Source organism: Bradyrhizobium sp. P3_C3, from assembly GCF_056402655.1.
In genome coordinates this window covers 1-56,533 of record NZ_JBFUGY010000004.1, presented here as the reverse complement: position 1 = coordinate 56,533, position 56,533 = coordinate 1, and the positions used below count along the sequence as shown (strand labels likewise).

The following is a 56,533-nucleotide window of genomic DNA, read 5'->3' as shown; positions in this document are numbered from 1 at the left end:
GGACCGACAAACGGTTTGCCGATCGTTCTGTACAACTGCCACGACGACAGGGCCGGGATAATGACGGACGTGCGGGTTCACAAGGTTCGTTTCGAACCAGTGGGTATCGAGATGGAAGTGGAAGAGGGCGAGACCGTCCTGGATGCCGCGTTTCGTCAGGGCATCTCGCTGATGCATGGCTGCAAGGAAGGTCAGTGCGGCAGCTGCAAATCAAAGCTGATCGATGGGGACATCGAGCTTCTGAAATACTCGACCTTCGCTCTGCCGGATTACGAGAGCGAGACCGGCCACGTCCTGCTGTGCCGGACGCATGTCTACAGCGACATCGGTGTTGAATTGCTCAACTATGACGAAGACCTGCTCAGCCGTTCGATCGCGGTGAAGGCATTTTCCGGCCGCGTGGCAGGGATTGGCGCGCTGACGTCAGACATCAGATTGCTGGAGATCGAGATCGAGAGGCCGATGAAGTTCTGGGCCGGCCAGTACGTCGATCTGACGCTTCAGGATGGCACCATCACCCGCGCCTTTTCGATGGCGAACCCGCCCGGAGAAGGCACTAATCTTCGCTTCATCATCAAGAAATATCCGAACGGGGCATTCTCGTCCCAGCTCGATGGGAAATTGGCCGTCGGCGACGCCGTGATCGCCAAGGGGCCGTATGGCACCTGCTTCCGGCGCGAAGAACGTCCGGGGCCGATGCTGCTGATCGGCGGCGGCTCGGGCATGTCGCCGCTGTGGTCGATCCTGGCCGATCACATCGGGAGCGGCGAGCAGAGACCGGTCCGGTTTTTCTACGGAGCGCGTACCCGCGCCGACTTGTTCTACCTCGATGAGCTCGCGGCAATCGCCGCGCGGCTGAACGATTTCAAATTCGTGCCGGCACTGTCGCATGCGGAGACGGGTGACGGCTGGGACGGCGAGACCGGACTGATCCACGAGGTCGTGCTGCGCCATCTGCGCGAGGAGAAGCTGAGCGGCGCCATCGACGCCTATGCGTGCGGGCCGACGCCGATGATCGACGCCGTATTGCCCGTACTGCAAATGAACGGGGTCGAGCCGGACCACATCTATTTCGACAAGTTTACGCCGGCGGTGCGATGACGGCGTTCAAGGTTCGTCGCAGAACAGAATGGCAGAAAGGGAGTAAGCAATGAGCGCGCAAACGAGCAGAGCAGCAGCGACCAAGCCTGCGGCAATCGTCAAATCCGGAGCCGCGGGGGCAGCGGTTTTCCCGGGATCCGACAGCCGCAAGTACAATTACTTTGAGCCGAAGGGGCGCAAGGCGACCCATTACGAAGACATGACGGTCGATGTTCAACCCGATCCGGAGCGATATCTGCTGCAGGACTGGATCATCTCGTTCCCTGACGGAACGCCGACCTATTCCAAGGATTGGACGGCGGCAAAAAGCTCGAACTGGCACAAATTCCGCGCTGTCGACCAGGAGTGGGAGCGTACCCATTACCAGCGCCAGTCGACGATCTGCGGCATGGTGCAGAACACCATCGAGAATGGTCGGAAATCTGGCGCGCCGACCCGCTTCGATCCCGCCTGGGTGAAGATACTGCAGAACCATCTCGGAGCCTACAAGCATGCCGAGTTCGGTCTCGGCACCTCGACGATGCAGGCGCAACGTTACGGCTACACGCAGATGGTCAACAATGCGATCTTGACCAACTCGTCCTACAAGCTTCGCTTCGCGCAGGACATCACTCTTTATCTGAGCGAAATCGGCCTCGACCTTCCAGGCTTCGACATTGCCGCCGGCAAGAAGCACTGGCTGGAAGATCCGATCTGGCAAGGCGTGCGCAAGTCGGTTGAATCAGTGATGGGTTCAAACGACTATCTCGAGCAATATTTTGCGACCAATGCGGTGTTCGAGCCGCTGGTCGGCGAACTCTTCCGCTCGGGCTTCCTGATGCAGGCGGCGTCTGCGCAGAACGACTTTATCACTCCGGCTGTCGTCTCCGCTGCGGAGGCCGACTATGAGCGCAATCTCGCCAATACCGTCGAGCTGTTCCACATCCTCGGCACTGATCCGACCTTCGGGGCGCAGAACCTTGCGTTGTTCAACAAATGGTTGGCCAATCATGCCGATCTTGCGCTCGATGCCGCCAATCATTTGCAGCCCATCTGGTCGCAGCCTCGGGTCAAGGTCGCGGCTTTCGCCGATGCCATGGCACACGCGAAGAATCGTATCAGGGGTATCGCCACCGAGCTTGGCCTGACGGTTCCGGCCGGACTGGCGTCGTAATCGGCATCGCTTCACGCCCTCACACTCAATCCTTCTGGAGACCGACATGCTGCACGAGAACGACAACATCTTCAAATCGATGAAAGACATCACGTTCGAGGACACGGTGTCGCATCAATGCGGAGTGACAATGAACGATAGCGTCGAGGCGCGCGCTATCGCCGAAGTCATGAGCCGTCATGAACACATCAAGGTGACCTACATGCCGGCGATGATCCGTATCGATGGCGACGGCAAGATGGAATTCAAGATGGATGAGATTTCCGAAGAGTTGGGCCGCGTCATGACCCCGCATCTCTTTGAGATTTCAACCTCGACGCATTACGGCCGCATGGTCATGACGGATGACAACACCGTCATGCTGTTCGGCGACATGAACGAGATGATGAGATACATCGTTTAATGATCGCCAGCGAACCAGCCTGGCCGGCACAGAGCCGGCCGGGCTCAATCGACGACATCAATCGCGCCTCACAACAATACGCAATATCCAGCGGAGCGGGAGTAACGCCATGTACAGGACGGCCAAGGGTGAAGAGATTTTTGTCATCGATGGGCATACGCATTTCTGGGATGGCAGCCCGGCCAACCAGAAGAACATCCACGGCAAGCAGTTCATCGAGTGCTTCTACGCTTATCACTCGAATCTGAGCCCGCCGTCGGAGAAATGGGAGAAGGAGAAGTTCGAGAAGTACGACGCCAAGACGATGTTCGACGACCTGTTCGTCACCGGTTACGACGACATGGCGATCCTGCAGCCGACCTATCTCACCGACTTCTACAAGAACGGCTTCAATACCACCGAACGAAACTCGGCGATGAAGAAGAGCCATCCGGACCGCTTCATCCTGAACGGCGCCTTTGATCCGCGTGACGGTACCAAGGGCATCGAAGACCTTCATGCGCTCGCCGAGAAGCACAAGCTGAAGGGTGTCAAGCTCTACACCGCCGAATGGCGTGGCGAGTCGAAGGGCTACAAGCTCACCGACAAGGCGTCCTACCAGTATCTCGAGGCGGCGCAGAAGCTCGGGATCAAGAACATCCACGTCCACAAGGGGCCAACGATCATCCCGTTGAACCGGGATGCGTTCGATGTCGCCGATATCGATGACGTCGCCACCTCGTTCCAGGATTTGAACTTCATCGTCGAGCACTGTGGCTTGCCGCGCCTTGACGACTTCTGCTGGATCGCGACCCAGGAAACCAACGTCTATGCCGGCCTCGCGGTGGCGTTGCCCTTCATCCATTCGCGGCCGGGGTACTTCGCCCACGTCATTTCCGAACTGCTATTCTGGGTCGGACCGGACAAGATCCTTTACGGTAGCGATTATGGCATCTGGACGCCGAAATGGCTGATCGACAAGTTCATGGCATTTGAAATCCCGGCCGACGTCACCAAGGAGACCGGTTCGGTGCTGTCGATGGAAACGAAAATCAAGATCCTCGGTCTCAATGCCGCGCGCATCTACGGCATCGATGTCGAAGCGCAGAAGAAGAAGATCCAGGCGGGCGGCGGTTATGCCCACTTGCCCGAAGCCGTTCACGCGCCGAGGTGATGGCCATGAAGCGTGGCGTTGAGGGGAGGGAGCGGCCGAGAAGCCATTCGTCAGATGACAGGCAGGCGCAGATATGGGCCTGCCTGCGAGACGTGATGGACCCGGAACTCGACGAGTCCGTCATCGACCTGAATTTCGTGACCAGGGCCGATGTCGACGCGAAGGATCGGGTCCACATCGAGTTCCGCTTGCCGACCTATTGGTGCGCTGCCAACTTCTCGTTCCTGATGGCGGACGACATGCGCCGGTCCATCAGCGCGTTGGACTGGGTCAAGGGCGTCAGCGTGGTCTTGGGCGAGCACATGTATGCCGACAAGATCAATGCTGGCCTCGCGCAGGGGCGCTCGTTCCAGGAAACGTTCGGCGCCGAGGCCGATGGCAGCCTCGATGATCTGCGTCAGACATTCCTCGTCAAGGCGTTCCAGCGCCGGCAGGTTGCGCTACTCAGTCACCTCATCGCGCTGGGGCAGTCGCCGGCAGAGATCGTGAGCCTGACGTTGACGGAGCTCGGTTGCCTGCCGCTCGACGATGCAGGTGAGACGCTGATTCAGCGCTATCTCGAGCGACGTGCCGTCGTAGGTCCGGCAAGCGGTGGTGAACCCGCCTTTGTCGATGCGAGCGGAGCGCGGTTGAAAGCCGACGGCCTTGCCGCATACCTGTCGAATCTACGTCGCGTGGGCATCAATGCTGAATTCAACGGCGCACTGTGCCGCGGCCTGCTTGCCGCGCGGTTCGACCTCGATACACCGTTCGTACCGAAATCGAGGACGATGCCGGCGTCGCCGGACACGTAACAGGTGCGGTGATGCGGGTGCGCAGCATCGATAACAAGTCCAGACCAGACGACCTCAAGGCAAAGTCGGGGATATAGAATGCCGAAGATCATGTTGCACGATGAAGCTGCGCGGGCCGCGCTGGGCCGGGGCGTCGCCAAGCTCGCCAAGGCGGTACGCGGAACGCTGGGTCCGAGGGGCATGAACGCGATCATGGACCGACCGATCGGCACACCGATCGTGTCGCGCGATGGCGTCAGCATTGCCAGCGAAATCGAACTTGAATGCCCGTTTGAGAATATGGGCGCGCAGGTGTTGCGTGAGGTTTCAGCGCGAACCAATGAGGTAGCCGGGGACGGCACCACCACGGCCACCGTGTTGGCCGATGTTCTTGTGCAGGAAGGCCTGAAATGTTTGGCGGCCGGCGCCAATCCGGTCGAGCTGGTTCAAGGGCTGGAACTGGCGGTTAGTGAGACCATCACGGCGTTACGACGGTCGGCGAGACCGCTGCAGGGGTCTGCTGGCCTGCGGGCTGTTGCGAGCATTGCCGCCAACGACACAGCGCTTGGCGATATGGTCGGCGAAGCCTTCGAGCGCGCCGGCAATCACGGAATCGTCGCGGTGGAATTTGGCAACACGGTCGAGACGACGCTGGAAGTCGTTGAAGGCATGGCCTTCGATCGCGGCTATCTTTCACATCATATGGTCACCGATGTCGAGAAAATGCAGGTGGTTCTCGACAGTCCGTTCATCATCATGACCGATCTCAAGATCCAGACCGGGGAGCAACTGGCTGGTGTGATCTCGCTCATCGAAAAGAGCGGGCGACCTTTGCTGATCATCGCCGAGGAAGTGGCGCCATCTGTCATCATGCAATTGCTGGCGCGTCGGGAGAAATCCAATTTCAAGGTCGCCGCGATTCATCCGCCGGAGTTCGGCCATTGGCGCAAGGCGATGCTCGAGGATATCGCGATCGCGACCGGTGGGCGCGTTATCTCGGCGGATCTGGGCGGAAGGCTCGAGAAGGTGGAGCTGCACGACCTCGGGTCCGCGCGCCAAGTGCGCATTTCCGCCTCGAAGACCCTGATCACGGCGGGAGGTGGCGATCAGAGGGCCATCGCGGCGCGACGCGAGCAGGTGTTGCGCCAATACGATGCCGCTCCCGAAAATATTGAGCGGGATAAGTTCCAGGAGCGCGTCGCGAAACTGTCCGGCGGCACAGCGATGATTCTTGCCGGCGGCGCGACGCCGGTCGAGCAAAAACGCCGGACCCAGTTGATCGAGGATGCGATCAACGCGACCCGCGCCGCGATCGAAGAAGGCATTGTGCCGGGCGGCGGAGTGGCTTTGCTCAGGATCGCTGCAAGGCTCGACGAATTGATCAACCGTCTGGACGGAGGCGCCAGGCAGGGCGCCGAGCTGCTGCAACGCGCGCTCAGTCGGCCGCTTTTCTACATTGCCGCCAATGCCGGCCTGAACGGAGAGGCGGAAGTTGCGAGAATTGCCAAGGCCACGAATGGCCACGGGCTCGACGTGCGCAATGGTTCGGCGGTCGATCTTGTCGAAGCTGGCATCATCGACCCGGTCAAGGTTTGCTACAGCGCGGTTCGCAATGCGGCATCGGTGGCCGGACTGATCCTGACGACTCAGACCTTGATCGCCAAGAAGCCGGATGACTACGATCCGACCGCCGGCCCGGCCCGAGGTGGTGGTGCTGAGCTGCTTTGAACGGAACAATCATCGGTTCGAAGCGACCGGCGCTCTGTCCATAGTAGGGCATGCTGCGATACTCGCAGCATAGGCGCTTCGAGGCACTATGGCATCACTCGGGCTTCTTCTGCCCCAGTGCGCGATAGATGGTGTTTCTTGACACGCCGAGGCGCCGCGCGGTTTCGCTGACGTTTCCGGCGGTCTCGGCATACACCACAAGGATTCGCGCGCGGTGGATGTCGTGGAGCGATCCGGACTCCGCTCCGGGGTGTTGAACGATGCTCTCCGCGCTGGCTTCGTTGATAGAGCCGTCCGCAGCGGCAAGGGTGAATCGCGCCAGAACGTTGCGGAGCTCGCGGACGTTGCCAGGCCAGGGACGTGCGGCGAGATGCGCAATGTCCGTCCGCGTGATCTCGCAATTCGGGTCGATCGCATTGAGCAGATGGCGAACGATGGCATCAAAGTCGTTGCGATCCCGGAGCGGTGGCAGGTTGACCTCGAGCGTATTGAGACGATAGAGCAGGTCGGATCGGAACCGGGCTTCGGCGATGGCCTTGTCCAACCTGGCGTTGGTGGCGGAGATGAGAAAGACATCGACCTTCGATCTGACGCCGCCGACGGGGCGCACGGTCCAGTCGTCGAGCAGGCGCAGAAGCACCGCCTGCAGCGCGACGGGCATGTCGCCGATCTCGTCAAGGAACAGCGTGCCGCCGTCGGCCTCCTTGACCAGTCCAATCGCGCCGCCGCGCCGCGCCCCGGTGAATGCTCCCGCGGCATAGCCAAACAGCTCGCTCTCGATCAGACTTTCCGGCAGGGCGGCGCAATTCACTGGAACGAACGCGCCGGTCCGCCCACTCGCCATATGGGCGTGGCGGGCAAGCTGTTCCTTGCCGGTTCCGGTCTCGCCTCGGATGAGGATGGGCATCTTGCGTGCTGCCGCGGTCTCGACTTGACGGACGATCGCTCGGACCGCGGGGTCGTGCGCAACGAAGCCGGCGGCCATGCTCTGAAGAGACCGTGGTTCCGGCTTTGAATCCTTTCGGGCAGATGATGAGCTCGCGGTCTCGCGACCGTCAGATTCGGATCTCGATTTCTGGACGTCGCGATGCGTGATCAACTGGCGTCGTCGCGCATGCAGCACCACGATGGCGCCGATGCCGGAGCGTCCGTTCTCGACGAAGTTGAAGCTCGCGTTGGGAAGCAGCTCTTTCAACCTGCTCGGCCACTCATCGAAGGGAACCGTCTTCAAAAAGCGGGTTGGCGCGTCGTTGTAAATGCCGTGGCGATCATGCTGGAGTGCGTTCAGAGCACGCTCGGTGGCGTGGAGGATCATGCCACGACGATCGAGCACGATGCATTCATCGTTCGCCCATTGCGATCTCCTGCCGAGAAAGCGGCACAGCAACTCCTCGTGTTCCTGTCGGACCGATTGGGCCAGAACGCTTTCCACGTGATGGCCGACCGCGACGGCCAAAGCCAGGCTCTGCGGATTGAAGGTGCTTGCAGGACCCGAGATGTCGACCACGCCAAGCAGTTCGCCATCGGTCGGGTCATGAACCGGGACGGCAGCGCAAGTCCACCGCTGCACCTCCGAGCAGAAATGCTCTGTACCGTGAATTTGGACAGGTTTCGATTCCGCTATCGCGGCGCCAATCGCGTTGGTGCCGATGTCGGCCTCGCTCCAGCGTCCTCCGTGTTCGAGATGGACTGCGCGGCCGGCGTCGATGACCCTGTCGTCGCCCTGCGTATCGATGATCAGCCCACTCGGATCGGTGAGGATCATGATTGAGTTTGCATCGCGCAGAAATGTTTTTGAGTTCTCGAGAGCGCAGCGGGCGGCATGACGGAGCGACGCGTATTTGGAGCGATGACGAAACAACTCGGCGTCCGCGACGAGCGGCGCTCGCGCACGGTCGACGGTGACGTGATGGTTCCTGGATCGCTGCCACGACGCTGCGACCGATGATCTCAAGTCGGATGACAACGCTCCGCGCTCGACGAACTTCTCCCACGCCGCCAGCACTTCTCGTTGGTCCATCCCGGCTCCTCCGACGTGAAAGATGCTGGACCGCTCATGACGGGCCCTGCGATCATTCACCTGAATGCGGGGGAGTGCCTGGCGCAACTGCCGGTTCGCTCACGTAAAGTCCGACGGTAAGACCCTTCCAGGCCGCCGTGACGGCCGTCTGAATCGGATTCCATATCCGTCGCACCCGCCGTGAAGACGACCGCGCCTTCCGATCAAGCAACCCCTTCAGCGTCTCACGTCCCGAACGTCCCGGGCCTTTCTCTCAAGCCCGTTGACCAGATCAGCCTATACATTTTGAATGGTTCTAGCAAAGGTAGCGATCGAAGTTCCGCTGGGCCGCGGCTCGATCTGTTCGAAAATCCAGGCTAGGCGCGCAGTAGTGCGGCGCAGCATCAGGGAATTGGGCGGCGCGGGCTAGTATCTTCGGCCATCCACACGGGCCGGAGCTATGGACATCGGGGTGATTCACTTCCTGAAGAACGTGATGATGGCGGGCGGACTGCTCCAGATCGCGGCTTTCGGTGCGGGCGCTCTCAGCATCGACAACCGCGCGAAGAATACGGCGCCCTACACCGAAGCCGCCGTCACCAGCTAGGCTGAATTCGAATTCCGCAAGGCTGTTGAAAAACCCCAGTGGTCTCAATGACTGCTGGGGCTTCATTTTGCAGACGGTCGGAACAGCTTGGTTCCGCGAGCCCAAATCACCGGGGTTTAGGGGCCGATCCAGACGGTCATGCCCGGCTCAAGGCCTGCTAACTCTCCCTTCGGGTCGAGGCGCAGGCGAAGCGTGTTGCGGTCGTGATCGCCGATGACCCGCTCAGCTTGCCAGGTGGCAAACGTTCCGAGCGGCCGCAGCTCGGTGATGACCGCCTTGGTCGCGCCATTAGCGCCGTTCCGCATCACGTTCGCTGTTTCTCCCATCGCGAGACGATCGAGATGATCCTCGCGCACGTTGAACGAGAGCCATTGCCTGCCCGCGGCCTCGACCATCAGGATCGGTTGGCCCGCGCGAACATTTTCGCCGACCTCGGCGGCGATGACGCTGACCACGCCGTCGGCCGGCGCGCGCAACACCATCTTGTCGAGGCGGCGCTCGAGCACGGTGACCGCGGAGGCCGCAGCCTGCACCTGCGCGTCGGCGATCGCGCGCTCTTCCCGGGTCGGTCCCGCCACGGCCGCATCGTAATTGGCCTGGGCCTCCGCCACGCCGGCACGCGCGCTTGCAACGTCATTCTCGGCCTGGTCGAGCGACTGTTGGGATTCAAAGCTCTGGCGCGCCAGCGTGCTGGTCCGGGTGAGCTGGGCCTGCACGAAGTCGAGGCGGGCGCCGGCCTTGGCGATGGCGGCTTTCAGCGAGTCGACCTGCTCGCGGCGCACGCCGGCATAGACGTTGTTGCGGCTTGCGACGGCGGACGCGAGCACGGCACGCGCCTGGTCCGCCTGCGCCGTCAACTCCACCGCCGAGAGCCGCGCCACGACGTCGCCGGCCTTCACAGAGGCACCCTTCTCGACCGCGATCGAGACCAGCTGGCCGTTGACCTCCGGCTCGACCCTGATCTCGGTCGCGCGCACGACGCCGACGATGGCTGCGGGCGGTGCCGAGTGGCGCACGACATAGAGCAGCGCGCCCGCCGCGATCAGCGCGAGCGGAATCGCGACGAAGGCGGCAGGTCTAAGGTTGGGCATGTCCCTGTCTCCTCCCGACGGCAAATGCCGAGATCACTGCGAGCGCGAAGTAGCCGAGCGCCAGGCACCATAATGCGAGCCAGTCATGCGCAACCTCCCAGATGCCGGCGCCGAGCTGGTTGACGCGCACGAGGCCGTCGATCGCGGAGTCGGCCGGGAACAACCGGCCGAACGCAAGGGCCACGTCCGGAATCGCTTCGCGCGGCCACGCGAAGCCGGCCATGAAGAACTGCGGCAGGCTCGTCGCCAGCAGCAGGATGGTTGCGTTCTCAGGCCGCGTGAACCAGGCCCCGACAGCCTGACCCATGAAACTCGTCGCCAGCAGAAAGACACTCGCGAGCGCGAGGATCTGCGGAAGATGGCCGAGTGTCGAAAAACCGTAGATCCGCGGCAGCACGATGAGATAGAGCGCGAGCGCAGGAAGGTAGACGGTCAGATGCGCGATGCCGCGGCCGAGCACGCCGGCAAAGGCTGCGCCTCCGCTCGCCAGCGCGGTGCCGGTCAGCATCGCTGCGCCGATCAGCAGGGTCTGCTGCAGGATCAGGATGAACGCCGCCGGAACGACGTAGCTCGCATAGCCGCCCACCGGGTTGAAGATCGGCTGCAGCAACACGTCGGCCGGGCTCGACGTCGCGAGCTTCGCCTTGACGAGGCTGCCATCCGAGCGCGCGCCGCGCGAAACCAGCTCGGACGTCAAGGTTCCGATGGCGGTGGCGACCCCGCTGGCGCTCGATCTGAAGATGAACAGATAGGTTGCGTCCGCATAGACGGGTATGTGGGCGGTGATGCCCTTGAGCACGTCGCGTTCGGTGTCGGGTGGAATCTCGACGGCGGCAAAGGCCTGCCCGCGATCGATCGCGCTGTGCGCCTCGGCGAGCGTTCGGGCGCGAACCGTCACGCTTAATGCGCCGCTCGCGTCCAGCGTCTCGACGATCTGCCGGCTGAGATTGCTGAGATCGTTATCGACGACCGCAATCGGAAGCTTGCGAAGGATCTGGTTCAGATAGGGCTGCGGATAGTAGATGCCGTAGACCAGGGGAGCGAGAAACAGCAGAGCGAAGGCGCCCCGCGTTCCCAGCACGCGCCGCCACTCCGCCACGAAGGCGCCGCCGACGCCGCGCGGTGTGGAGATGACCTCGTGTGGCTCGGCAGGCCGCGCTGTTGCGAACCAGCCCTTGCGGGTGACGTTCGCCATGCGCATCCACGCCAGGCCGGCAAAGACCAGCGCCAGGCCGGCAAGTGCAGCGAAGGGAATAGCGGAATCCGCGACCGGCAATCCCCGCGCGGCTTGTCCCAGCAGGACGGCCATGTACCAGCGAAGCGGCAGGATCGCGCTCCATGTCTGCGCAAAGGCATTCATGCCGATGGTGGGAAAGCCGACGCCGGCATAGCCGAATGCGGGCGAGGCAATGAGGCCCGCAAGCCCGAGTCCGGTGGCGAGATCGCCGACCAGAAGCTGGAGCAGGGCGCCGAGCGACAGATAGGCGATGATCAGCAGCGAGGCCGCAGCGATCATCAACGGCAAGTCGCCCTTGAAGGGAATCTCCAGCACACCCTCCAGGAACAGCGGCTCGGCCAGCATGATCAAAATGAAGATGCAGAACAGCGGCGCGAGCTTGCCGGCCAGCGCGACAAGCGGATCGCCGCCGGCGCTTTCGAGCCACGCCCGCGCGTCGCGGCGGCGGAATTCGGAGCCGACGGAATAGCCGGCGGCAAGGGTCATCACCACATGGATGATGGTCGGCAGCAGCGCGCGCAGCAGGAACTGCGCGTAGTTCTTCTGCGGATTGACGAGCGCCATGGTCTCCGCTTTGAGCGCACCCAGGGACGCTGGCGCAGGTGCCGCGCGACTGGCGGGAGCGGCCACCGCTGCCGCTGCGGAAAGTGAATCGCTCAGACCCGAGGATGCGATCCCGGAGGGAGTCAAAAACTGCTGGTTATAAAACCCGACGATCTGCGGGCGGCGCGCGGCCTTCAGGTCGCGCTCGAAATCCGGCGGAATGTGGACGGCCGAAATCGACTTGCCGGAGCGTATGTCCTGCACGGCCGTGGACAGCGTGCCGGAGCGGTCGACGATCTTCAGGCTTGGCGACGCCGCAATGTATTCCACCAGGGCACGCGACGCGTCCGACTTGTCCTCGTCGACGACAGTCACGCCGAGCCCGCGGATGACTGGATGGCTGAAGACCGCGGTGAGCACCACGAACGCGAACAGCGGCACGCCGAAGATCAGGAGCAGCGCCACGCGGTCATGAAGCAGCCAGCGGCACTCGCGCCGCGCGACCAGCAGAAATCCGGGCTTTGGCGCCGGCCTCATGGCCGCGACCGCCAGTCGAGATAGGCGCTCATTCCCGGTCGCAGCTCGGGCACCGGTTGCACCGGATAGGCACGGATCGAAAACGTCCGCAGGTCGAAATCACCCGAAGCACGCGTGGCCCGCCAGCTTGCATATTCGCCCTTGGTCGCGATGAGCTTGACCTCGACTGTCACCGAGCGGTCGCCGAGGGCGGGAATGCGGACATCGAAGCGATCGCCGACCTTGAGGCCTTTGACGAGATCCTCGCGCAGATCGAAATGCACCCAGAGGTCCGCGAGATTGATCAAGGTGACGAGCGGGACGCCCGGCGAGACGTATTCGCCGGGTTCCACATTACGCTGATAGATCTGCGAGGCTACGGGCGCATAAACCACGAGCTGGTCGATGATCGACTGGACACTTTGGATATCGGCACTGGCCTTTTCGACATTGGTATTGGCAATGGCCCGCTCCTCCTTGGTGTAGCCATTGACCGCCTGGTCATAGGCCGATTTGGCCTGGTCGACGGCGCGCTCGCTTTCGTGCAGCGCATCGGTGGCCTGATCGAGGCGGGCTTGCGGCGCATTGCCTTGCTCGGTCAAGGTGTGTGTGCGGTCAAAGGTCTTTTGCGCCAGCACCAGTGCCGCTTGGGCGCGCTCCATTTCCGCCTTCCGTGCCGCGATCACTTCCACCCGCGTTCCGACGAGTACGTTGGCAAGCTGGGCGTCCGCAACGGCCTTGGCCGCCTTCATCTGGTCGTGTTTGGCCAGCGTTTCCGGATTGTCGATCTGGACCAGCACCGCGCCCGCAGCGACGTTCTGGCCGCGCTCGACGGGAATCTTGCCGACCCGTCCGTCCACGCGCGCCGCGATATCGAGCCGCGTTGCATCGACCTCGCCTTGAACGAGCAATGGTTCGGGTCGTAAGAGATAGAAGGCGGAAAGCGCGACGACGGCAGCCGCAACGACACCGACGATGATGGAAGGAGTACGTGTTGGGTTGCGCGTGGTTTTCGCCTGTTCGTTAGCCGGCTCGTCGGGTGTGTTTTGAATGTCCTTGTCAGAGCTCGGCGCGTCCATGCCTGACTCCCTTTCTCGTGACGGGATGGCCCACTCTATTCGGTTGCCAGGCCCAGTCGCAATCGCGAAGCGGTGCGGTACTTTCAATACTCCGCGACGTGCCGGCGGCCATCTTATTCGGATTGCTCGTCGGGAAAAACACCCGTCACCCCGTCAACCCCTTGTTGCGGCTCAGCGCGGGCCGCTCTGTCCATCGTCCGCATCGCTCTCCGGCTCCCGGATCAGCACCACCGGCTCGTCATAGCCTTTGCGGCTGCTATAAAACACCAGCGCCATCAGGCCGACGCCGACGACCAGCGAGAACACCACGCCGAGCACCAGTGCGACATAGCCGGACGCCGGCACGCTGGTATCCGTGCTGGTCCAGCCGAGATAGCCGAGAACGCTCGCGGCGACGAGCATGGCGCACAGCACTGCGATGACCAGCCATCTGGCGAGCTTGCTGTCTTGCGCCTTGGGCGGCGCCGGTTGCCCGCTGGTCACGTTCATGAACCTCTCCTCGCGCGGCCGTCGTGCCGCGCTTACGGCGCGGTGGCCTTGGTCGCGATCGCATGCAGCGCGGCGGTCATCGCGCCGATGGCGGTCTTGGCCGGCTCGCCGACGCCGTGACGGCCGGCGAGATAGGCGGGATCGTTGTACGACAGCCAGGTCGCGCCTTGCTCGTCCTGCCAGACCAGCGCCTTCAGCGGCAGGTCGATGCCGGCGGTCTGCGCCTGCTGCATCAACGGCGTGCCGCCCTTGGCGTTGCCGAAGATGAGCAGATCAGTCGGCCGCAGAGTCATGCCGACGGCGTCAGCGCCCGCGGCGTGATCGACATGGGCAAACACGGTGAGGCCTTTGGCCTTCACCTCGGTCTCCAGCCGCGTCATCGTGTCCTGCGGGCCAAAACTGCTCTTGATGGTGATGAGTCCGTCTGTAGCCATTGCCTGCGTCTCCCAGAAACATGTCGCGACCAGCGCGAAGATCCCGACCAGCGTGAAGAGCCTCATGATGTCAGGCTCACTTCTTGCGGAATAGTCGCGCCGGATCGAATTCCGGCTCCGGAATGAAGCCGTCGCGGTTGGGCATCCTGATCTTCGGCAAGGACTCCTTGTCGACCTTGCCGCCGCCTGGAACGATGCCGTTGAGGCTCAATATGTAGGCGGTGACGGCATAGGTCTCGTCGGTGCTGAGCGAGCCCGGCGTCGGATATGGCATCGCGCGATGGATGTAGTCGAACAGGGTCGTCGCATAGGGCCAGAAGCTGCCGACGGTCTTGACCGGCATGTTGGAGGCGAGCGTGCCCTGTCCGCCGGCGAGGCGATCCTTGATGCCGCCCTGGCCGTTGTCGCCATGACAGGCGGCGCAATTGTCGGCAAAAATCTGCTTGCCCTGCACCGCCGTGCCGCTGCCATCGGGCAGGCCCTTGCCGTCGGGGCCGACGTCGATGTCCCACAGCTTGATTTCCTGCGGCGTTGCCGGACGGCCGAAATCGAACGCCAGCGCGGGTGCGGCGAGCAGGCCGGCGGCGAGGATGCCGGTGAGAAACAGCTTGTCATGCGAGGACATTGCGAACCCTCCCGGCCTCGTCGATGCTCCAGGTCTGCTGGGCGTTGTAGTGAAACAGCGCGTTGGTCCCCATCGCGGCGATGAAGGACTGCCGGTCCGGCTGAACGTTGCCCTGGTCGTCGGTCGAGCGGCTCACGATTTTCGTCGGCTTGCCGTCCCAGACCCAATCCATCTGGAAGCGCACCTGCGCCTTGGACAGCACCGGCTGGCTCAGTTGCGCCTGCTTCCAGGTCTTGGCGCCGTCGGTGGAGATCTCGACCTTGGCGATCTTGCCATGGCCGCTCCAGGCAAGACCCGAGATGCGGTTGTAGCCCGGCTGGATCTGCATCATGCCGGAGGGCTGGGTGATGACGGAGTTGGTTTCCATTCGCAGCTGAAACTGCCGCGCCTTGCCGTTGGCCAGCAGCTGGGTGTAGCGCGCGGTCTCCCAGCGCGTCATCCAGGGCTCGCTGCCGAACTTGAGGCGGCGCAGCCATTTGATGTTGAGGTTGCCTTCAAAGCCCGGCATCACCAGCCGCATCGGAAAGCCGTGCGCAGGCCGCAGCGGCTCGCCGTTCTGGCCGTAGGCGACGAAGGCCTCGTTCACGATCTCGTCGGTGAGGGGAATGCTGCGATCGACGCCCGCGCCGTCGCCGCCCTCCGCCAGCACCCAGTTCGAGCCCTTGTCCTTGGCGACGAGGTCGATCAGGAATTTGAGCGGAACGCCGGTCCATTCATTGGTGCTGACGAGGCCATGCGTGTTCTGCACCGTCACGTCAGGATCGGCCTTTTTCCAATTCTCCCAGCCGTTGCCGGTGCATTCGATGAACACCACGCGCGTTACCGATGGCATCCGCTTCAGATCCTCGACGCTGAACACCAGCGGCTTCTGGACCATGCCATGGATGAGCAGCCGGTGCTGCGCGGGATCGATATCGGGCACGCCGGAATGGCTGCGCTCGTAATGCAGGTCGGTCGGCGTGATGTTGCCGACGAGCTTCTGGTGCGGCGTCTTGGAATTGATGGCGTCGCCGGGATCGACGTTGCGCTTGCCCGGCGTGGCCTCGGGGATGCGATCGAGTTTTGCAAACCGGGAGCGTTCGCTGTGCGCGCTGAGATCGGCGCCGGGCCCGCGATCGGGGACGTCGGCGAGCGTCTCGGCGCCCGCCGCCTCGCTCGCCACCGCGCCAAGGATGCCCGCCGACAGGCCTCCCACGAAGCCGCGGCGCGACACATTCGCAGGCCGTGGCAACAACTCGACTGGCGTCTTGGACGTCATATGATCTCCCCTTGATAACCCTGTTTTTTGGAAATCCCTGCCGCCTTCATGCCGTGACATTACCGAACGCCGTGAGGATTGCTCGTTAGGATATGTTAAAAGCCATGAGTACTGGTCCACTCATGCGCGGGACGGCCCGCTCATACGGTAGATGCGCTTGGCTGTTCCATGGAATGGCCGGGCGGCTCGGAGACATGTCCGGGCGGATCAAGGGGAGAGGGATGTCGGAGGCGGACGCGGCGGAATTGTTGAAGGCGATGGTGCCGCTGTTCAGGATCCGTCCCATATTCGAGGATTCCTGCAAATTCGGCGGCAGCTGGGAGTCGCTACACGCGCCGAACGGCAAGGGATGGGCGCAGTTCCACATGGTCACGCGCGGCGCTTGCGTGGTCGAGCGGCCGGGCCTGGGCCCGCAGAGGCTCGAAGCCGGCGACATCCTTCTCCTGCCGCATGGCGACAGTCACGCGGTTCGCAGCCGGACGGGCGGCGCTGTCGGGCGTGTTACGACCGAGGTCCGCAATGGCGTCCGCCAGCGCGCGACGGTCGAGGCCGAGGTCGATACCGAACTGCTGTGCGGCCGTTTCCTGTTCGAGACGTCGGATGAAAATCCGCTGATCGCCGCGCTTCCCGACGAGATCGTCCTGCGCACGGCGGAGGAGCCGCTGCTGGAACGGTTTCGGCGCCTGCTGATCGACATCCGCGAGGAGCTCGACGCTGGACGGGTTGGATCGGAGGTGGTCGCGGCCGACCTCGCGAGAGCGTTGTTCGTGATGATGCTCCGCGACCATCTTTCGGACGATGCCTCCGGGAACGGGACGGTGTCGCTGTTGCGCGACCGCATGACGGCCCGTGTGGTGTCGGCAATCCTCAACGATCTCGCCCGGGACTGGACGCTCGACGACATGGCGGCGGTGGCGATCGCCTCGCGCGCGACGCTGGTGCGCGCTTTTCAAAAGCGCGCGGGGGTCGCGCCCATGACGTTCCTGTCCGATTTGCGATTGACGGTCGCGCGCAAGCGGCTGGCCGGCACCTCCGATCCGATCGCGAAGATCGCCGGCGAGGTCGGGTATGCATCCGAGGGCGCGCTGAGCAAAGCCATCATGCGCAGATACGGCATGCGACCCGGCGCTTTGAGGGAGCCGGGTCCTCGCGCRCCGGTCGTCAAACCCGATACCAGCTCCCCAGATTCCAGGTCGTGACGTCCCAGCCCGAGATGTCGGCCATGAGGCTGTTGACGCCGGCGCCGACGATGTTGCGGGAGAGCAGCGGCACGAGGATGTTGGCTTCGCAGAAAATCTCGTTGACCTTGATCAGGAGCGCGGCGCGCTTGACCGGATCGAGCTCCTGCTGCGCGGTCTTGTAGGCCTTGTCGGCCTCGGGATCGGACCAGCGCGAGATGTTTCGGCCGAGCCACTTGTTCTCCTTGTTGGCGATCTCCCAGGAGACGCACTGGTTCAAGAACCGCTCCGGATCGGGCTGCGGCTGCGTCGTGTTGTACATCTCCATGTCGCAATAGAGTTTCGAGTAGGTGTCGGGGTTGCCGACGTCAGACGAGAAGAACACCGATGCGGTCACCGACTTCAGCTCGATGTCGATGCCGGCCTTCTGGCAGGCCTGCTTGATGATGGCCTGCGTCTTCTGCCGCGGGGCGTTGATCGAGGTCTGGAAGACGTATTTGAGCTTCTTGCCGTCCTTCTCGCGGATGCCGTCCGCGCCGCGCTTCCAGCCGGCCTCGTCGAGGATTTTGTTCGCCTTGTCGACGTCGAAGGCGTAGGTCAGCTTGCCCGACTTGAACTGCTGGGGCTGGTTGACGAAGCTTGCCGTGGCGATGCCGCCGCGACCGTAGATGAATTTCTGGATCGCCTCGCGATCGATCAGGAGGTTGAACGCCTGGCGGACGACCGGATCGGACAGCGTCGGGTGCTTGGTCTTGACGCTGGAGCGCTCGCCGTCGACCTCGGTCCACGGGTCCGTCGTGTTGAGGATGATGAACTCGACGTTGCCGGACGGCGTGATGTCGACCCTGCCTTTCCCGCTGGCCTCCATGCGCTTGAGGACCTCCTCCTCCACCAGCAGGTTCCAGGCATAGTCGTATTCGCCGGTCTGGAGCACCGTGCGCGCCGCGGAGACCGCGTCGCCGCCGCCCTTGACCTCGATCGTGTCGAAATGCGGCTGGTTCTTGACGTGATAGTCGGGGTTGCGTTCGGCCCGGATCAGGTCGCCCGGCTTGAACTCGACGAATTTGTACGGGCCGGTGCCGACCGGCTTCAGATTGCCCGGCGCCTCGCGCGACTTCGCGCCGGCATAGTCGCCGAAATGGTGCTTCGGCAGGATCTGGCCGACCGAGCCGACGAAGGGGTCGGCCCAGAACGGGGTGGGGGCCTTGAACAGCACCTTGACGGTGTGGTCGTCGATCTTCTCGACGGTGATGTCCTTGTAGGAGCCCGTGCTGTAGGCGGCGGTCGCGAGGTCCGCCGCATAGCTCCAGGTGAAGACGACGTCGTCGGCGGTGAAGGGCTTGCCGTCATGCCACTTCACGCCCTGCTTCAGCTTCCAGATGACGCTCATGCCGTCGGCTGCGAGGCTGCCGTTCGCCTTGGTCGGAATCTCGGCGGCGAGGCAGGGGATGAGGTTGCCGTCCTTGTCCCAGCCGGCCAGCGGCTCGAAGAAGATGCGCGAGGCGACCTGATCCTTGGTGCCGATCGCGAAATGCGGATTGAGCAGGGTGGGGGCCTGCCACAGCAGGATCTTGAGCGGGCCGCCGCCGCCGGCCTTGGTCGGCTTGTATTGCAGCGTGGCGTCCGCCATCGCGACGTCGTTCCAGAGCAGGATCTGGCTCGCGACCGGCGCGGCGATCCCGGCCGCAGCCATGGTCCGGATGAACGAGCGTCGCGACAGCGTGCCTTGCTTCACCTCCGCGATGGATTTGCGAATCTCGTCTTCATTCATCGAATGACCCCCACCTCGAAGAAAAATCGTCTTCGGCACCCCATCATGTTGCATCATGCACGAGGCGGCAATGCCGGCGAGGCCGCAAGGCCCTGCGACGAAATGGCGAACGTGGAGATGGGCAGCTTCTGCCGGGACATTGTTGCCGGCGTGAAGGGGATGCCGGCCGGATTTCGCGATAAGCCCTTGATGGCAATGAGGCTCTCATCTGGCATGCGCATTGCACGCAAAGCGTGCGTTCGCAATGACAGTGGAGTACGGGTATGAGCGTCAGCAGCATGAGCAGCATCGGTGGAAGCGCGGCGGGGTCGCCTTCATCCACCAGCCAGTCGAAATCAGCGGGTTCACAAGACGGCGCCTCGATGTTCTCGTCTCTGCTGGAGAGCGGCACGCCCTACGACGAGGTCAAGGTGAGCCTGCCGAACGGTATGTCGATCGGCATCGTCCATTTCGGTGGCGGCGGCTTCGACAGCAGCGCGCTCAAGTCCATCGAGGATTTCGTGCAGAAGCTCGCGAGCCAGCAGATATCAGGTGATCCGGCGTCCAGCGCCGACCAGGCGCAGAACGGCGACACGCCCGACGCCGTCGGGATCGACAAGGTCCATGTCGATCTTCCGAACGGAATCTCGTTCGAGGTGCTGCATTCCTCCGGCGGCCACGCCACGGACAGCGACGCCGTCCTGAAGGAGCTCACCGAGGCCGCCGAAGAACTCGCCGAATCGCTGTCGCACTATTCGCCGGCCTCGGCCGCGGCTTCCGCTTATGCCTCGCAAGCAAGTTCGTCCGGTCGCAGCAGCCAGCTCGACGCGAGGAGCTGAGCAACACGCAGGACGCCCCGGGGCTAAGATGATCCGGTGCGAACGGACGGGCGAATGCACTAGCGCCCCTTCGCAAGCGCCAGCGCAGCATCTACCGCGTTTTCGAGAATCTCCTCCGACAATTGCCTGTCGCTCACCGCGCGCGACAATTGCAGCGCGCCGACCATGGTGGCGTAGGCCGCGATGGCGCGGCGGCGCCGCTCCGCCGGGGTGCCCTCAGGCATTTGCGCTGCCATCAGCGCGAGGATGTCGGACATCTTGCCGGTGAAGGCCTCGCGCGTCGCCTTCGGATGCCGCGCGATCTCGGAGACGAGGGCCGCGGTCGGGCAACCGGTCGCCGCGCGATCGCGATGCTTGGGCGAGAGATAATCGCGGATCACGGTCTCGAGCGCGACGCCGTTTTCGAGATTGTCCTTGTGTCGCTGCTCGCGCCGCTCCAGCGCGTCGAGCAATACCGCGCGCACCAGATCCTCCTTGGAGGCGAAGTGCGTGTAGAAGGCGCCGTTGGTCAGGCCCGCTTCCGCCATGATGCCGGCGAGGCCGACGGCGGCGATGCCGCTCTCCCGGAACTGCGATGATGCGACATCGAGAATGTGCCGCCGCGTCGTGTCCCTGTGTCCCTTGTCATAGCGCGCCAATTCCGCCTCCTGCGAACTCGCCGCCCCCTATGCCACAAAATCGTGAGGTCTGCCCTATTGAATTACGGTCATAATAATACATTATAAACATAATGCAATGGGCGGCCGACCGGGCGGTCCGAGGGAACCACAGGATCGAACCCATGTCCGTCGAGGATGTAGCCGCGCCGGCCTTGTCTGCCGCGCCATTCGTGGCCCACGCCACGGCGCCGCTTCGCCAGGCGGCTCTGCCGGCCCCAAGCGCCGCTGAGCAAAGACGCGCCGCGCTCCTGACCGCGCCGATCTTGCCCACGCTGCTCAAGCTCGCGCTGCCGACCGTGACCGTCCTCGTCGCGCAGACCGCGGTCAACATCGCGGAGGCCTATTATGTCGGCTATCTCGGCACCGATGCGCTCGCCGGCGCCGCGCTGGTGTTCCCGATCTTCATGCTGATGACCATGATGTCGAACGGCGGGTTCGGCTCCGGCGTTGCGTCCTCGGTGGCGCGCGCGGTTGGAGCCGGCCGCCGGGCCGATGCCGAGGCGGCGCTGTTTCATGCCGTGGTGCTCGCGATCATTGCCGGCGGCGTGTTCACGCTCGGCGTCGTCCTCGGTGGTCCGCATCTCTATCGTGCCCTCGGCGGCACCGACGGTGCGCTTAGCGCTGCCACCACCTATTCCAACTATCTGTTCGCCGGCGCCATTCCGGTGTGGATCGTCAACCTCCAGGCTGCCGCGCTGCGCGGCGCCGGCAACGTCAAAGTGCCGGCCCTGGTGACGCTGGTCGGCGCCATCGTGACCATTCCGGTCTCGCCGGCACTGATCTTCGGGTTCGGGCCGATCCCGCGGCTCGGCATCGGCGGCGCCGGCATAGCCTTCGGCCTCTATTACGGCGCGGCGATGCTGTTCCTGCTGCGCTACATGTCGACGGGCGCGACTGGCCTGAAGCTGCACATCGTGCCGTTGCGCGCAAAAATCTTCGGCGACATGCTGAAGGTCGGCATCCCCACCGCGTTCAACGCGGTGCTGACCAACCTCACCGTCATCCTCGTCACCGGTGCGGTCGGGCTGTTCGGCACCTCCGCGCTCGCCGGCTACGGCATTGCCTCGCGGCTGGACTACATCATGATCCCGCTGCTGTTCGGGATCAGCACGGCGACGCTGACCATGGTCGGCGTCAATATGGGCGCGGGCCAGACCGCGCGGGCACGAAAGATCGGCTGGATCAGCGGTGTGGTCGGCATGATCATGACCGGCGCGATCGGCTTGCTGGTTGCGATCTTCCCGACAGCCTGGCTGCACCTCTTCAGCCATGATGCGGACGTCATCAGCGAGGGCATGACCTATTTGCGCATCGTCGCGCCGGCCTATGCCGCGCTCGGCTTCGGTTTTGTCAGTTCGTTCGCGGTGCAAGGCACCGGCCGAGCGATGGGGCCGCTCGCTTCGTCCTTCGTGCGCATCCTGATCGCGGCTGGCGGCGGCTGGATCGCGGTGGCGAGCTTTGGCGCGGGCATGGCGGGTCTCGCCACCATGGTCACGCTGTCGCTCGCCGCCTATGCCGCGATCTGTGTCCTGATCATGCTGTCACCGTGGACTTGGCGGACCGAGTAAACAGGCTCACTGGATGCCGGCAACGCCGACAGCCAGCGCCGACAGCAGCAGCAGATTGCTCAGCAACTTGACCGGCGACGCGTTGATCAGCTTCATCGTTAGCGCGACGCTGGAATTGAACGGCACGCCCTGGAGCAGGGGATAGAGGCTTCGAGGCCGTTCCGGTTGGCGAGCTTGGGGCGGCGAGGGCGGTCATGGCCGAACTCCTTGCTGATCTCGCCGCCAATCTCGCATCCGGAGTGACACTTTGCCGTGATGCCCATCACGCTTGCGCAACGCGCCCAATGACCTGCGAATTCGTTTCCTATTTTGCGTCGAATGGAGAACGAGAGTCCGCCACCGGTAGTCAATATGGATTTTCATTTCATTGATTTCGCCTCACGGAGAAGCGAATACGGTTCCACTGATTGCCGCCCGCGTGATGGAGACCAAGATGTCGTTTCGCCTCCCCCTGATCCTCGCAACCGCGCTTGCCGCCTGGTCGGCCGCAGCAACCGCCGAGACCATCAAGATCGGTGTGACGCCGGGCCCGCATGCGCAGATCTTCGAGGCGGTGAAGCCGATCGCCGCCAAGCAGGGCCTCGACATCCAGCTGATCGAGTTCTCCGACTACGTCGTGCCGAATGCCGCGCTCGATGCCGGTGAGATCCAGGCCAATTCGTTCCAGAACCAGCCTTATCTCGACAACCAGAAGGCCGATCGCGGCTACAAGATCGAATCCGTCGGGCTGACCGTGAACTTCCCGATCGGCGTCTATTCGAAGAAGCACAAGGCCTTCGCCGACATCCCTGAAGGCGGCAAGGTCTCGATCCCGAACGATCCGACCAATGGCGGCCGCGTGCTGCTGCTGCTGCGCGACAAGGGCGTGATCAAGCTGAAGGACGGCACGGGCTTCAAGCCGACGGTGCTCGACGTCACCGAGAATCCCAAGAAGCTGAAATTCATCGAGGTCGATGCGGCGCAGGCGCCGCGCGCGCTTGACGATGTCGATGCCGCCGCGATCAACACCAATTATGCAACCCAGGCGGGCCTTGATCCCGTCAAGGATCCGATCCTGCGCGAGGACCCGAAGGGACCCTACGTCAACCTGATCGCGGTACGTGCCGCCGACAAGGACAAGCCCTGGGTCAAGATCCTCGTCGACAGCTATCACACGCCCGAGGTGAAGGAGTTCGTCCTGACCAAGTTCAAGGGCGCGGTGCTGCCGAGCTGGTAGGCAATCTGCCTAGCCAAGGTCCAGCGCGGGGGGCGATCCGGCGGGCAGCCTTGCGCAATGCCCGCTTGTCTGGAGCTGCGGCAACCGACATCATCGGGGCCCATCCTCGCCCGACAGGGGTCGTATGAAACGCTTTGCAAACCTGAAACGACTGGGGTTCTTCACGCGGCTCCTCGATGAAGCCCCGCCAGCGGAGCGCTATTGCTTCGCCGCCGAGCAGATCGTGCGCGCAGAGAAAGTGGGCCTCGATTCCGCGTGGATCGCGCAGCATCATTTTCACGAACGCGAGGGCGGCCTGCCGTCGCCCTTCACCTTCCTCGGTTACGTCGCGGCGCAAACCTCGCGCATCCGTCTCGGCACCGGCATCATCACGCTGCCGCTGGAGAACGCGGTGCGGGTGGCGGAAGACGCCGCCGTGCTCGATCTCCTCTGCAACGGCCGCTTCGAGCTCGGCGTCGGCACCGGCGGCAATCCGTCGGCCTTTGCCGCCTTCGGCCTCGACAGCGCCCAGCGCAACGAGATCTTTGCCCGCAATCTGGACGTGGTCCGCACCGCCCTGGTCGGCAAGCCGCTCACCGGCGGCGATACGCTGTATCCGCAGCGGCCCCAATTGGACAAGCGGATCTGGCAGGCGACGTTCTCGGTCGCCGGTGGAGCGCGCGCGGGCAAGGCCGGCGATGGCCTGCTGCTGTCGCGCACCCAGCCCCGGACCAAGGAGGCGCCGAAGGCCACGCTCGCCGAGATCCAGAATCCCGTCATCGATGCCTATCTCGAAGCGCTGCCGCCGGGATGCGAGCCTCGGATCATGGCCTCGCGCAGCGTCTTCGTCGCCGACGACCGGACTGAAGCGATGCGCCTTGCCGATATCGGGCTGCGGCGCGCGCTGCCGCAGTTCCTCAAGGGCGGTCATGCCAGGCCGGGCGAGACGCTGGAGGAGATGATCATCGCATTCGACACCCATGTCGGTGCGGCCGACGACGTCATCGCCTCGCTCCGCGCCGATGCCACGCTGGAGCGGGTGACCGACCTCGTCTTCCAGGCGCATTCGGTGGACGCGCCGCATCCTCATATCCTGCGCTCGATCGAGCTTGTCGCGGAGAAGGTCGCGCCGGCACTGGGCTGGGCCCGGACGGCGGCTGACGTGGCTCTGGCGGGCTGATCGGAGCGAACATGATCGCGTTGCACGAGGCTGAATGATGGCTATGAAAGATATCATCGACACGCTTGCCGGGATCGAACCGGGCACGGCTCTGGATGGCATTCGCGGACGCCGCCTGCAGGCGCGCGAGAATGCGCAGAAGAGCTATCTCTCGCTGTTCGAGCCGATCGACGCCGGCGATTTTTCGCTTGTCGAGCGCGCCGCAGTCGCGCTCTTCGTGATCGGCCTTCACCGCGAGCCCACCATGGCCGCCTTCTACCGGGCGAAGCTCGCGGCGACCGCCGATGGTGCGCGCCTGGCCAAGGCGATCGAGGTCGAAATCGGGCGCGGCGAGACGTCAGGCCCGTACGGTGCGTATCCGGCCGGACCGCTGTCAGTCGAGAACACGGCCGGCCTGATCTATCGCGTGAGCGCGGAGGGCAGGTCCGTCCTTGGCGCCAGGCTCGCCGCGGCGCTGGAGCATGCGCATCTGCTGGTGTTCCGCCCGCGCGATGCCGCGTCCGCCGATATGAAGGCGCTGCTGGCCGCCGGCTGGTCCGACACCGGCATCGTCACTTTCTCTCAGCTCGTCGCGTTCCTGTCGTTCCAGGTGCGCATCGTCACGGGCCTGCGCGTGCTCGGCGCCTCGCTGGGCACCGCAAGCGCTGCGGCCGGCGCGTAAGGAGACTGCATCATGAGCGCTGCAAACAACGTCAATCCGCCCATCGTCTTCACCCAGGACGAGCTCGGCTGGGTCTCGTGGATCGACCCGCTGCCCGAGGCCGAATTGACCGAGCGGCATTTCGCGGGCCTGGTCGATCGCTCCCGTGCCAAGTCCGAATACTTCCGCCTTCTCGTGCGTGATCCCGAGGTGCTCGAAGCCCGCACCAAGACCGACAAGGACATCTTCTACAACGTCGCCGACGGCCTGCCGCGCGCCGAGCGTGAGCTCGCAGCGGCTGCGACCTCGCGCTACAACGGCTGCATCTACTGCGCTTCGGTGCATGCGCGTTTCGCCAGCACCTATTCCAAGCGCCGCGACGACGTGCAGCGCCTGCTCGACGAAGGCGTCAAGGCCGACCTTGGCGAGCGCTGGAATGCCGTGGTCAAGGCCTCGGTCGCGCTGGCGGCGACGCCGATTGCGTTCGGCCCTGAGAATATCGCGGAGCTGCGCCGCGCCGGCCTCGACGATGCCGAGATCGTCGACGTCATCAACGGCGCCTCGTTCTTCAACTGGGCGAACCGGCTGATGCTGTCACTCGGTGAGCCCTCGAAATAGGCGATCTCACCGGCACAAGAATTGCTGCTTGTTTCAACACTGGATGGAGCCGTGCATGAGCAACATCGATCGTCGTACCCTGGTCAAGGGCTCGCTCGCCGCCATGATGGCGGGAGCGGCCGGTTCGCGCGGCGCCTTTGCGCAATCCTCCGAGCCGATCCTGCTCGGCGTCAGCGGCCCCCTGACCGGGCCGAACGCGCAATATGGCACGCAGTGGAAGCAGGGCTTCGATCTCGCGCTCGACGAGATCCAGGCCGCTGGCGGCATCAACGGCCGCAAGCTCACCTACAATTTCGAGGACAGCCAGAGCGATCCGCGCCAGTCGGTGGCGATCGCGCAGAAATTCGTCTCCGATCCCCGCATAGTCCTTGAGCTCGGCGACTTCTCCAGCCCGGCCTCGATGGCGGCCTCGCCGATCTATCAGCGTGCGGGCCTGGTGCAGTTCGGCTTCACCAATTCGCATCCTGACTTCACCAAGGGCGGCGACTTCATGTGGAGCACCTCGGTCAGCCAGGCCGACGAGCAGCCGCTGTTGGCGTCCTATGCCGTGAAGCGCCTTGGCCTGAAGAAGCTTGCAGTGCTGCACCTCAACACCGATTGGGGCCGCACCAGCCGCGACTATTTCGTCAATGCTGCCAAGGAATACGGCGCGGAGATCGCGGTCACCGAGGGCTATATTGCCGAGGAGCGCGACTTCCGCTCTACCCTGGTGCGCGTCCGCGACGCCAACCCAGATGGCTTGATCCTGATCTCCTACTACTCCGACGGCGCGCTGATCGCGCGTCAGGCGCGACAGGTCGGGCTCAAGCAGGTGATCTGCGCGGCAAGCTCGGTCTACTCGCCGAAATTCCTGGAACTGGGCGGCGAGGCCGTCGAAGAGGTCCATGTCGGCACGCGCTACTTCCCGGAAGACCCGCGGCCCGAGGTGCAAAAGTTCATCGCCGGCTTCAAGAAGAAGTACAACGGTCTGGAGCCCGACGCCTTCAACGCCTACGCCTATGATGCGATGAATATGGCAGCTGCCGTGGTGAAGATCGGCGGCACCGACCGCAAGGCGGTCCGTGACGCCTTCACCAAGGTCAAGGATGTGCCCAGCGTCATCTTCGGCGCCGCAACGTTCGACGTCGCGACCCGCCGCGTCAAGGGCGCCATGAATGCCGAACTCGTCGTACGCAAGGGCCAGTTCGCGCTCTGGGACGGCAAGCCGACCTGACCTGATGGCCGGAGCGGGGGCTCCGGCCGCTTTCCTCTCTACGCGGTGGTACCAGCGTGTCTTCCTGGCTCGACTACACGATCAACGGGCTGATCGTCGGCAATGTCTACGCCCTCGTTGCGGTCGGGCTCGCGCTGATCTTCGGCGTCAGCCGGCTGATCAACTTTGCCCAGGGCTCGATCTATCTCGTCGGCGCCTATATCGGCTGGGTCGCGGTGGTGCAGCTGCATACGCCGCTGCCGCTCACCATCATCGTGGTCGCGGTGGCGGCCGCGATCGTCGGACTGATCATCGAACGGTTCGGCCTGCGTCCGCTCCAGAATTCGGTACGCATCGCGCCGCTGCTCGCGACCATCGGCATCAGCTTCGTGCTCGATCAGCTGGTGATGCTGACCTTCTCGCCCAATCCGCGCGCGCTGCCGAGCCAGCTGCCTGACGTGCGCTTCCAGGTCGGCGGCGGCACGATCGGACCGCTTGATCTGCTGATCGCCGGCGTCGGCCTCACCAGCGCGCTGCTGCTGTTCGTGTTCCTGCGCTACAGCAAGCTCGGCTGGGCGGTGCGCGCGACCGCGCAGGACCGCGATGCCGCGATGCAGATGGGCGTCGACGTCAACCGGGTCAATCAGGCCGTGTTCGGCATTGCGGCTGCGCTCGGCGGCGTCTCCGGCCTGCTGGTCGGCATGTACTACAACCAGATCGACACCGCGATGAGCCTGCAGGCAACGCTCAAGGGCGTCGTTGCGGAGGTGGTCGGGGGTGCCGGCAACGTGCCGGGCGCCGTGATCGGCAGCTTGTTGCTCGGGCTGGTCGAGAGCTACGGCGTCGCCGTGTTCGGCACCAGCTACCGCAATCTGTTCGCGTTCCTGCTGCTGGTCATCGTGCTCGTGCTTCGCCCGAACGGCCTGTTCGCCAGCGCGCGACAGGCGCCACCCGAGCCGCTCACCGGCACTTTCATCGCGCCGAGCCGCCCGGTGCGGATTCCGCGTTGGGCGCTGCTGGTCGCCGCCGGCGTGTTCGCGACCTTGCCGTTCTTCCCGGTGTCGTTCTACGTGCTGCAGACCCTGATCAACGCCTGGCTGCTCGGCATGCTCGCGCTCAGCCTGACGCTGGTTGCGGGCACGGTGGGGCAGGTCTCGCTCGGACATGCCGCGCTGCTCGCGATCGGCGCCTACACCTCCGCGCTGCTGTCGCTGACCCTCAACGTCCCCGTCGGCCTCTCCATCATCGCCGGTGGCCTGATGAGTGCCGCGCTCGGCACGGCATTGATCTCGCCGTCGTTCCGCCTGCGCGGGCATTACGTGTCGATCGCGACGCTCGCCATCGGCGAGATCGTGTCGCTGGTGATTTTGAACTGGGAGAGCGTCACGCGCGGCCCGATCGGCATCTCCGGCATTCCGCCGCTGTCGCTGTTTGGCTACGATCTGGTCAGCCCGACCTCGATCTACTGGTTCAGCTTCATCGTGATGGTCGTGCTGGCGCTGCTGCAGGGGCGGCTGCTCGGCTCGCATCTCGGCCGCAGTTTTCGCGCTATCAGAGACGACGACATCGCCGCGCGCGCCTATGGCCTCAGCCTGAACCGCTACAAGTCGCTGGCCTTCATCTTCGGCGGCTTTGCCGCCGGCGTCAGCGGCGGCATCGCCGCCCATCTCTATTCCTACATCAACCACGAGACCTTCAACACGCAGCAATCCATCCTGGCGCTGACGGTCGTGATCCTGGGCGGTCTCGGCAACGTGGTCGGCGCCATCGTCGGAGCGGTCGCGCTGGTCGGCTTGCCGGAGGTGTTCCGGATCGCGGCGGAGTATCGCATCCTGATCTACGGCATCGTGCTGCTGCTGCTCGTGCGGTTCAGGCCGCAGGGCCTGTTGGGAACGATATGATGGCAGAGCAGCACACGCCCATGCTGTCCCTGCGCGGGCTGACGCGCCGCTTTGGCGGCCTGACCGCAGTGGATGCCATCGACCTCGATCTCGCCAGGGGTGAGCTCATCAGCATCATCGGCCCGAACGGGGCCGGCAAGACGACGCTGTTCAACCTCGTGACCGGGCTCGATCGGCCCGATGCCGGCCATGTCCACTTCGAAGGGCAGGACATCACGGGTCTGTCGCCGGAGCGGCTCGCGGCTGGAGGCATCGCGCGCACCTTCCAGCTCGGCCGCGTCTTCGGCAATCTCAGCGTCATGGACAACGTCCTGATCGGCGCGCACACGCGGCTGCGCGCGGTGAAGCCCGCGGTGCCAGTGATCGGCCCGCTGCTGGAATTGGGACTGGCGCTGTTGCGTCCGGCCAGCGTTAGAGACGAAGAGGAACGACTGCGCGAGGAGATGAAGGCCATTCTCGCACGCTTCGGCGAGCGGTTGCTGCCGCGGATCGACCAGCCGGCCTATAGCCTGTCCTATGCCAACCGCCGCCGCGTCGAGATCGCGCGCGCGCTTGCGCTGAAGCCGCGCCTGTTGCTGCTCGACGAGCCGACCGCCGGCATGAACCCGACCGAGACCGCGGAGATGCAGGGCCTCGTCGCCGAGCTGAAGGCCGAGGGGCTGACCATCCTCCTGATCGAGCACAAGCTGGAGATGGTGATGCGCCTCTCCGACCGCGTCATCGTCATGGACGAAGGCAAGAAGATTGCGGAAGGGCCGGGCGAAGTGGTGCGTGGCGATCCCAAGGTGATCGAGGCCTATCTCGGCCATGGCCTGTCGGAGACGCCGGAGCGGGAGAGCGTGGTATGACGACTGGCGCATCCGAGCCGCTGCTGGCGCTGTCCAACGTCAACACCTTCTACGGCCAGGCCCAGGTGCATTTCGACCTGTCGATCACGGTCGGCCGCGGCCATATCGTCTGCCTGCTCGGCGGCAATGCCAGCGGCAAGTCGACGACGATGAAGATCATCTTGGGCCTGGTGAAACCACGCTCGGGTGACGTGACCTTCGACGGCGCCTCGCTGCTCGGGCTGACCACGCCGCAGATTGTCCGTCGTGGTATCGCCTCTGTGCCAGAGGCGCGGCGGTTGTTCGCGGACATGAGCGTTCGCGAAAACATCCTGATGGGCGCCTTCGTGCGCAACGACCGCGATGCGGTGGCGCAGGATCTCGACAAGATGCTGACGCTGTTCCCGAAACTTGGGCAGCGGCTGTCGCAGCGTGCCGGTTCGCTCTCCGGCGGCGAGCAGCAGATGGTCGCAATGGCGCGCGCGCTGATGAGCCGTCCGAGGATGATCGTGATGGACGAGCCGACCATGGGCCTGTCGCCGCTCTATGTCGACCGCGTGCTGGAGTTGATCCGCACCATCAACCAGGAAGGTGTGTCGGTCTTCATGGTCGAGCAGAACGCCAGCCTCGCGCTCGAGATCGCGCACGAGGCCTATGTGCTCCAGACCGGCAAGATCGTGCTCTCAGGCCCGGCGCGGGCGCTGAAGGACGACCCCCGCATCCGCGATGCCTATCTTGGTGGCTCCGAGGCCGCGTAGCTTGACCTCGGCCTGATGGTTCGCCCGGCGATGCCGAGCATCGTCCGGACGCCCGCTGCGCGGGCTCCTCACCATGAGGGTCTGCTCGCACGTGGCCGCGAATCCAGGCCTCATCCTGAGGAGCCCGCGCAGCGGGCGTCTCGAAGGATGGTTACAAGCATTCCTGCAAAGCGGCCCCCTGGAATTGCATTGGTTAGTGTGATCATTCTATGAAAAGATCATACCGTTGCCGCGAAGGGGCGTGCGAACGGAATGATTGTCGTGACGAAATGGTCCCTACGAGCGGTGGAGCCCGCCACCGTGCTGCTGTTCGGCGGGCTCATCGCCGCCAACGTCGCCGCATGGGCCTGGGCCTTCGCGGCGTTCGGTGACCGGCCGACGGTGATGGCGACCGCGCTGCTGGCCTGGGTGTTTGGCCTCCGCCATGCCGTCGACGCCGACCACATCGCCGCCATCGACAATGTCGTGCGCAAGCTGATGCATGCGGGCGAGACGCCGCGCAGCGTCGGCCTCTATTTCGCCCTCGGCCATTCCACCGTGGTCGTGGTCGCGACCATGCTGCTGGCACTCGGCGTGGTGAGCCTCGGCGGCGACAGCCTGCTCAGGGATATCGGCGGCGTCATCGGCACATCGGTGTCGGCGCTGTTTCTGCTCGTGATCGCGGCCATCAATCTCGCCATCTTCGTCGGCCTGTGGCGGACGTTTCGCATCGCGCGCGCGCAGGGCGTCCACGACGCCGCGCAGCTCGATGCGCTGCTGGCGAACCGTGGATTCCTGGCGCGCCTGCTCGGCCCGATGTTCCGCCTGGTGACAAAGCCCTGGCACATGCTCCCGCTCGGCTTCCTGTTCGGGCTCGGCTTCGACACCGCGACCGAGATCGGCCTGCTCAGCATCTCCGCGACCGAAGCCGCGCGCGGTGCTTCTCTCGCCGACGTCATGGTCTTTCCCGCGCTGTTCGCGTCGGGCATGGCGCTGGTCGACACCGCCGACTCGGCGCTGATGGTCAGCGCCTATCGCTGGGCCTTCGTCGATCCCCTGCGAAAGCTCTGGTACAACCTCACCATCACCGGCGCCTCCGTCGCGGTGGCGCTGTTGATCGGCGGCATCGAAGCGCTCGGCCTGATCGCCGACCGGCTTGGTCTAAGCGGCGGCGTGTGGACGCTGGTCGACGGCCTCAACGAGTCGCTCGCCAATGTCGGCTTCGCCGTGATCGCGCTGTTTGCGATCACCTGGCTCGTTTCGGTCGTGCTCTATCGCCGCATGTTTGCGGGCGCCGCGTCCCGCGCGAATGTACTTCGGGGCGCCGATGCGACCGAGGCGGCCTGAGTCTGGCCGTCGTCGCGGAGCGTTGACGGCATTTTCGGCCATCATGCTTCTCGCGGATGACAGCAGCGCCTTCGCGCAGAGCAGCGGCGCCGCGCGTGAACTGCCGCCGATCGAGGTCTCCGGCGGCGAGACGAAGCCTCACAAGAGACTGCCCGCATCGCGGCGAGCCAGCAAGCCGGTCCCGGCCAATCGCGGTCACGTGCCTCAGCCGACGCAGGCTCCGGCCTCGGACGCCCGCAGCGTCGCCTCCGGCGCAAAGGGCCCGCCAGGCATGGCGAGCGAGATCACCGTTTCCGGCGATGAGATCAACGCGCGCCCTTTCATGCGGCCGGGTGAGGCGCTCGAAGTCGTGCCGGGGTTGATCGTGACCCAGCATTCCGGTGAAGGCAAAGCCAACCAGTATTTTCTGCGCGGCTACAATCTCGACCACGGCACCGATCTCGCCATCTATGTCGATGACGTCCCCGTCAACATGCGCACCCACGCGCATGGCCAGGGCTATGCCGATCTCAACTGGCTGATCCCGGAAACCATCAGCGCGATGGATGTGCGCAAGGGGCCGTACTTCGCCGACGAGAGCGATTTCGCCTCTGTCGGAAGCGTGCGCATCGGCCTGATCGACCGTACCGAAAAGGGCCTCGCGCAGGTCACCGCCGGCAGCTTTGGCTATCGCCGCCTGCTCGGCATGGACTCCGCGAAAGTCGGTGACGGTTCGCTGCTCGTCGCGGGCGAGCTCGGCACCTACAACGGCCCCTGGGATAATCCGGACAATGTGCGCAAGCTCAACGGTCTCGTCCGCTACAGCCGGGGCACCGCGACCGATGGCATCTCCGTCACCGGCATGGCCTACGCGAACAAATGGAATTCGACCGACCAGGTGCCGCAGCGCGCGATCACCGGCGGTTTTATCGACCGCTTTGGCTCGGAAGATCCGAGTGACGGCGGCAACACCAACCGCTTTGCGCTCTCCGGCCGCATCGCGCAGAGCGATGATGTCGGGTCGTGGAAGGCCAACGCCTATGTCGTGAAGAGCCAGCTCGACCTCTTCAACAACTTCACCTATTTCCTCAGCGATCCCGTGCTCGGCGACCAGTTCCACCAGCACGACGACCGTTTGATGGCGGGCGCCAACATCTCGCGCACGCTGAACGGCTCGTTCGCCGGACTGCCGATGCAGACCACGATCGGCCTGCAATCGCGCTATGATTCGATCGATCTGGCGCTGAGCAACACGTTCCAGCGCGGCTTCCTCTCCAGCATTCGGAGCGACAAGGTCGGTGAGGGCAGCGTCGGCGTCTTCGCCGAGAACACCGTGCGCTGGACCGATTGGCTCAGGACCACAGTCGGCCTGCGCGGCGATTACTATGCGGCCGACGTCACCTCGCTGTTTAATGCCAACAATTCCGGCCGCACTGACGCCGCGCTCGGCAGCCCGAAATTCCGCATGGTGCTCGGCCCGTTCAACCAGACCGAATTCTTCCTCGGTGCCGGCACCGGCATGCACTCGAACGACGCGCGCGGCGCGACCACGACGGAAGATCCGAGCGACCCCGCCACGCGACTGACGCCGTCGCCGCTGCTGGTCCGCACAAAGGGCGCGGAGGTTGGCGTCCGCAGCAAGATCGTTCCCGGCCTCGACACCTCGCTCAGCCTCTTCATCCTCGACCAGGATTCCGAGATCCTGTTCTCCGGCGATGCCGGCGATACCTCGGCGACCCGCGCCAGCCGCCGTTACGGCTTCGAGTGGACCAATCATTACCGCCCGCGGTCGTGGATCGACATCGATGCCGATCTCGCCATGACGCATGCGCGCTTCCGCGGCACTGACAGCGAGCAGGCGGAGGTCTACGCCTCGCTCGCGGGTTATCCCGAGGCGCAGATCGGCAACGCGCCCGGCAACTACATCCCGAACGCGCCGGCGATGGTGGCATCGGCCGGCATCACGCTCGGCGAGAAGACCGGCTGGTTCGGGACTTTGCGCTGGCGCTATCTGGCGTCGAGCCCGCTGACGGAAGACAACGCGTTCCGCTCGTCCGCGACCAGCATCTTCAACGGCCGCCTCGGCTATCGCATCGACAATGGCTGGCGCATCCAGCTCGACGTGCTCAATCTCTTCAACACGCAGGCAAACCAGATCACTTATGCCTACGGTTCGCTGCTCAAGACCGACACGCTCTATAATCTCTGCACCGGCGGCGTCGCGCCGACGGCGGTCTGCCAGAATGGCGTGATGGATTACGTGCTGCACCCGGTCGAGCCGCTGACCTTTCGCCTGACTGTCGCCGGGACGTTCTAGGCGATCTCAAGCCGAGGCCGCGCTCGGAACCGGCTCCGCCGGCAAATCGTCGCCGTTGGGATCGCCCGGCGCGGTGGCCCAGGCCAGCTCCACCAGCGTCACGATCCGGCGGCCGCCGCCGTCGAGCTGGCAGACGATCAGGCCCTGCTCCTCCATATAGCCGAGCAGGCGCTGGGCGCGGCGCAGCGAATGCGAGCCGTAGGCGCGCGCGATCGCGGCATCGCCGGGGCAGGGCCAGCCTTCCTTCGCCGCGCGTGCGATCATCATGAACACGCCCTGCATGTCGTCGGGCAGGATCGAGGCGCGCAGCGACACATCCTGCCAGACATCGTCCTCGGCATGCTCGGCGCCGAGCCCGGCGCGCGCGCGTGTCAGCATGCGGCGGAATTCATTCAGATCAGGCACTGCGGAGCCGAGGCCCTCGATGCGGCAGCGGACCACGAACTCTTGATAGAGCACGCCGACGGCGCGGAAGCCGGCATCGGGCTCGGCGAGCACGGCGCGAAGCGTACGATCGACGCGCTCGCGCCGCTCGGCGAGCTCCTCGGCGCTGATCGGCACCTCGGCCACCTCAGGCCGGATCTCCGGCGCGGCCGCCTTCGCGGCGCGGAGCTGCTCGAGCAGATCAGGCGCGGGCCGGCGTTGCGGGCGGCTGGCATCGGGTGGCGGTGCGGCCAGGATCACGGCGCGCATATCCTCGAGTGCGGCTTTCGGCATCGGCATCAGCCGCGGCGTGGAATTGCGCGCGTGGGTGTCGGTCGGGCCGATATGCAAACGCAGGGGGCGTCGCGACAGCGCCGGGCCGAGCGCCATGAACTGTCCGCGCTCGAGATCGCGAAAGGATTCGGCCTGCCGCCGCTCCATGCCGAGCAGGTCGGCGGCGCGCGCCATGTCGATGTCGAGGAAGGTCCGGCCCATCAGGAAATTGGAGGCTTCCGCCGCAACGTTCTTGGCGAGCTTTGCCAGGCGCTGGGTCGCGATGATGCCGGCGAGGCCACGTTTGCGGCCGCGGCACATCAGATTGGTCATCGCGCCGAGAGAGAGCTTGCGCGCCTCGTCCGAGACCTCGCCGGCGACCGCCGGCGCGAACAGCTGCGCTTCGTCGACCACCACCAGCATCGGGTACCAGTGATCGCGGTCGACGTCGAACAGACCGCCGAGGAACGCCGCGGCACGCCGCATCTGGTTCTCGGCGTCCAGCCCTTCGAGATTGAGCACGGTGGAGACGCGATGCAGCCGCGCCCGCTCGCCGGCGACCTGAAGACCGCGCTCGGTGTGATCCTCGGCCTCGATCACCAGATGGCCGAATTGCTCGGCCAGCGTGACGAAGTCGCCTTCGGGGTCGATGATGGCCTGCTGCACCCAGGGCGCGCTCTGTTCGAGCAGCCGCCGCAACAGATGCGACTTGCCGGAGCCCGAATTGCCCTGCACCAGGAGCCGGGTCGCCAGCAGTTCCTCGAGGTCCATGGCGGCCGCGGCGCCTGCCGTGGTCTGCCCCATCTCGATCGCAACTGTCATGTCCCCGACTCAAGTCCCCATCATTCGCGGACAGGGGCTTATCAACCCGGCCGGGGCGCGTCGAGCGGCACCGTGCGAATCATGCGGTGTTGCCCACGGCGGAGTTCAGGCGTGATTCGATTGCCGTAAAAGTGCGGGCCGATAGGGCGCCTGCGGATCGTCGTCCTCGTTCTCGGGGATCGCACAGGAGCCGAATTCCTGCCGGATACGCTCGATCTCGGCGATGCGCTCGTGCAGCCGCTGCAGATGCTCGGGCGATGTCGCGCGCCAGAACCGGAAGGTGTCGGTGGTGAGCGGCAGGAACGCCGTTCCGAACAGCGTCGGCTCGGGAACGATGGTGCGTCCGAGCAGCAGGAACCGGTTCTCGCCGGAGACCACGAGGGTCGCGTAGCCGCGGTTACCGATCCGCCTGATCCCGTTCAGCGACCATTCGACGAGCTTGCTGAAATAAGGCTCCTCGCGCCAGCGATCGGGGCAGTGGTCGTCGACCGTCACGTTGACCGCGTCCTGGCTGAAATGCACGATGATGCCGGACGTCGCCGGAAACCACGCATCATCGAGATGACCTTGCAGCCAGGCGCAGACGAACGACCGGCACATCTGCGGGCGGCGGTCGTAGATGGTGCACCCGGTTCCCGTCTGCCAGTGTCTGCACAGCTGGTTCACCGGCTTGTCGACGGCGGCCACTTCAAGGATATCGCAGCAGGCGTTGCACGATCCGCACTGCCGGGTCAGCGGCGCCGTTTTCGGCAGGCCGGTCGCGCGAAAACCCTGGCCGTCGCGGACCAGGAGCTTTTGCTTCTCCAGCGTGCTCAGCGCGCGCTCGACCTTGAGGCGGGACAATCCGGTCGCGTCAACGATCCCCTTCATCGTCGTCGCGCCGGCCTCCACCGCGCGAGCGACCTGCAACGCCGTCTGATCCATCGTCTTCTACTTGTTCTTCAGCCCTTCGATCCGGCCATCGCGCTGCCCCGGAACCTGCGGAAATCGGCGCCCGCGTGACGGCTAGCAGTCGCATGTATGCGGGATTTACGCAAACGGACTGCTGAGCAGGATCGCCCGTATTGGGCCAAATTGTAAGCCCATGCTGAGGGGCGATCCGATCTGCATCGACAATTCGATCAGTGCAGGCCGGCGCGACCTATGACGGCAGCGCCGGCACGCTGCTACTGCGCGCCAGATCCGCCCTGCACGATCTTCTCGTTCAGCTTCAGGTCCACGGTCTCGACCGTGCGGTCGATCTCGGCATTGGGGGTGCCGAGCTGATGCGAGATCAGCTTCACCAGCAGGTCGACGCGCTCGATGAAGGGCGCGCCGCTCGCGACCGCGCGCGCGGCCGATGACGGCTTGAGCAGGCTCTCGGCGGCCTTGGCGTATTTCGCGAACGGCACCTGGTCCTGCGGATCGGCGCCGAGACGGCGGGCGATCGCGTCGACATGGTCGTAGATCGTCTGCGAGCGCGCGAGATCGCCGTGCACGGCGTCGCGGATCGACTGCGGCTCGTGCAGCGTGATGCAGCGATAGTTGCCGGTCAGCAGCATCGACCATTTCGCCAGCGGCACGAACAGCGAGTCGAACACTTTCAGCTTCACCGGCACGTCGTGACCGTCGAGCGTCACCGCGTCGATGTCGGCTTCGAGCTCGCGCAGCACCTTGTTGTGCTTCTCGTCGGCGAAGGCCGATGCCTTGAAATTCGTGGGCAGGCCGACATGAAGCACGTTGGCGGCTTCTTCCGGCGGACGGAAGGCCTGCGGGTCGGGCGAGCACAGCGTCATCAGGCCGGGCTCGAAGCGCTCCCACACCTGCGCATTGGTGTAGGCCTCCTCGAGATCCATGTCGGCGAGCGACGGGATCCGCTTCAGGTAGGGCAGCGGCGGCATGTTCATGATCGACAGGCACGGCAGCTTCGCCGCGGCGATCTTGACCATGAGAACGCGGACCGTGTGGTTGGTGTATTGCGGCTCCTGCATCGCCAGGCCGACCATGTCGTAGCGCGAGAGGTCGACATTGCCCGGCGTCACTGCGTCGAGCTTGCCGGGCAGGTCGCGCGAGAAGATCGCCCGGTGCACCGCCTCGTCGCGCAGCTTGATGCGCACCTCGGTACCGTCACGGTTGATCAGCTCGGCGGTCTTGGCGCGGCAGACCAGGGACACGTTATGGCCCGCCATCAGCAGCTTCGTGCCCAGCAGGGAACCGTAGGAAGCCCCGAGAATCAGGATGTTACGCGCCATATTCCGTCCCTTTGAAAATGTGTGTGATTTTTGAGCCCCGGCCGTCATCCGCGGGCGAGTTGCCGGCATGTAAAGCGAAGTCCGCGGGGATGGCAACTGGGATAATGCATACAAGGCGGAAGGCGGACTGCCGGGCGGGCGCGGGTAATCGGTCGCCCGGATGGAGCGCAGCCCGATCCGGGACCGCTCGTCCGGCGCCCACGCCTTTCCCGGATTGCGCGGAGCCTGTCATCGGGCGGCGCTTCGCGTCGACCCGTTGGCTCCATCCGGGCGACGGGGCTCTCGTTGCCCGACGGGCAAAACACCCGAGAGGGCGTCAAGCCGCGCGGGCGAAAATATTCCACTTTACCGAAATTCGGAATTGGCGTATGTGCTGCCCATCCCGGCTCACCAAGAGGGGCGATCTTGTGTCGTCACTGTCGCGAGCCGGGTTGCGGTGGACGCGGCAGCGTCGGGCGCGAGAGGTTTAGGGCAGGGCGGATTGCTCTCCGTGAGCCCAAGACTTCGTGCCGGATGAGCGGCGCTGTCAGGTTCGTCTCGTCTGTTAGTTTCCGGCTCCGTCGACAGGGCTGGAAAAACTGCGGCGAAATGGCGGGCCGTGCGTACGGCAAAACGGTGTGGTCCTGGCCGTCGTTGCTACGGTCAAGTGCTTTGCGGATGCGGCAGTCGCGTCAACCGGCGCGGTGTCGGTGACTTTTGCAAGCGTGAGGGAGGCCAAAGGGAACTCGGCTCCCGGGAGAGCACGGCATAAGCCGTCCAACCATCGCGCAGGGAAGGCCGAGTGATTGGCACCACCTGTATGCTGCTGTGCGGTTTCCTTGCGCTACCTTTCGCGCAGCGGACCGCGGGTGCGAGGTCAGCACCCGGCCTTCCCTGCGCCCTCTTGGCTTCGAGGGTGGAGAGATCAAGCAAAGCTCGGGCGAGATGCGCCGCGAGAGCGCGAAGGCGCGTCTGAAGCACTCGCTGTCATCGCCCGGCTTGACCGGGCGATCCAGCATTCCAGAGACGGCTTGCCGCCTACGCTAAAGCTTCGGCGGCCCTGGACCTCAGCCCCGGCGAAGCCTTGGCGTAGCCGGGTCGCGGGAATGACAGGTACTTGGAAGACGACGCCGATGCCCCATACTCCGTCATTGCTTTGCTGCGCTCGCAACGACGTGGAGGGAGCGTGCGCCGCTATGCTCCCGAGCTTGGTCAGCGCGTCCGGGAGACCGGAGGAAACGAGCCGTGTTTCAAAGAACGATGCCGCTGAGAAACTTTACGCAAGCTCCGGTCGTCGCATCCGCGCGAAACTTGCGCGTTCCATCACGTCGCGAACTCCCGCGTCATCCCTGGCTCGCCATGCGCGCGCGGTCGAGATGCCCCTCGATCTTCGGGCGGTCGCGGGTGCGCTCGAAGCTGGTGCAGAGGAGCTCGGTCTCCTCGAGAGAAACCGGGGCGCGGTACAGCCGGCACATGAATTCGGCGCTCGCGCGTCCCTTGCCCGCGCCGGGACTGCGTTCGGCGAGAAACATGCAGTCGCGGCAGATGCTGGCATCGAGCCGCTGATGGGCCGCGTCGAGATGATTGAGGATCTCGCGCAGCGAGTCGCGCAGCCTGACGCATTCGTCGGTGCCGAGAGACGTGACCGCGTTCACCACGTGATTGATCGGGTCGTGCTGACTCAGGCATTTCTCGCCTTGCGCGGTGACGTGCAGCACGACGGACCGCTTGTCCTCGTGCGACGGCTTTCGCACCAGGAAGGACTTGGCTTCCAGCGTCTTCACGATCTGCGATGCGGTGGCGCGGGTCGCGCCGATGAAGCCGGCCAGCGCGGACGGCGTGCGCGAGAACCTGTTGGCGCGGTGAAGAAAGCGCAGCGCCATCCATTCCCGGTCGCGCAACCCGTGCTGATTGCCTTCGAAATACCAGGCTCTGGCCGCCTGAACCAGCAGCTCGACGGCCTCGCGTGCCAACGGCATAAATTCCTACCTTGCCCCGGATATCACGTCTGCGGCGCCCCGGAGCCGCCTTCCGTCGTTGCGCACCAGTCCTTCGCGAGAAGCCGTACCAACCACAATCGACACATACGCAGGCGCAGGGCCCGCCTCTCGCGCGAAAGCACGGACCGTTCTGCCGCCGATCTCGACAGATGGACCCTGCGAGATACGGCGCGAGAAGCTGTGTCGATGATGGTGTGCCAATCGTGGCGTCGTCGAACGAAAGCCCGAGTTGCCGTCACAGCCGGACGATGGATCGGTATTGTTCAACCGTAGCCCCTGAAGTTCAAGTCACACGCAGACGTTTCTTGTATTCCATCGAAACGATGAATGAGCTTCTCAACAAAATCAAGTAGAGACGCTCCCGAAGACTGGCTGTCGCTCGAAGCGATTGTAACGTTCAAGACAATCTCGTTTGTCAGGACACATCATGGTGATCGCAATACGCAGTGTAACAAGCTACTTGCACGCAAATGTGCGACGGTTTGATTGCACGCCTGCTGCTGTTCGCCGTTGATGCAAATTGATGGAAGCTTGTGCATGACGGTGACGCGCAGCGGCGCGTCATCCACAACTTGTGCGATCCGTCACAGAATCGGCAATGGAACTCGTAGGGATTGCACGCAGCGGTTGTTGTGATAATGACAGCGAGACGGGTTCGCCGGATCGCTTTCGCCTCGGCGGCGCGATCTCCACCGAACGGCCGATGCTAGCGCGCGACGGAAAGCGGCAGTCCGCGACGGGTGCTCATGCGCCGGAGGCGCAGCGGTATGCGTGATCGACTGTCGCGATAATGAGCAGGTCGACGACGACGGGCGCGCCGGCCGCGCCCGGCTAGTCGCCCTTGAGCATGTCTCGCAGCTCGCGGAATGGATCGGCGCTCGGCCCTGCCGAGGCGTCCTGCCGCATGGCGCTGTAGATCTTCGGGACCATGTCGACGGCCTGGTCGAGACCCGAATCGCGCCCCGTCTGATATCCGCCCATCAGGCGAAGATCGCGCGTGTCCTCGTATTTGGCGATCATGGTGCGCAGCTTGCTCACCAATTCGCGCTCCTCGGGGTCCCAGACGTTGTGGGCGAGGCGGGAGACCGAGGCCAGAACGTCGACGGCGGGATAGCGCGCCTGGTCGGCGATGTGCCTGGAGAGCACGATGTGGCCGTCGAGGGTGCTGCGGATGGTGTCGGCGATCGGCTCGTTGTGATCGTCACCGTCGACCAGCACGGAGAAAATGCCGGTAATCGTCCCGGACCCCTCCTCGCCGGGGCCGGCGCGCTCCAGCAGGCGGGGCAGGTCGGTGAAGACCGTCGGTGCGTAACCGCGCGCGACCGCAGGCTCGCCGGCGGCGAGGGCGACCTCGCGGGCGGCATGGGCAAAACGGGTGATCGAATCGACCACCAGCAGGACCGATTCGCCCCGGTCGCGGAAATATTCGGCGACCGCCATGGCGGTCTTCGGCGCCAGCCGCCGCATCATCGGGCTTTCATCTCCCGTCGATACGATGGTGATGGCGCGGCTGCGGTTGGCGCCGAGCACGTCCTCGATGAATTCGCGCACCTCGCGGCCGCGTTCGCCGACGAGCGCCAGCACGACGGTGTCAAAGCCCTGGCTGCGGGCCAGCATCGCCAGCAGCGTCGATTTGCCGACACCGGAGCCGGCAAAGATGCCGACGCGCTGGCCGGCGCAGATCGGGGCGAACAGGTCGATGACGCGCACGCCGGTGTGCAGCGGCTTGTGGACGCGCGCCCGCTTCATGGCCGCCGGCGCCTCGGCTTCCGCCGAGACGGTGCGCGATCCCGGGGTGAGGGGACCTTGTCCGTCGAGCGGCGCGCCGAGCGCGTTGATGACGCGGCCCTTCCAGCTCGGATCGGGCGCGAAGGACAGTGGCGGCATCCGGTAGGCGACCGAGCCGAGGCCGCCGGCGAACTGCCGGTCGAACGGCTTGGCGATGATGCCCTCGCTGTCGATCCGCACCACCTCGCCGATCTGGGGCTTGCCGCCGGAGTTGACGCCGATCAGTTCACCAAGCCTGACGAAGCGCGACAGGCCGGAGACGCGGAAATGCGTCGGAGCGATCTCGGAGATCGCGCCGCTGACGCTGGCCAGGGGAGTGCTCTGCTGAAGCTCCAGCAGCGCCCACTCGAGTTGCCGAAGAGCGTTCAAGGAAACCGTCCACCCTCAATGCGCATGCAGCGCAGTCTATTTGCCCGGCTCGCCCAGCGTCCGGATTGCGTTCTGGAGCGAGCTCTCGGTGCCCTCGATCATCGAATTGGTGCCGTCGAAGGCGCGCGAAGCCGCGATCAGCTTCGTCAATTCCATCATCGGATTGGCGCTGGAGCCCTCGACATAGCCCTGCTTGAAGCCGTCGCGGGAGAAATCGGCGATGGCGGTCGCGGGCCGGTCCGGCGTGACGCCGGAATTGCCGTAGCGCTCGAGACTGGCATCGGCGGGAATGTTGAACAGGCCGATGGAGCCGATCTCGTTGTTGTCCTGGGTGATCGCGCCGCTGCGGGCGATCGCGATCGGTCCGCCGTTCGGGTCGAGCGTGATCTGCGCGCCGCCGGCATCGATCACGGGGAAGCCGGACACGGTCTGAAGATCGCCGTTGGGGGCGATCTGGAGGCGGCCGTCGCGCGTATAGACCGTGCCGTTCGGGCCGGCGAAGGCGATCCAGCCCTGTCCGACCACGGCGACGTCGAGCGGGTTGCCGCTCTCGGTGATGCTGCCCATCTCGCGCGAGATGATGTTGTCGCCGGGCGAGGAGAAGGCGACCGGGTTCGCGCCGGCCTTCGACAGCACGGTCTCGAACTTCACGACGTCGGTGCGGAATGCCGCCGTGTTGACGTTGGCGACGTTGTTGGCGATCGTCTGGAGGCGCTTTTCGAGGGCGACCTGCGCCGACAATCCCACATAGAGGGCCGATTGCATGACTTACTTTCCGAACCGGATGGACTGAAGCTTCGTGAGCATATCGGTATCCAGGCCGGCCATCGACGACGCGCCGCCGATCAGGACCAGCGCGGAGTTGGTCGAGTTGCCATTGTTGATGTCGTTCTGGGCCTGGGTCGCATCCCACATCGCGGCGAAGCGCTGCACGAACTTGGTGACCTTGGCCGGGTCCTGGAAATCGGTGAGGTCGATCTTGCTCGTGATCAACTTGGCCTGGGCGTCGATGTCTGCCGCGCTGATGGTCGACGGCAGCCCGAGCGCGGTCTGGACCACCTGCGTCATCGCCTTGTCGGCGAGGATCTGGTAGGAGGTGCTGATGGTGGAGGCCTTGCGGGTGAAATAGAGCGCCAGCCGCAGTCCCTCGTTCTGGTCGCCGGCCTTCTCCTCCATCGTCTGCGTGACGTATTGGGTCGCCGTACCGGTCGTGGCGGCGGCGGTCTGGGTCGCTTTGTCGCCGAGGGCGGCGAAATTGAAGGCGGCGGCGAACTGCCGGTAGCGGGTGTCGGTCAGCTTGTTGGCGAAGCTCTTGGAGTCGGAGACGCCCTCGGTCAGCACCTTGCGCATGAACGCCTTGGCATAGGCCATGTCGCTGAGACCAAAGGCCTTCATCGCGTAGGAGTAGAGGCGATAGTCCTTCAGGAAGTCGTCGATCGTCTTCACATTGCCGATATGGCTGAGAAAATAATCGGTGTCGCGGCTGACGTCCGGCTGGGCCGCGACCTGCGTCAGCGATTTGCCCATGTCCTTGGTCAGTCTGGTGTAGTCCGCGATCGTGGATAGCATGGCACGCGCCCCTCTGGCCGCCGTTGCGACTTCGTCTCAAGCTGCCGCCAATTGCTTGCGCGGGGCTGGCGACCACGAAGCCAGCCTCGCGCAAGCGTCGCCGACTAGATATTCCCGATGGGATCGGCGATGGAGTGGCGCGTTGCTCAGTTTCGTGGGGATTTTCATCACGGTAGCGGCACTGCTCGGCGGATTTGCCGCCATGGGCGGGCATCTGGCCGTGCTCATGCAGCCGTGGGAATTCGTGATCATCCTGGGCACCGCGATCGGCACCTTCATCGTCGCCAATCCGTGGAAAACGGTCGTTGATACCGGCGTGGCCTGCATGCAGGCCATCACCGGCGCGGTGCCGAGTGAGCGCTATTACCTCGATCTGCTCGGAGCGCTCCATGCCCTGATGCGGGAGCTCCGGGGCAAGGGCCGCAACGAGGTCGAGGCGCATATCGACGATCCCGCGTCCTCGGAGATCTTCAAGGCGTTCCCGAGCGTGCTCGGGGACCCGCCGTTGCTGCAGTTCATCTGCGACTATGTCCGCCTCATCATCATGGGCAATGCGCGCACGCACGAGATCGAAGCGCTGATGGACGAAGAGATCCACACCATCGTGAAGGCCAAGCTGGCGCCCTACAATTCGATGGTGGTCGTGTCGGAGGCGCTGCCGGCGCTCGGTATCGTCGCCGCCGTGCTCGGCGTCATCAAGGCCATGGGCGCGCTCGACCAGTCGCCGAAGCTCCTTGGCGGCTTCATCGGCGCGGCGCTCGTCGGCACCTTCGCCGGCATCTTCCTGTCCTACGGCGTCCTCTCGCCCTTCGCGATCAAGATCAAGATGACGCGAGAGAAGCGCTGCCGGCCCTACATCATCGTCAAGCAGACGCTGCTGGCGTTCATGAACGGCGCCATGCCGCAGATCGCCGTCGAGCACGGTCGCAAGATGATCGCGAGCGGCGAACGGCCGTCGATCGACGTGGTCGAGAACGAGACGATTGCAGGTCCCAAGGCCGTCGCGACCGAGGCTGAACCGAAGGCTGCCCGCGCATGATGACGGAAGACCTCGACGTCGATCAGCGGAAGCAGCTGCCGAACTACCTGCTGGACGCCGCCGGCATATCGATCGAGCGCATGCCGATGCTCAATGTGATCTTCGATCGCATGGCGGCATCGTGCACCGACAGCCTGCAGCCGATGGCGGGAACGCCGTGCTACTTCTCCGTCAACGGCATCACCAACGACCCGCTCGGCGACATCATCAAGGACTACGAGGGCAACGCGGTTGCCGCCGTGCTCTATGCCGAGCAGTGGGATTCGCGCGTCATCATCATGCTGGATCGCGACTTCGTGTTCACGATGGTCGAGGCGATGTTCGGCTCCGACGGCGCCGAACCGCCGCTCGACGTCGAACGCACCTTCTCGAACATCGAGATCCGGCTGGTCCAGGCACTGTTTGAGCGGTTCGCCAAGGCGCTGCAGGGCGCCTTCGCCGGCACCTCCAATGTCACCTTCCGTGTCGAGCGAGTCGAGACGGCGATGGCGTCGCTCGCGATTGGGCGCGCCAGCAATATGTCGATCTGCGCGAACATGATGGTGCAGGCGCTCTATCGCGGCGGCCAGATGTTCCTGATCATTCCGCACTCCGCGCTCAATCCGCTCAGGCAGAAGCTCGCCCACGTCGTCGTCAGCGACGGCCGCGCGGCTGATCCGCGCTGGCGCGAGCAGATGGAGAGCGAGGTTCACCGTACCGAAGTGACGCTGAGCGCGGTGCTCGACGAGAAGATGATTTCCCTCGAGGACGTCGTGCAATTCAAGGTGGGGCAGGTTCTGGAGCTCGAAGCCACGCCGCGCACGCTGGCCCGGCTCGAGAGCAACAACCAGGTGCTGTTCTGGTGTCAGATCGGCCAGCTCGATGGCTATTACGCCATGCAGGTGGCGGATCCCGTCGATCAGAAGCGGGAGTTCGTCGATGATATCCTATCTCGTTGATGCCGTGCTGCTGATCGCGCTGGCCTTCACCAGCATGAGGGTGACCCGGATGCACCGCGAACTGGCGCGGCTGCGCAGCTACCAGGGCGAGTTCTCGACCATCGTCCACGAGACGGCGGGCGCCTTCGACACCGTCATCACCGCCGCGCATGATTCCACCGCAAATCTCGGCCGGCTCGCCAATGTGCTGAGCACGAAGATAGATCAGGCCCACGAGGCGATCGCGGCGCTCGACGCGCGGAGCGGGCTCCAACCGGCCTCAACCGTGAGCGGCGCCGAGGCGAACAAGCATTGAATTCGGGACTTGCAGGACACGTACGATCGGACCGTCGCGGCGCTCCGGGAGCAGAAATACCAAGAGGCGATACCAAATGGCGCAATCTTTCGAATATGAGTCTGCATCGGCATCGGGGGAGACCGATGCGTCTCCGCTGGAGCGGCTGGCGGAGATCGCCGCGCGCACGGCGGAGGAAACCGGCAAATTCGCCAATGTCGATGCCATCCTGCGCATTCCCGTCACGATGCAGGTGGTGCTGGGATCAGCGACCATTCCGGTCGCGAACCTGATGAAGCTCGGCCGCGGCGCGGTGGTCCCGCTCGATCACCGTGTCGGCGAGCCGGTCGACGTCGTGGTCAATGGCCGCGTCGTTGCCCGCGGCGAAGTGGTCGTCGTCGAAGAGGACAATTCCCGCTTCGGCGTCTCGCTCACGGAGATCGTCGGACCGCTGGGGCAGGGTGATACCTGATCATGGCGGCACAGGTCGGCGTCGCTCCTATCAAGCAGCGAGGCGTTGCCACGCTGGGCGGAACGGAAAAGGTCGCGGCACTCCTGCTGGCCATGGGCCGGCAGGCGGCCGCGAGCGTGCTCTCGCAGTTCGAGCCGCAGGATATCCGCATCGTCACCAAGGCCGCGGCTGAGCTGCGGCCGATCACCGCGCAGGAGCTCGAGTCGATCGTCGAGGAGTTCGCCCAGCAATTCTCGATGGGCGCCAACATTCTCGGCACCATTGGCGGTCTCGAAGCCGTGCTCGGCGACGTGCTGCCTGCCGACCAGGTCTCGGCAATCATGTCGGACCTGCTCGGCAATTCGAGCCGGTCGGTGTGGGACCGCGTCTCGTCGGTGTCGGAAAACTCGCTGGCGACGTACCTCTCCAAGGAGCATCCGCAAACCGCGGCGCTGATCCTGTCCAAGGTCAAGCCGTCCTGCGCCGCCAAGGTGATGAGCCAGCTGCCGTCGAGCCTGCGCAACGAGCTGATGCGGCGTGTCCTCAGCCTCAAGCCGATCGTCGACGACGCCATGAAAGTCCTCGAGAAGACCTTGCACGAGGACCTGACGCTCAATTTCGCCCGCAACCTCGGCGCCGACACCTACGCGCGCGTCGCGGACATCATCAACAAGATGGAGCGCGGCCATATCGAGGACATGCTGAAGAGCTTGTCGGAGAAGCGTCCGAAGTCGGCCGAAGTTCTGAAGGAACTGTTGTTCACCTTCGACGACGTGGTCAATTTGACCCCGAAGGCGCGCACCATGATCTTCGACCAGGTGCCGACCGATCGCATCGTTATCGCGCTGAAAGGCACGGACAAGCATTTCCGCGAACTCATCCTGTCCTCGGTTGCCTCGCGCGTCCGCCGCGTCGTCGAGCACGAACTCGCCATCGGCGAGCCGTCGAACCAGCGCGACGTGCTGGAGGCGCGCCGCGTCATCACCGACCTTGCACTCGACCTGGCGGAAAAGGGCGAAATCGAGCTCAACCCCGAGCAGGAGGATGAGCTGGTCTTCCGCTGACCGCTGAACGGGCATGGCAGAAACATCCGATCAGGAGAGCAAGACAGAAGAGCCGACCGAGAAGAAAGTCCGCGATTCGCTCGAACAGGGCAAAATCCCGGTCTCTCGGGAGGCTTCTATCTTTGCCTCGATGGCCGCGCTGATGGTGATCCAGGCGTTCCTGATCGGCCAGGGCGTACAGCAATTGACGCCGACGCTGAAGAGCCTGCTCGACGATCCCGAAGGCTTCCCTCTTAGCAACGGCGCGGACGCGCGCAACCTGCTCACGGTGGTGGGGCTCGAGGCGCTGCGATTCCTGGTGCCGCTGGTCGTCATTCTGGCGGTGTTCGGCCTCGCCGCATCGTTGCTGCAGAATGCGCCGCGCCTGGTGCTGGAGCGCATCAAGCCGCAGCTGTCGCGAATCTCCCCGATCAGCGGCTGGAGCCGGCTGTTCGGAACGCAGGGCCTCGTCGAATTCGCCAAGTCGCTGTTCAAGCTCGTCTCGGTGACGGTCGTCGTCGTGTTCGTGCTGCGCTCGTCCGAAGCCAAGGCGTTCGAGGCGATGTACACGGATCCGGTCGCGCTGCCGGAGATGATTCTCAACATCGCGATGCGGATCGTCTCGGCGATCTGCATCGCGACCATCGTCCTGGTCGCGATCGATCTCGCCTGGGCGCGCTTCCACTGGCGGCGCGAACTGCGCATGACCAAGCAGGAGATCAAGGACGAGCACAAGCAGGCGGAAGGCGATCCCCTGATCAAGGCGCGCCTGCGCTCGCTGGCGCGCGACCGTTCGCGCCAACGCATGATCGCGTCCGCCTCGCGCGCGACGCTGGTGATCGCCAACCCGACGCACTTCGCGATCGCGCTGCGCTACAAGCGCGAGGAAAACGCAGCGCCCATGGTGGTCGCCAAGGGCATGGACGTGATCGCGCTCAAGATCCGCGAAGTCGCGGAGCAGAACCGGATCCCGGTGATCGAGAACAAGGCGCTGGCGCGCGCGCTCTATGAGGCGGTTCAGGTCGACCAGGTGATTCCGGCGGAATTCTTCCGGCCGGTCGCCGAGATCATCTACTTCCTGCAGTCCAAGCAGGCGCCGAGGACCGAGAAGGTTCAGTAGATTTCCGAGCATAGCGTCGGCTGCATCAGCCTGACGAAAGCTTGCGGCCCTAAACTTAATCTTAAGAAATCAGCATGGGGCTGTCGTGGGACCGCTTTATCTCTTCGAACTCGCATCGTCGCAGGCGCGGTACCTCGAGCTCCGCCAGTCGACCATCGCGACCAACGTCGCCAACGCCAATACGCCGGGCTTCAAGGCGCGCGACGTCGAGCCCTTCAACAAGGTGCTCGACGCCACGCCGGTCAGGCTCGCGACGACGTCGCCCTCGCATATGCAATTGTCCGCGGCCGAGACCGATACGCGGAAGACCGCGAAGAAGGACAGCTGGGAAGTGGTTCACTCCGGCAACTCCGTCAGCCTCGAGCAGGAAATGATCAAGGGCAGCGACGTCAGTCGCGACTACTCGATGAACTCGGCGGTCGTGCGGTCGTTCCACCGCATGCTGCTGTCGAGCGCGAAGAGCTGAGGTGAATTGACATGCTGGACTCACTGCAAGCGTCATTGACGGTCGCGAGCTCCGGGCTCGAAGCGCAGTCGACGCGCATGCGCATCGTTTCGGAAAACCTTGCCAACGCGACCTCGACGGGGCGCACGGCCGGCGCCGATCCGTATCAGCGCAAGACCATCACCTTCGATGCCGCCATGGACCGCGCCTCGGGCGCGCAGCTTGCGAAGGTCAAGGAGATCGGGGTCGACACCACGCCGTACCGCGTGGAGTACGAGCCGGGACATCCCGCCGCCGACAAGGCCGGTTACGTCAAGCTGCCGAACGTCAACATGATGATCGAGATGGCCGACATGCGGGAAGTCAACCGGTCCTATGAAGCCAATCTCCAGGTCGTGAAACAGGTGCGGTCGATGCTGGGCATGACCATCGACCTGCTGAGGAGCTGACAATGCTTGAGGCAATTTCATCCACCGCGATTTCCGCCGGGCAAGCGGCGAGCCGCGCGACCGAGACGCAGGCCATCGCGCCGGCGGCGCCGACCGCCATTCAGTCCACCGACGATGTCGGATTCGAATCGGTGATGAAGCAGGTGACGACGGACGCGATCGGGACGCTGAAGGCGGGCGAAGCGGCGTCGATCTCGGCGATGCAGGGCAAGGAATCGACCCGGAAGGTCGTGGAGGCGCTGATGTCGGCCGAGCAGGCCTTGCAGACCGCGGTCGCGGTTCGCGACAAGGTCGTGCAGGCCTACCAAGAAGTCGTCCGGATGTCGATTTGATCTGAGGGAATGAAGCTGTGAAATCGCTCGCCATTGCGGCCACGGGCATGAACGCCCAGCAGACCAACATCGAAGTCATCGCGAACAACATCGCCAATATCAACTCGACGTCGTACAAGCGTGCGCGCGCGGAATTCACCGATCTGTTCTACCAGATGGACCGCATGCAGGGCGTCGCGAACGTCAATGGCTCCTCGCCGATCCCGGAGGGCTCCAATCTCGGCCTCGGCGTCAAGTCGACGGCCATCCGCAAGCTGCACATCCAGGGCGCGCTCACGCAGACCGGCAACCCCTACGACCTCGCGATCAACGGTCGCGGCTGGTTTCAGGTGCTCGGCCCGAACAACGAGGTGCAATACACGCGCGCCGGCTCGTTCAGCCCCAACGCCAACGGCCAGCTCGTCACCACCGACGGCTATCTGCTGGATCCCGCAATCACGATACCGCAGGGAACGGTTCAGGTCGTCGTCAACCAGACCGGACAGGTGTTTGCCAAGCTGGATACGGAAGTGAACCCGCKGCAGATCGGCCAGCTCAACCTCGCCAATTTCGCCAACGAAGCGGGTCTCGAGCCGCTCGGCAGCAATCTCTATCGCGAGACCACGGCGTCCGGCACGCCGGTCGTCGGGCTGCCGGGCGATTCCGGATACGGCAAGATCAACCAGCAATATCTCGAAGCCTCGAACGTCGACCCGGTGAAGGAAATCACCGAGTTGATCTCGGCGCAGCGCGCTTACGAAATGAACGCCAAGGTCATCCAGGCCTCGGATGAAATGGCCCAGACGGTCTCGAAGGGCATGCGCTAGTTCCGGTGTTCTCGATGTCGAACAGGGTGGGCTTGATGGTGCGCGGGTTGGCCGCCGTGCTGCTGGTTCTCGTCTCGGCGCGCGTCGCCGCGGCCGAGGAGAAGCGGCTTCCCGTGCCGGCCGTGTCGATCCGCGCCGGCGAGCTGATCCGGGACGACATGATCACGGAACGCGCCTTCGCGCCGAACGTGCTCGGCGTTGCCATGTTCATCGAAGGGCGCCAGATCCTGGTCGGACGCATGGCGCGGCGCGCGCTGCTGCCGGGCCAGCCGATTCCGACCAATTCGGTGGAGGATCCCTGGACGATTGCCCGCGGCGCCATGGTCAAGGTCGTGGTGGAAGACAGCGGCCTGTCGATCGTCACTTACGGCGCGGCGATGCAGTCGGGCGCGACCGGCGCGCTCATCCCGGTACGAAACACCGACACCGGCGTGATCATCAGAGGCGTCGTCCAGCCGGACGGCACCGTCAAGGTCCTGGATGGATCATGACCAGATTCCTGCTTGCGCTCATCCTGCTCGTTTCCGCCGCCAGCGCCCAGGCGGCCGTCCGCATCAAGGACATCGCGGACATCAAGGGATTGCGCGAAAACCAGATCGTCGGTTACGGCCTCGTCATCGGCCTGAACGGCACCGGCGACACGCTCCGCAATGCTCCGTTCACGGAGCAGTCCCTGCAATCGATGCTCGAGAACATGGGCATCAACGTCAGGAACGAGACCACGAGCACCAACAATCCCCCGCGTCCGACGACGCTGCGCACACGCAACGTCGCAGCCGTTATGGTGACCGCGGATTTGGCGCCCTCGATCGGAGCGGGCGAGCGCATGGACGTGACCGTATCGTCGCTCGGCGATGCGACCTCGCTGCTCGGCGGCACGCTGGTGATGACGTCGCTGCGGGCGGCGGACGGCGCGGTCTATGCGGTGGCGCAAGGCGCGGTCACGGTCGCCGGTTACAGTGTGGGAGGGCAGGCACAGAACGTCAGCCAGGGCACGCCGACGGCGGGCCGCATCCCGAACGGTGCGCTGGTCGAGCGCGAGGTGCAGGGAAGCCTCCACGAGATGGAGTTCCTGGTGCTGGAGCTCAAGAACCCTGATTTCGTCACCGCGACACGCATTCTCGACGCCATCAACGGTTACGCCGGTGGCCGCTACCGCGCGCAGATCGCCTTCGAGCGCGACTACCGCACCATCGTGCTGTCGAAGCCGCGCCATATCGGCCCCGTCCGATTCCTCGCCGAAATCGGCGAGCTGACGGTCGAGCCGGACACGCCGGCGCGCGTGGTGATCAACGAGCGGACCGGCACGGTGGTGATCGGGCGCGACGTGCGCATATCGACCGTCGCCGTGACACATGGCAACCTGACGGTTCGTGTCACCGAGCTTCCCGTGGTGTCGCAGCCGGCGCCGTTCTCGCGAGGGCAGACCGTGGTCGTTCCCCAGACCGTGGTCGAGGCCAACGAGGCCGGATCGCAGGTGGCGATCCTGAGCGGCGTCGACCTCCAGCGCCTGGTGCGCGGGCTGAACCAGATCGGCCTGAAGCCGTCGGGCATCATCGCGATCCTGCAGGCGATCAAAACGGCCGGCGCACTCCAGGCCGACGTCATCGTGCAATGATGCACAAGCGTCGTGCAAGCTTGGTCGCTCAATGCTCAGGTCTCGACCGAGAATCGCACGCGGCCCGATGCTGAAACTGGATCACAAAGCCAAACTCCTCCTCCTGGTCGCGGCCTGCGCGTTCGGATGCGCTTCGCCCGTTCTGGCGCTGGATGAGGCCAAGCCGTCGAAGCCGCTCAACCTGTTGTCGTTCGCGCGTGCCCGCGCGCCCGGACCGCAGAAGCCGTATCCGGCGGCCTCGTCGATACCGGGCGACAATGCGTCGTTCCGGGCGACGGCGTGGGCCGCCGAAGACTCCGGACCCGCGATCACGGGGGCCGTGCCGGCTCCCGAGAAGCCTGCGCCGGCACCCGCAGTCGCGCCCGTGCGCCCGGCCAAGCCGGGCAGCGTCACGGCGCCGCCGAAGCCCGCACCGGCACAGGCTGCGGTACCTGCGGACAATGAGGTTGCCCTGTTCTGCAGCAATGTCGCCGACCCCGCCGTCGATGCACGGTTGGCCTGGCAGCTCAGGGAGCTGGAGAAGGCCGAGACCCAGCTACGGGAGCGGATCGCCGAGGTCGAGGCCAAGCGCGCCGAATACGAGAAGTGGATGGCGCTGCGTGACGACTTCCTGAAGAAGGCCGAAGCGAGCGTCGTCGAGATCTATTCGCGCATGAAGCCGGATGCCGCGGCGACCCAGATCGCCGGGATGGCGGACGAGACCGCCGCCGCCGTGCTTGCAAAACTCAGTCCGAGGAGCTCGAGCGCGATCTTCAACGAGATGGAGACGGCACGCGCGGCGCACCTTGCCGATCTGCTCGGCGGAATGCGTCGCGTGGATGACGGAAAGACCAAATAGATGAAGAATCTGATCCTCATCCTGCCGCTCCTGATGCTGACCGGGTGCATCGGCGATCCCGCGGAAGTGCTGACCGGTCCGCGACTGTCGCCGGTCGGCACCGGCCTGAGGACACAGGCCGATCCGATTCCGGTGACGCCCCGCATGCGTACGCCCGTCAGCTATCGCTCGACCTGGGACGACGGCACGGATCTCTATCGCGATCCCCGTGCCCGGCGCACCGGCGACGTCGTGACCGTCATCATCTCGATGCAGGACAAGGCCAAGCTCGACAACAAGACCGATCGTTCGCGCGATTCGCAAATCAAGTTCGGGCTGGATTGGCTGATGGACGTCGCCGGATGGCAGGACAAGGGCTCGACCAGCGCCAATCTGAACACCAACACCCAGATCAAGGGGAACGGTCAGATCGATCGTACCGAAGACATCAAGCTGTCGATTGCCGCCATCGTCACCGACGTGTTGCCCAACGGCAATATGATGATCAGCGGCTCGCAGGAGTTCAAGGTCAATACCGAGATGCGCGTGCTCAACGTCGGCGGCATCGTGCGTCCGCGCGATATCTCGCGCACCAACACGATCTCCTACGAGAAGATCGCCGAGGCACGCGTGGCCTATGGCGGTCGCGGAAATCTGTCTGACGTGCAGCAGCCTGGATGGGGACATCGGATCTATGACGCCGTGGCACCATTCTGAGAATCGCGCCGACCGCGCCGCGCCGCGAGGGCAGGGGACGTGATGCGCCTGATTGCGGCCATTGTGGTGCTGACCCTGATCGCGATCGGTGCGGGCGCGGTTGCAGGCCTACATCTGTTCGCGGCCGCGGAGCGCGTCGCCGACGCAAAGAAGACCGCCACGCCGCCGCCCCTTGCCACGAGCTACGCCGGCAGCGCACGGCTGAGAAAGCTGTCTCCGATCGTGACCAATCTCGCCGCGCCGGCCAACAACTGGGCCCGTGTCGAAGCCTCCATGGTGACCGATAGCATGAGCGACGAGGATGCCGGCATCCTGGCCGCCCACATCAGCGAGGACATCGTGACCTATCTGCGGTCGGCATCGGTTGGCCAGTTCGAGGGATCGCGGGGTCTTCAGCATCTGCGCGACGACCTGACGGAGCGCGCCAATATCCGCTCGTCGGGCAAGATCCGCGAATTGATCATTGAGACCTTGGTGATTCAGTGAGAGTGAGAGTCCTGCTGCTCGCGTTGGTTCTGGTCGTGCTGCCCGAGGTGGCGCTGGCCCAGATTCCGGACCTCAATTCGCTGCTGCCGCCGGGCAACGGCTCGACGAGCGGCCGCATCATCCAGCTGATGGCGGTGATCACGGTGATGTCGGTGGCGCCGGGACTGCTGATCATGGTGACGAGTTTCACGCGATTTGCGGTGGCGCTGTCGTTCCTGCGCTCCGGTCTCGGCCTCCAGACCACGCCGGCCAATCTGGTGCTGATCAGCCTCGCGCTGTTCATGACCTTCTACGTGATGGCGCCGACCTTCGACCGCGCCTGGGAAACCGGCGTCCAGCCGCTGATGAAGAACGAGATCTCGGAGGAGGAAGCCTATCTGAAGATCACCGATCCGTTCCGCGAGTTCATGCTGGCCCATGTCCGCGACAAGGATCTCCAGACCTTCGAGGCGCTCGCCGCGGAGAGCTTTCGCAAGAAATTCGACGACAAGCGCATCGACATGCGCGTCATCATTCCAGCCTTCATGATCTCCGAGCTCAGGCGCTCGTTCGAGATCGGATTCCTCATCATCCTGCCGTTCCTCGTCATCGACATGATCGTGGCGACGCTGACCATGTCGATGGGCATGATGATGATGCCGCCGACGATCATCGCGTTGCCGTTCAAGATGCTGTTCTTCGTGTTGATCGATGGCTGGAACCTGCTCGCCTCCGGACTGGTGCGGTCGTTCTCGTAGCGACCGCCATCGCCGGCCGGTTATGGTTAGCGAGAAGTATCGGCCTATGGTTAGCAGAGGGTAATGTTAACTATATGATATTACAGCGAAATTCAAGCCGATCTTAATCTCGGCGCAAGATTCGACGTGCTAGCAATGCGGCACGGCGGGTTGGACCCCACCCACATCAGTCCAAAGGCATGATGCCGCCCCTCCGTACCGGTGAAAGCCCGGTATGTCCCCTCGTGAAAAATGTAACGCGTACATAAAGGGACATTCGCAATGTCAAGCCTGCTTACGAACTCGACCGCCATGACCGCGCTCCAGACCCTGCGGTCTGTCGGCTCGCAACTCTCCACCACGCAGACCCGGATCTCGACCGGCCAGCGCGTGGCCACCGCTTCGGACAACGCMGCCTACTGGTCGATCGCGACGTCGATGCGCGCCGATAACGCCGCGCTCTCCGCCGTCTCCGACTCGCTCGGTCTGTCGGCTGCGACCGTCGACACGCAGTACACCGCTCTGACCACGGTTATCGGCGACAAGGACTCCGGCCTGACCAAGCTTCAGGCGCTGCTGGTCCAGGCCAAGACCGCCGGTGTCGACCGCACCAAGATCCAGGCAGACGTCACCCAGATTCAGCAGCAGATGAAGTCCACCGCTGATGCGGCGACCTTCAACGGAATTAACTGGCTGAGCATCAACACCTCGGCTACGCCCGCGGCCACGCCGACGTCCTTCAACCTGGTGTCGTCGTATTCTCGCGTTGGCGGCACGCCCACCATCGGCTCCATCACCGTAACGACCGCGAACTTCGCGCTCTACACCACCGGTGGCGCATCTCCGACCGGCATTCTCGACACGACCGTCGCCCCGCCCGCCGGTGGCCCGACGCCCGCCCCGGCCGCAGCCTCGGTCGCCACCCTGAACATCGGTGCGCTGACCGATGCGGCGCCCGACCAGGTCCTGCTCGACAGCTACATCGCGCAGGTCACGACCGCGATCAACACGGTGGCCTCGGCCGCCGCCAATCTCGGTGCCGTCAAGAACCGCATCGCGACCAACACGGACTTCGTGAAGTCGCTGATGGACTCGGTGGATCGCGGTGTCGGCCAGCTCGTCGACGCGGACATGAACCAGGAGTCCACCCGCCTGGCGGCCCTTCAGGTCCAGCAGCAGCTCGGCGTGCAGGCGCTCTCGATCGCCAACAACAGCAGCCAGAGCATCCTGTCGCTGTTCCGCTAAGCCTTAAACCATCTGGGGAGGGCCGCGCTTCTCGCGAAGCGCGGCCCTTTCGTTTGGCGTGACGCCGCGCGCATGCGGCAATTTCGGCTGCCCTGTTGCGGCCGGGCCGCAGAGCCACAAGCCTCGCACAAGCTTCACGGGCTATCGTCGCCGCTACGACAGGTTGGGCCCGCTATTTCGCCGCCCAAAGGCATGACGCCGCCCTGTCGTACCGGTGCAAGCCCGGTATGTCCCCAAAAACAGTTCAATCTTCAAAGGGACATCAAAAATGGGTTCAAGTCTGCTCACCAACTCGTCTGCAATGACCGCGCTGCAGACCCTCCGCAACGTCAGCTCGCAGCTCGCGACCACGCAGAACCGGATCTCGACCGGTCAGCGCGTCTCGACCGCGTCCGACAACGCTGCCTACTGGTCGATCGCGACCTCGATGCGCTCCGACAACGCCGCGCTCTCCGCCGTCTCCGACT

General features: G+C 64.4%; 55 protein-coding genes. 38 read left to right on the top strand and 17 right to left on the bottom strand.

Translation table 11 applies throughout. From position 1 onward, the window contains the following. The first annotated feature begins 60 nt into the window (after positions 1-60). From AC1DW2_RS06420 to groEL, 6 genes are all read left to right on the top strand, one after another. Positions 61-1,101, top strand: coding sequence for a 2Fe-2S iron-sulfur cluster-binding protein (locus tag AC1DW2_RS06420; protein WP_477005482.1), 1,041 nt, complete (start codon positions 61-63; stop codon positions 1,099-1,101). A 49-nt stretch (positions 1,102-1,150) separates the two neighbouring features. Continuing rightward, positions 1,151-2,254: an aromatic/alkene monooxygenase hydroxylase subunit beta gene (locus tag AC1DW2_RS06415; protein WP_354239298.1), complete on the top strand. Its 1,104-nt coding sequence runs from the start codon at positions 1,151-1,153 to the stop codon at positions 2,252-2,254. 46 nt (positions 2,255-2,300) lie between these two features. Continuing rightward, the gene (locus tag AC1DW2_RS06410) at positions 2,301-2,657 is read left to right on the top strand and encodes an MmoB/DmpM family protein (RefSeq protein WP_477005481.1); all 357 of its coding nucleotides are present in this window, start codon (positions 2,301-2,303) and stop codon (positions 2,655-2,657) included. A 109-nt stretch (positions 2,658-2,766) separates the two neighbouring features. Next, on the top strand, positions 2,767-3,810 hold the full coding sequence (locus AC1DW2_RS06405) for an amidohydrolase family protein (RefSeq protein WP_477005480.1): 1,044 nt from the start codon (positions 2,767-2,769) through the stop codon (positions 3,808-3,810). Beyond that, positions 3,810-4,604 (top strand): metal-sulfur cluster assembly factor, encoded by a 795-nt coding sequence (locus AC1DW2_RS06400; protein WP_477005479.1) that lies wholly within the window; start codon positions 3,810-3,812, stop codon positions 4,602-4,604. The genes AC1DW2_RS06405 and AC1DW2_RS06400 overlap by 1 nt, the downstream gene beginning before the upstream one ends. Before the next feature lie 78 nt (positions 4,605-4,682). After that, positions 4,683-6,311: a chaperonin GroEL gene (gene groEL, locus AC1DW2_RS06395; protein ID WP_477005478.1), complete on the top strand. Its 1,629-nt coding sequence runs from the start codon at positions 4,683-4,685 to the stop codon at positions 6,309-6,311. A gap of 94 nt (positions 6,312-6,405) precedes the next feature. On the opposite strand, the gene AC1DW2_RS06390 is transcribed toward groEL, so the two are convergent. Beyond that, entirely contained in the window at positions 6,406-8,331 is a 1,926-nt protein-coding gene (locus tag AC1DW2_RS06390) for a sigma-54-dependent Fis family transcriptional regulator (protein WP_477005608.1), read from the bottom strand. Between the two features lie 439 nt (positions 8,332-8,770). Here AC1DW2_RS06390 and AC1DW2_RS06385 point away from each other — a divergent pair, with 439 nt between their 5' ends. After that, entirely contained in the window at positions 8,771-8,917 is a 147-nt protein-coding gene (locus AC1DW2_RS06385; RefSeq protein ID WP_187388109.1) for a hypothetical protein, read from the top strand. A 116-nt stretch (positions 8,918-9,033) separates the two neighbouring features. On the opposite strand, the gene AC1DW2_RS06380 is transcribed toward AC1DW2_RS06385, so the two are convergent. The 7 genes from AC1DW2_RS06380 to soxC all read right to left on the bottom strand — a co-directional run bounded on the left by AC1DW2_RS06380 (position 9,034) and on the right by soxC (position 16,189). Continuing rightward, positions 9,034-10,008, bottom strand: coding sequence for an HlyD family secretion protein (locus AC1DW2_RS06380; protein WP_477005477.1), 975 nt, complete (start codon positions 10,006-10,008; stop codon positions 9,034-9,036). Then, on the bottom strand, positions 9,995-12,325 hold the full coding sequence (locus AC1DW2_RS06375) for an ABC transporter permease (protein WP_477005476.1): 2,331 nt from the start codon (positions 12,323-12,325) through the stop codon (positions 9,995-9,997). Before AC1DW2_RS06375 ends, AC1DW2_RS06380 begins: the two co-directional genes overlap by 14 nt. After that, on the bottom strand, positions 12,322-13,383 hold the full coding sequence (locus AC1DW2_RS06370; RefSeq protein WP_354176225.1) for an HlyD family secretion protein: 1,062 nt from the start codon (positions 13,381-13,383) through the stop codon (positions 12,322-12,324). The genes AC1DW2_RS06375 and AC1DW2_RS06370 overlap by 4 nt, the downstream gene beginning before the upstream one ends. 171 nt (positions 13,384-13,554) lie before the next feature. Continuing rightward, complete coding sequence (locus tag AC1DW2_RS06365; protein WP_477005475.1) at positions 13,555-13,872, bottom strand: hypothetical protein; 318 nt, start codon at positions 13,870-13,872, stop codon at positions 13,555-13,557. A gap of 32 nt (positions 13,873-13,904) precedes the next feature. Further along, positions 13,905-14,372 (bottom strand): DUF302 domain-containing protein, encoded by a 468-nt coding sequence (locus tag AC1DW2_RS06360; protein WP_477005474.1) that lies wholly within the window; start codon positions 14,370-14,372, stop codon positions 13,905-13,907. A gap of 10 nt (positions 14,373-14,382) precedes the next feature. Continuing rightward, a complete protein-coding gene (locus AC1DW2_RS06355) occupies positions 14,383-14,931 on the bottom strand; it encodes a c-type cytochrome (protein WP_477005473.1) in 549 nt (182 codons plus the stop codon). Further along, a complete protein-coding gene (gene soxC, locus AC1DW2_RS06350; RefSeq protein ID WP_477005472.1) occupies positions 14,918-16,189 on the bottom strand; it encodes a sulfite dehydrogenase in 1,272 nt (423 codons plus the stop codon). Before soxC ends, AC1DW2_RS06355 begins: the two co-directional genes overlap by 14 nt. A 221-nt stretch (positions 16,190-16,410) precedes the next feature. Here soxC and AC1DW2_RS06345 point away from each other — a divergent pair, with 221 nt between their 5' ends. Then, positions 16,411-17,388 (top strand): AraC family transcriptional regulator, encoded by a 978-nt coding sequence (locus tag AC1DW2_RS06345; protein WP_477005471.1) that lies wholly within the window; start codon positions 16,411-16,413, stop codon positions 17,386-17,388. On the opposite strand, the gene AC1DW2_RS06340 is transcribed toward AC1DW2_RS06345, so the two are convergent. Further along, entirely contained in the window at positions 17,351-19,138 is a 1,788-nt protein-coding gene (locus AC1DW2_RS06340) for a peptide ABC transporter substrate-binding protein (protein WP_477005470.1), read from the bottom strand. The genes AC1DW2_RS06345 and AC1DW2_RS06340 overlap by 38 nt on opposite strands. A 263-nt stretch (positions 19,139-19,401) precedes the next feature. On the opposite strand from AC1DW2_RS06340, the gene AC1DW2_RS06335 reads away from it, so the two are divergent. Beyond that, positions 19,402-19,956: a hypothetical protein gene (locus AC1DW2_RS06335; protein ID WP_187387932.1), complete on the top strand. Its 555-nt coding sequence runs from the start codon at positions 19,402-19,404 to the stop codon at positions 19,954-19,956. A 59-nt stretch (positions 19,957-20,015) separates the two neighbouring features. On the opposite strand, the gene AC1DW2_RS06330 is transcribed toward AC1DW2_RS06335, so the two are convergent. Further along, a complete protein-coding gene (locus tag AC1DW2_RS06330; RefSeq protein ID WP_477005469.1) occupies positions 20,016-20,594 on the bottom strand; it encodes a TetR family transcriptional regulator in 579 nt (192 codons plus the stop codon). Between the two features lie 143 nt (positions 20,595-20,737). Between AC1DW2_RS06330 and AC1DW2_RS06325 the strand changes: the two genes are divergently transcribed. The 11 genes from AC1DW2_RS06325 to AC1DW2_RS06275 all read left to right on the top strand — a co-directional run bounded on the left by AC1DW2_RS06325 (position 20,738) and on the right by AC1DW2_RS06275 (position 34,116). After that, entirely contained in the window at positions 20,738-22,183 is a 1,446-nt protein-coding gene (locus AC1DW2_RS06325; protein WP_477005468.1) for an MATE family efflux transporter, read from the top strand. 421 nt (positions 22,184-22,604) lie between these two features. Beyond that, a complete protein-coding gene (locus AC1DW2_RS06320) occupies positions 22,605-23,399 on the top strand; it encodes a MetQ/NlpA family ABC transporter substrate-binding protein (protein WP_028153283.1) in 795 nt (264 codons plus the stop codon). 124 nt (positions 23,400-23,523) lie between these two features. Further along, on the top strand, positions 23,524-24,558 hold the full coding sequence (locus tag AC1DW2_RS06315; RefSeq protein ID WP_477005467.1) for a putative FMN-dependent luciferase-like monooxygenase: 1,035 nt from the start codon (positions 23,524-23,526) through the stop codon (positions 24,556-24,558). A gap of 37 nt (positions 24,559-24,595) precedes the next feature. Continuing rightward, positions 24,596-25,219, top strand: a complete 624-nt coding sequence (locus tag AC1DW2_RS06310; protein WP_477005466.1) for a CMD domain protein — start codon at positions 24,596-24,598, stop codon at positions 25,217-25,219. A gap of 12 nt (positions 25,220-25,231) precedes the next feature. Continuing rightward, positions 25,232-25,816: an alkylhydroperoxidase domain protein gene (locus AC1DW2_RS06305; protein WP_477005465.1), complete on the top strand. Its 585-nt coding sequence runs from the start codon at positions 25,232-25,234 to the stop codon at positions 25,814-25,816. A gap of 55 nt (positions 25,817-25,871) precedes the next feature. Then, a complete protein-coding gene (locus AC1DW2_RS06300) occupies positions 25,872-27,029 on the top strand; it encodes an ABC transporter substrate-binding protein (RefSeq protein WP_063981251.1) in 1,158 nt (385 codons plus the stop codon). A 56-nt stretch (positions 27,030-27,085) separates the two neighbouring features. Further along, positions 27,086-28,909 carry an ABC transporter permease gene (locus tag AC1DW2_RS06295; RefSeq protein WP_477005464.1) on the top strand — a complete coding sequence of 608 codons (1,824 nt, stop codon included), beginning with the start codon at positions 27,086-27,088 and terminating at the stop codon, positions 28,907-28,909. Next, a complete protein-coding gene (locus AC1DW2_RS06290) occupies positions 28,909-29,757 on the top strand; it encodes an ABC transporter ATP-binding protein (protein ID WP_166102797.1) in 849 nt (282 codons plus the stop codon). The genes AC1DW2_RS06295 and AC1DW2_RS06290 overlap by 1 nt, the downstream gene beginning before the upstream one ends. Further along, on the top strand, positions 29,754-30,494 hold the full coding sequence (locus tag AC1DW2_RS06285; protein WP_063981254.1) for an ABC transporter ATP-binding protein: 741 nt from the start codon (positions 29,754-29,756) through the stop codon (positions 30,492-30,494). The genes AC1DW2_RS06290 and AC1DW2_RS06285 overlap by 4 nt, the downstream gene beginning before the upstream one ends. 252 nt (positions 30,495-30,746) lie before the next feature. Continuing rightward, positions 30,747-31,820 (top strand): HoxN/HupN/NixA family nickel/cobalt transporter, encoded by a 1,074-nt coding sequence (locus tag AC1DW2_RS06280; protein ID WP_477005463.1) that lies wholly within the window; start codon positions 30,747-30,749, stop codon positions 31,818-31,820. Continuing rightward, complete coding sequence (locus tag AC1DW2_RS06275; protein ID WP_477005462.1) at positions 31,801-34,116, top strand: TonB-dependent receptor; 2,316 nt, start codon at positions 31,801-31,803, stop codon at positions 34,114-34,116. The genes AC1DW2_RS06280 and AC1DW2_RS06275 overlap by 20 nt, the downstream gene beginning before the upstream one ends. A gap of 6 nt (positions 34,117-34,122) precedes the next feature. Here AC1DW2_RS06275 and AC1DW2_RS06270 read toward each other — a convergent pair whose 3' ends face one another. The 7 genes from AC1DW2_RS06270 to AC1DW2_RS06240 form a co-directional block, all read right to left on the bottom strand. Then, on the bottom strand, positions 34,123-35,634 hold the full coding sequence (locus tag AC1DW2_RS06270; protein ID WP_477005461.1) for a helicase HerA domain-containing protein: 1,512 nt from the start codon (positions 35,632-35,634) through the stop codon (positions 34,123-34,125). 105 nt (positions 35,635-35,739) lie between these two features. After that, positions 35,740-36,558, bottom strand: a complete 819-nt coding sequence (locus AC1DW2_RS06265) for a YkgJ family cysteine cluster protein (RefSeq protein ID WP_063981257.1) — start codon at positions 36,556-36,558, stop codon at positions 35,740-35,742. 242 nt (positions 36,559-36,800) lie between these two features. Then, a complete protein-coding gene (locus AC1DW2_RS06260; protein WP_477005460.1) occupies positions 36,801-37,865 on the bottom strand; it encodes a ketopantoate reductase family protein in 1,065 nt (354 codons plus the stop codon). Positions 37,866-39,187: 1,322 nt separating this feature from the next. Continuing rightward, a complete protein-coding gene (locus AC1DW2_RS06255; protein WP_063981291.1) occupies positions 39,188-39,823 on the bottom strand; it encodes a MarR family winged helix-turn-helix transcriptional regulator in 636 nt (211 codons plus the stop codon). 852 nt (positions 39,824-40,675) lie between these two features. Further along, entirely contained in the window at positions 40,676-42,001 is a 1,326-nt protein-coding gene (gene fliI, locus AC1DW2_RS06250; protein ID WP_063981292.1) for a flagellar protein export ATPase FliI, read from the bottom strand. 36 nt (positions 42,002-42,037) lie between these two features. Beyond that, entirely contained in the window at positions 42,038-42,766 is a 729-nt protein-coding gene (flgF, locus tag AC1DW2_RS06245) for a flagellar basal-body rod protein FlgF (RefSeq protein ID WP_231143361.1), read from the bottom strand. 3 nt (positions 42,767-42,769) lie between these two features. Beyond that, a complete protein-coding gene (locus AC1DW2_RS06240) occupies positions 42,770-43,570 on the bottom strand; it encodes a DUF1217 domain-containing protein (protein ID WP_477005459.1) in 801 nt (266 codons plus the stop codon). A gap of 142 nt (positions 43,571-43,712) precedes the next feature. Between AC1DW2_RS06240 and motA the strand changes: the two genes are divergently transcribed. From motA to AC1DW2_RS06150, 18 genes are all read left to right on the top strand, one after another. After that, the gene (gene motA, locus AC1DW2_RS06235) at positions 43,713-44,609 is read left to right on the top strand and encodes a flagellar motor stator protein MotA (RefSeq protein ID WP_063981295.1); all 897 of its coding nucleotides are present in this window, start codon (positions 43,713-43,715) and stop codon (positions 44,607-44,609) included. Further along, positions 44,606-45,547 carry a flagellar motor switch protein FliM gene (locus AC1DW2_RS06230; RefSeq protein WP_028153460.1) on the top strand — a complete coding sequence of 314 codons (942 nt, stop codon included), beginning with the start codon at positions 44,606-44,608 and terminating at the stop codon, positions 45,545-45,547. Before motA ends, AC1DW2_RS06230 begins: the two co-directional genes overlap by 4 nt. Further along, the gene (locus tag AC1DW2_RS06225; protein WP_063981296.1) at positions 45,528-45,842 is read left to right on the top strand and encodes a hypothetical protein; all 315 of its coding nucleotides are present in this window, start codon (positions 45,528-45,530) and stop codon (positions 45,840-45,842) included. Before AC1DW2_RS06230 ends, AC1DW2_RS06225 begins: the two co-directional genes overlap by 20 nt. Positions 45,843-45,918: 76 nt before the next feature. Next, positions 45,919-46,293: a flagellar motor switch protein FliN gene (gene fliN / locus AC1DW2_RS06220; protein ID WP_014492655.1), complete on the top strand. Its 375-nt coding sequence runs from the start codon at positions 45,919-45,921 to the stop codon at positions 46,291-46,293. 2 nt (positions 46,294-46,295) lie between these two features. Then, positions 46,296-47,336, top strand: coding sequence for a flagellar motor switch protein FliG (locus tag AC1DW2_RS06215; protein ID WP_014492656.1), 1,041 nt, complete (start codon positions 46,296-46,298; stop codon positions 47,334-47,336). Between the two features lie 13 nt (positions 47,337-47,349). Next, the gene (flhB, locus tag AC1DW2_RS06210) at positions 47,350-48,435 is read left to right on the top strand and encodes a flagellar biosynthesis protein FlhB (protein ID WP_477005458.1); all 1,086 of its coding nucleotides are present in this window, start codon (positions 47,350-47,352) and stop codon (positions 48,433-48,435) included. Positions 48,436-48,520: 85 nt separating this feature from the next. Beyond that, a complete protein-coding gene (flgB, locus tag AC1DW2_RS06205) occupies positions 48,521-48,901 on the top strand; it encodes a flagellar basal body rod protein FlgB (RefSeq protein ID WP_014492658.1) in 381 nt (126 codons plus the stop codon). Positions 48,902-48,912: 11 nt separating this feature from the next. Continuing rightward, positions 48,913-49,329, top strand: a complete 417-nt coding sequence (gene flgC / locus AC1DW2_RS06200) for a flagellar basal body rod protein FlgC (RefSeq protein ID WP_014492659.1) — start codon at positions 48,913-48,915, stop codon at positions 49,327-49,329. 2 nt (positions 49,330-49,331) lie between these two features. Next, positions 49,332-49,661, top strand: a complete 330-nt coding sequence (gene fliE, locus AC1DW2_RS06195) for a flagellar hook-basal body complex protein FliE (RefSeq protein WP_014492660.1) — start codon at positions 49,332-49,334, stop codon at positions 49,659-49,661. Between the two features lie 17 nt (positions 49,662-49,678). Beyond that, positions 49,679-50,467: a flagellar basal-body rod protein FlgG gene (gene flgG / locus AC1DW2_RS06190; protein WP_477005457.1), complete on the top strand. Its 789-nt coding sequence runs from the start codon at positions 49,679-49,681 to the stop codon at positions 50,465-50,467. Positions 50,468-50,502: 35 nt separating this feature from the next. Next, positions 50,503-50,958: a flagellar basal body P-ring formation chaperone FlgA gene (gene flgA / locus AC1DW2_RS06185; protein WP_477005607.1), complete on the top strand. Its 456-nt coding sequence runs from the start codon at positions 50,503-50,505 to the stop codon at positions 50,956-50,958. Beyond that, the gene (gene flgI, locus AC1DW2_RS06180; RefSeq protein WP_063981299.1) at positions 50,955-52,085 is read left to right on the top strand and encodes a flagellar basal body P-ring protein FlgI; all 1,131 of its coding nucleotides are present in this window, start codon (positions 50,955-50,957) and stop codon (positions 52,083-52,085) included. Before flgA ends, flgI begins: the two co-directional genes overlap by 4 nt. A 67-nt stretch (positions 52,086-52,152) precedes the next feature. Beyond that, positions 52,153-52,923, top strand: a complete 771-nt coding sequence (locus tag AC1DW2_RS06175) for a MotE family protein (protein WP_071909953.1) — start codon at positions 52,153-52,155, stop codon at positions 52,921-52,923. Further along, entirely contained in the window at positions 52,924-53,619 is a 696-nt protein-coding gene (flgH, locus tag AC1DW2_RS06170) for a flagellar basal body L-ring protein FlgH (RefSeq protein ID WP_028153467.1), read from the top strand. Positions 53,620-53,661: 42 nt separating this feature from the next. Further along, a complete protein-coding gene (locus AC1DW2_RS06165; protein WP_014492666.1) occupies positions 53,662-54,105 on the top strand; it encodes a flagellar basal body-associated FliL family protein in 444 nt (147 codons plus the stop codon). Further along, positions 54,102-54,842 carry a flagellar type III secretion system pore protein FliP gene (fliP, locus tag AC1DW2_RS06160; RefSeq protein ID WP_071909955.1) on the top strand — a complete coding sequence of 247 codons (741 nt, stop codon included), beginning with the start codon at positions 54,102-54,104 and terminating at the stop codon, positions 54,840-54,842. The genes AC1DW2_RS06165 and fliP overlap by 4 nt, the downstream gene beginning before the upstream one ends. Positions 54,843-55,103: 261 nt before the next feature. Continuing rightward, complete coding sequence (locus tag AC1DW2_RS06155) at positions 55,104-56,066, top strand: flagellin N-terminal helical domain-containing protein (RefSeq protein WP_477005456.1); 963 nt, start codon at positions 55,104-55,106, stop codon at positions 56,064-56,066. Between the two features lie 268 nt (positions 56,067-56,334). Continuing rightward, the coding region (locus tag AC1DW2_RS06150; RefSeq protein ID WP_477005455.1) for a flagellin N-terminal helical domain-containing protein at positions 56,335-56,533 on the top strand (199 nt) is incomplete at its 3' end.

Excerpts from the sequence above, each read along its gene's own strand:
- AC1DW2_RS06420 (WP_477005482.1), top strand. The coding sequence starts at position 61 with ATGACGGACGTGCGGGTTCACAAGGTTCGTTTCGAACCAGTGGGTATC.
- AC1DW2_RS06415 (WP_354239298.1), top strand. The coding sequence starts at position 1,151 with ATGAGCGCGCAAACGAGCAGAGCAGCAGCGACCAAGCCTGCGGCAATC.
- AC1DW2_RS06410 (WP_477005481.1), top strand. The coding sequence starts at position 2,301 with ATGCTGCACGAGAACGACAACATCTTCAAATCGATGAAAGACATCACG.
- AC1DW2_RS06405 (WP_477005480.1), top strand. The coding sequence starts at position 2,767 with ATGTACAGGACGGCCAAGGGTGAAGAGATTTTTGTCATCGATGGGCAT.
- AC1DW2_RS06400 (WP_477005479.1), top strand. The coding sequence starts at position 3,810 with ATGGCCATGAAGCGTGGCGTTGAGGGGAGGGAGCGGCCGAGAAGCCAT.
- groEL (WP_477005478.1), top strand. The coding sequence starts at position 4,683 with ATGCCGAAGATCATGTTGCACGATGAAGCTGCGCGGGCCGCGCTGGGC.
- AC1DW2_RS06390 (WP_477005608.1), bottom strand. The coding sequence starts at position 8,331 with ATGGACCAACGAGAAGTGCTGGCGGCGTGGGAGAAGTTCGTCGAGCGC.
- AC1DW2_RS06385 (WP_187388109.1), top strand. The coding sequence starts at position 8,771 with ATGGACATCGGGGTGATTCACTTCCTGAAGAACGTGATGATGGCGGGC.
- AC1DW2_RS06380 (WP_477005477.1), bottom strand. The coding sequence starts at position 10,008 with ATGCCCAACCTTAGACCTGCCGCCTTCGTCGCGATTCCGCTCGCGCTG.
- AC1DW2_RS06375 (WP_477005476.1), bottom strand. The coding sequence starts at position 12,325 with ATGAGGCCGGCGCCAAAGCCCGGATTTCTGCTGGTCGCGCGGCGCGAG.
- AC1DW2_RS06370 (WP_354176225.1), bottom strand. The coding sequence starts at position 13,383 with ATGGACGCGCCGAGCTCTGACAAGGACATTCAAAACACACCCGACGAG.
- AC1DW2_RS06365 (WP_477005475.1), bottom strand. The coding sequence starts at position 13,872 with ATGAACGTGACCAGCGGGCAACCGGCGCCGCCCAAGGCGCAAGACAGC.
- AC1DW2_RS06360 (WP_477005474.1), bottom strand. The coding sequence starts at position 14,372 with ATGAGGCTCTTCACGCTGGTCGGGATCTTCGCGCTGGTCGCGACATGT.
- AC1DW2_RS06355 (WP_477005473.1), bottom strand. The coding sequence starts at position 14,931 with ATGTCCTCGCATGACAAGCTGTTTCTCACCGGCATCCTCGCCGCCGGC.
- soxC (WP_477005472.1), bottom strand. The coding sequence starts at position 16,189 with ATGACGTCCAAGACGCCAGTCGAGTTGTTGCCACGGCCTGCGAATGTG.
- AC1DW2_RS06340 (WP_477005470.1), bottom strand. The coding sequence starts at position 19,138 with ATGAATGAAGACGAGATTCGCAAATCCATCGCGGAGGTGAAGCAAGGC.
- AC1DW2_RS06335 (WP_187387932.1), top strand. The coding sequence starts at position 19,402 with ATGAGCGTCAGCAGCATGAGCAGCATCGGTGGAAGCGCGGCGGGGTCG.
- AC1DW2_RS06325 (WP_477005468.1), top strand. The coding sequence starts at position 20,738 with ATGTCCGTCGAGGATGTAGCCGCGCCGGCCTTGTCTGCCGCGCCATTC.
- AC1DW2_RS06320 (WP_028153283.1), top strand. The coding sequence starts at position 22,605 with ATGGAGACCAAGATGTCGTTTCGCCTCCCCCTGATCCTCGCAACCGCG.
- AC1DW2_RS06315 (WP_477005467.1), top strand. The coding sequence starts at position 23,524 with ATGAAACGCTTTGCAAACCTGAAACGACTGGGGTTCTTCACGCGGCTC.
- AC1DW2_RS06310 (WP_477005466.1), top strand. The coding sequence starts at position 24,596 with ATGGCTATGAAAGATATCATCGACACGCTTGCCGGGATCGAACCGGGC.
- AC1DW2_RS06305 (WP_477005465.1), top strand. The coding sequence starts at position 25,232 with ATGAGCGCTGCAAACAACGTCAATCCGCCCATCGTCTTCACCCAGGAC.
- AC1DW2_RS06300 (WP_063981251.1), top strand. The coding sequence starts at position 25,872 with ATGAGCAACATCGATCGTCGTACCCTGGTCAAGGGCTCGCTCGCCGCC.
- AC1DW2_RS06290 (WP_166102797.1), top strand. The coding sequence starts at position 28,909 with ATGGCAGAGCAGCACACGCCCATGCTGTCCCTGCGCGGGCTGACGCGC.
- AC1DW2_RS06285 (WP_063981254.1), top strand. The coding sequence starts at position 29,754 with ATGACGACTGGCGCATCCGAGCCGCTGCTGGCGCTGTCCAACGTCAAC.
- AC1DW2_RS06280 (WP_477005463.1), top strand. The coding sequence starts at position 30,747 with ATGATTGTCGTGACGAAATGGTCCCTACGAGCGGTGGAGCCCGCCACC.
- AC1DW2_RS06275 (WP_477005462.1), top strand. The coding sequence starts at position 31,801 with ATGCGACCGAGGCGGCCTGAGTCTGGCCGTCGTCGCGGAGCGTTGACG.
- AC1DW2_RS06270 (WP_477005461.1), bottom strand. The coding sequence starts at position 35,634 with ATGACAGTTGCGATCGAGATGGGGCAGACCACGGCAGGCGCCGCGGCC.
- AC1DW2_RS06265 (WP_063981257.1), bottom strand. The coding sequence starts at position 36,558 with ATGGATCAGACGGCGTTGCAGGTCGCTCGCGCGGTGGAGGCCGGCGCG.
- AC1DW2_RS06260 (WP_477005460.1), bottom strand. The coding sequence starts at position 37,865 with ATGGCGCGTAACATCCTGATTCTCGGGGCTTCCTACGGTTCCCTGCTG.
- AC1DW2_RS06255 (WP_063981291.1), bottom strand. The coding sequence starts at position 39,823 with ATGCCGTTGGCACGCGAGGCCGTCGAGCTGCTGGTTCAGGCGGCCAGA.
- flgF (WP_231143361.1), bottom strand. The coding sequence starts at position 42,766 with ATGCAATCGGCCCTCTATGTGGGATTGTCGGCGCAGGTCGCCCTCGAA.
- AC1DW2_RS06240 (WP_477005459.1), bottom strand. The coding sequence starts at position 43,570 with ATGCTATCCACGATCGCGGACTACACCAGACTGACCAAGGACATGGGC.
- AC1DW2_RS06230 (WP_028153460.1), top strand. The coding sequence starts at position 44,606 with ATGATGACGGAAGACCTCGACGTCGATCAGCGGAAGCAGCTGCCGAAC.
- AC1DW2_RS06225 (WP_063981296.1), top strand. The coding sequence starts at position 45,528 with ATGATATCCTATCTCGTTGATGCCGTGCTGCTGATCGCGCTGGCCTTC.
- fliN (WP_014492655.1), top strand. The coding sequence starts at position 45,919 with ATGGCGCAATCTTTCGAATATGAGTCTGCATCGGCATCGGGGGAGACC.
- AC1DW2_RS06215 (WP_014492656.1), top strand. The coding sequence starts at position 46,296 with ATGGCGGCACAGGTCGGCGTCGCTCCTATCAAGCAGCGAGGCGTTGCC.
- flhB (WP_477005458.1), top strand. The coding sequence starts at position 47,350 with ATGGCAGAAACATCCGATCAGGAGAGCAAGACAGAAGAGCCGACCGAG.
- flgC (WP_014492659.1), top strand. The coding sequence starts at position 48,913 with ATGCTGGACTCACTGCAAGCGTCATTGACGGTCGCGAGCTCCGGGCTC.
- fliE (WP_014492660.1), top strand. The coding sequence starts at position 49,332 with ATGCTTGAGGCAATTTCATCCACCGCGATTTCCGCCGGGCAAGCGGCG.
- flgA (WP_477005607.1), top strand. The coding sequence starts at position 50,503 with ATGGTGCGCGGGTTGGCCGCCGTGCTGCTGGTTCTCGTCTCGGCGCGC.
- flgI (WP_063981299.1), top strand. The coding sequence starts at position 50,955 with ATGACCAGATTCCTGCTTGCGCTCATCCTGCTCGTTTCCGCCGCCAGC.
- AC1DW2_RS06175 (WP_071909953.1), top strand. The coding sequence starts at position 52,153 with ATGCTGAAACTGGATCACAAAGCCAAACTCCTCCTCCTGGTCGCGGCC.
- flgH (WP_028153467.1), top strand. The coding sequence starts at position 52,924 with ATGAAGAATCTGATCCTCATCCTGCCGCTCCTGATGCTGACCGGGTGC.
- AC1DW2_RS06165 (WP_014492666.1), top strand. The coding sequence starts at position 53,662 with ATGCGCCTGATTGCGGCCATTGTGGTGCTGACCCTGATCGCGATCGGT.